At 30.5% G+C, this 43,040-nt stretch carries 36 protein-coding genes and 1 tRNA gene; 19 read left to right on the top strand and 18 right to left on the bottom strand.

The genetic code is table 11. The annotated features are described in order from the left end of the window. The first annotated feature begins 1,415 nt into the window (after nt 1–1,415). The 9 genes from thrS (at nt 1,416) to Q0762_RS13540 (ending at nt 12,795) form a co-directional block, all read left to right on the top strand. On the top strand, nt 1,416–3,359 hold the full coding sequence (gene thrS / locus Q0762_RS13580; protein WP_298767617.1) for a threonine--tRNA ligase: 1,944 nt from the start codon (nt 1,416–1,418) through the stop codon (nt 3,357–3,359). 114 nt (nt 3,360–3,473) lie between these two features. After that, nucleotides 3,474–3,992, top strand: coding sequence for a translation initiation factor IF-3 (gene infC, locus Q0762_RS13575; RefSeq protein ID WP_298767619.1), 519 nt, complete (start codon nt 3,474–3,476; stop codon nt 3,990–3,992). A gap of 75 nt (nt 3,993–4,067) precedes the next feature. Beyond that, complete coding sequence (gene rpmI / locus Q0762_RS13570) at nt 4,068–4,265, top strand: 50S ribosomal protein L35 (RefSeq protein ID WP_298767615.1); 198 nt, start codon at nt 4,068–4,070, stop codon at nt 4,263–4,265. Between the two features lie 105 nt (nt 4,266–4,370). Beyond that, entirely contained in the window at nt 4,371–4,715 is a 345-nt protein-coding gene (gene rplT, locus Q0762_RS13565) for a 50S ribosomal protein L20 (RefSeq protein ID WP_298767613.1), read from the top strand. A 115-nt stretch (nt 4,716–4,830) separates the two neighbouring features. Beyond that, complete coding sequence (locus Q0762_RS13560) at nt 4,831–5,418, top strand: hypothetical protein (protein WP_298767611.1); 588 nt, start codon at nt 4,831–4,833, stop codon at nt 5,416–5,418. Nucleotides 5,419–5,542: 124 nt separating this feature from the next. Then, nucleotides 5,543–6,949 (top strand): glycogen synthase, encoded by a 1,407-nt coding sequence (locus tag Q0762_RS13555; protein ID WP_298767609.1) that lies wholly within the window; start codon nt 5,543–5,545, stop codon nt 6,947–6,949. Nucleotides 6,950–6,953: 4 nt separating this feature from the next. Next, nucleotides 6,954–8,216 carry a glucose-1-phosphate adenylyltransferase gene (locus Q0762_RS13550; RefSeq protein WP_298767608.1) on the top strand — a complete coding sequence of 421 codons (1,263 nt, stop codon included), beginning with the start codon at nt 6,954–6,956 and terminating at the stop codon, nt 8,214–8,216. 28 nt (nt 8,217–8,244) lie between these two features. Then, nucleotides 8,245–10,152, top strand: a complete 1,908-nt coding sequence (gene glgB / locus Q0762_RS13545) for a 1,4-alpha-glucan branching protein GlgB (protein ID WP_298767606.1) — start codon at nt 8,245–8,247, stop codon at nt 10,150–10,152. Between the two features lie 240 nt (nt 10,153–10,392). Next, on the top strand, nt 10,393–12,795 hold the full coding sequence (locus tag Q0762_RS13540; protein WP_298767604.1) for a glycoside hydrolase family 31 protein: 2,403 nt from the start codon (nt 10,393–10,395) through the stop codon (nt 12,793–12,795). 124 nt (nt 12,796–12,919) lie between these two features. Here the strand turns inward: Q0762_RS13540 and prfA are convergent, their stop codons facing one another. Next, nucleotides 12,920–13,996, bottom strand: a complete 1,077-nt coding sequence (prfA, locus tag Q0762_RS13535; RefSeq protein WP_298767602.1) for a peptide chain release factor 1 — start codon at nt 13,994–13,996, stop codon at nt 12,920–12,922. A gap of 376 nt (nt 13,997–14,372) precedes the next feature. Between prfA and Q0762_RS13530 the strand changes: the two genes are divergently transcribed. Further along, nucleotides 14,373–15,029, top strand: a complete 657-nt coding sequence (locus tag Q0762_RS13530) for an ATP-binding cassette domain-containing protein (RefSeq protein ID WP_298767600.1) — start codon at nt 14,373–14,375, stop codon at nt 15,027–15,029. Nucleotides 15,030–15,125: 96 nt separating this feature from the next. On the opposite strand, the gene yiaK is transcribed toward Q0762_RS13530, so the two are convergent. Beyond that, nucleotides 15,126–16,127 carry a 3-dehydro-L-gulonate 2-dehydrogenase gene (gene yiaK / locus Q0762_RS13525; protein ID WP_298767598.1) on the bottom strand — a complete coding sequence of 334 codons (1,002 nt, stop codon included), beginning with the start codon at nt 16,125–16,127 and terminating at the stop codon, nt 15,126–15,128. Nucleotides 16,128–16,270: 143 nt separating this feature from the next. Next, on the bottom strand, nt 16,271–17,464 hold the full coding sequence (locus tag Q0762_RS13520; RefSeq protein ID WP_298767596.1) for an AIR synthase related protein: 1,194 nt from the start codon (nt 17,462–17,464) through the stop codon (nt 16,271–16,273). Nucleotides 17,465–17,588: 124 nt separating this feature from the next. Here Q0762_RS13520 and Q0762_RS13515 point away from each other — a divergent pair, with 124 nt between their 5' ends. Further along, complete coding sequence (locus tag Q0762_RS13515) at nt 17,589–18,347, top strand: hypothetical protein (protein ID WP_298767594.1); 759 nt, start codon at nt 17,589–17,591, stop codon at nt 18,345–18,347. Nucleotides 18,348–18,477: 130 nt separating this feature from the next. On the opposite strand, the gene Q0762_RS13510 is transcribed toward Q0762_RS13515, so the two are convergent. Beyond that, entirely contained in the window at nt 18,478–20,661 is a 2,184-nt protein-coding gene (locus Q0762_RS13510; protein ID WP_298767592.1) for a glutamine synthetase III, read from the bottom strand. Between the two features lie 167 nt (nt 20,662–20,828). Here Q0762_RS13510 and Q0762_RS13505 point away from each other — a divergent pair, with 167 nt between their 5' ends. Next, nucleotides 20,829–21,842: a glutamine synthetase beta-grasp domain-containing protein gene (locus Q0762_RS13505; RefSeq protein WP_298767590.1), complete on the top strand. Its 1,014-nt coding sequence runs from the start codon at nt 20,829–20,831 to the stop codon at nt 21,840–21,842. A gap of 56 nt (nt 21,843–21,898) precedes the next feature. On the opposite strand, the gene Q0762_RS13500 is transcribed toward Q0762_RS13505, so the two are convergent. Further along, nucleotides 21,899–22,849, bottom strand: coding sequence for a calcium/sodium antiporter (locus Q0762_RS13500; RefSeq protein ID WP_298767588.1), 951 nt, complete (start codon nt 22,847–22,849; stop codon nt 21,899–21,901). A gap of 487 nt (nt 22,850–23,336) precedes the next feature. Here Q0762_RS13500 and Q0762_RS13495 point away from each other — a divergent pair, with 487 nt between their 5' ends. The 4 genes from Q0762_RS13495 (at nt 23,337) to Q0762_RS13480 (ending at nt 27,753) form a co-directional block, all read left to right on the top strand. Next, entirely contained in the window at nt 23,337–23,489 is a 153-nt protein-coding gene (locus tag Q0762_RS13495) for an SsrA-binding protein (RefSeq protein WP_298767586.1), read from the top strand. A gap of 12 nt (nt 23,490–23,501) precedes the next feature. Beyond that, nucleotides 23,502–23,732, top strand: a complete 231-nt coding sequence (locus Q0762_RS13490) for a DUF2007 domain-containing protein (RefSeq protein ID WP_298767584.1) — start codon at nt 23,502–23,504, stop codon at nt 23,730–23,732. A 58-nt stretch (nt 23,733–23,790) separates the two neighbouring features. Beyond that, a tRNA-Arg gene (locus Q0762_RS13485) sits at nt 23,791–23,864 on the top strand. 331 nt (nt 23,865–24,195) lie between these two features. Further along, the gene (locus Q0762_RS13480) at nt 24,196–27,753 is read left to right on the top strand and encodes a TaqI-like C-terminal specificity domain-containing protein (RefSeq protein WP_298767582.1); all 3,558 of its coding nucleotides are present in this window, start codon (nt 24,196–24,198) and stop codon (nt 27,751–27,753) included. A 127-nt stretch (nt 27,754–27,880) separates the two neighbouring features. Here the strand turns inward: Q0762_RS13480 and Q0762_RS13475 are convergent, their stop codons facing one another. The 6 genes from Q0762_RS13475 to Q0762_RS13450 form a co-directional block, all read right to left on the bottom strand. Next, nucleotides 27,881–28,069, bottom strand: coding sequence for a hypothetical protein (locus tag Q0762_RS13475; protein ID WP_298767581.1), 189 nt, complete (start codon nt 28,067–28,069; stop codon nt 27,881–27,883). 89 nt (nt 28,070–28,158) lie between these two features. Next, a complete protein-coding gene (locus tag Q0762_RS13470; protein ID WP_298767579.1) occupies nt 28,159–28,431 on the bottom strand; it encodes a hypothetical protein in 273 nt (90 codons plus the stop codon). A 1-nt stretch (nt 28,432) separates the two neighbouring features. Then, nucleotides 28,433–28,708, bottom strand: coding sequence for an ATP-dependent Clp protease adaptor ClpS (locus tag Q0762_RS13465; RefSeq protein ID WP_298767577.1), 276 nt, complete (start codon nt 28,706–28,708; stop codon nt 28,433–28,435). Nucleotides 28,709–28,718: 10 nt separating this feature from the next. After that, on the bottom strand, nt 28,719–29,555 hold the full coding sequence (gene prmA / locus Q0762_RS13460) for a 50S ribosomal protein L11 methyltransferase (protein ID WP_298767574.1): 837 nt from the start codon (nt 29,553–29,555) through the stop codon (nt 28,719–28,721). A gap of 80 nt (nt 29,556–29,635) precedes the next feature. Continuing rightward, the gene (gene tpiA / locus Q0762_RS13455) at nt 29,636–30,394 is read right to left on the bottom strand and encodes a triose-phosphate isomerase (protein WP_298767572.1); all 759 of its coding nucleotides are present in this window, start codon (nt 30,392–30,394) and stop codon (nt 29,636–29,638) included. A 111-nt stretch (nt 30,395–30,505) separates the two neighbouring features. Continuing rightward, nucleotides 30,506–31,000: a TlpA disulfide reductase family protein gene (locus tag Q0762_RS13450; RefSeq protein ID WP_298767570.1), complete on the bottom strand. Its 495-nt coding sequence runs from the start codon at nt 30,998–31,000 to the stop codon at nt 30,506–30,508. Nucleotides 31,001–31,087: 87 nt separating this feature from the next. Between Q0762_RS13450 and pyrF the strand changes: the two genes are divergently transcribed. Continuing rightward, complete coding sequence (pyrF, locus tag Q0762_RS13445; protein ID WP_298767567.1) at nt 31,088–31,897, top strand: orotidine-5'-phosphate decarboxylase; 810 nt, start codon at nt 31,088–31,090, stop codon at nt 31,895–31,897. Between the two features lie 85 nt (nt 31,898–31,982). Here the strand turns inward: pyrF and Q0762_RS13440 are convergent, their stop codons facing one another. The 6 genes from Q0762_RS13440 to Q0762_RS13415 form a co-directional block, all read right to left on the bottom strand. Continuing rightward, nucleotides 31,983–33,470: a RagB/SusD family nutrient uptake outer membrane protein gene (locus Q0762_RS13440; protein WP_298767565.1), complete on the bottom strand. Its 1,488-nt coding sequence runs from the start codon at nt 33,468–33,470 to the stop codon at nt 31,983–31,985. Between the two features lie 10 nt (nt 33,471–33,480). Then, the gene (locus Q0762_RS13435; protein WP_298767563.1) at nt 33,481–36,660 is read right to left on the bottom strand and encodes a SusC/RagA family TonB-linked outer membrane protein; all 3,180 of its coding nucleotides are present in this window, start codon (nt 36,658–36,660) and stop codon (nt 33,481–33,483) included. A gap of 736 nt (nt 36,661–37,396) precedes the next feature. Next, a complete protein-coding gene (locus Q0762_RS13430; protein ID WP_298767561.1) occupies nt 37,397–38,110 on the bottom strand; it encodes a DUF4197 domain-containing protein in 714 nt (237 codons plus the stop codon). Nucleotides 38,111–38,165: 55 nt separating this feature from the next. Next, a complete protein-coding gene (locus tag Q0762_RS13425) occupies nt 38,166–38,330 on the bottom strand; it encodes a DUF5522 domain-containing protein (RefSeq protein WP_298767559.1) in 165 nt (54 codons plus the stop codon). A gap of 78 nt (nt 38,331–38,408) precedes the next feature. Next, complete coding sequence (locus Q0762_RS13420; RefSeq protein ID WP_298767557.1) at nt 38,409–38,969, bottom strand: DUF4136 domain-containing protein; 561 nt, start codon at nt 38,967–38,969, stop codon at nt 38,409–38,411. 130 nt (nt 38,970–39,099) lie between these two features. Then, the gene (locus Q0762_RS13415) at nt 39,100–39,471 is read right to left on the bottom strand and encodes a hypothetical protein (RefSeq protein WP_298767555.1); all 372 of its coding nucleotides are present in this window, start codon (nt 39,469–39,471) and stop codon (nt 39,100–39,102) included. A 316-nt stretch (nt 39,472–39,787) separates the two neighbouring features. On the opposite strand from Q0762_RS13415, the gene Q0762_RS13410 reads away from it, so the two are divergent. Both Q0762_RS13410 and Q0762_RS13405 read left to right on the top strand, forming a co-directional pair. Continuing rightward, nucleotides 39,788–40,225: an FKBP-type peptidyl-prolyl cis-trans isomerase gene (locus Q0762_RS13410; protein WP_298767553.1), complete on the top strand. Its 438-nt coding sequence runs from the start codon at nt 39,788–39,790 to the stop codon at nt 40,223–40,225. 11 nt (nt 40,226–40,236) lie between these two features. Next, on the top strand, nt 40,237–40,764 hold the full coding sequence (locus Q0762_RS13405) for a hypothetical protein (RefSeq protein ID WP_298767551.1): 528 nt from the start codon (nt 40,237–40,239) through the stop codon (nt 40,762–40,764). An 84-nt stretch (nt 40,765–40,848) separates the two neighbouring features. Here the strand turns inward: Q0762_RS13405 and Q0762_RS13400 are convergent, their stop codons facing one another. Continuing rightward, nucleotides 40,849–42,822 (bottom strand): YgiQ family radical SAM protein, encoded by a 1,974-nt coding sequence (locus Q0762_RS13400; protein WP_298767548.1) that lies wholly within the window; start codon nt 42,820–42,822, stop codon nt 40,849–40,851. Nucleotides 42,823–43,040 lie beyond the last annotated feature (218 nt).

Genomic DNA, 43,040 nt, shown 5'->3' with positions numbered 1-43,040 from the left:
TTGCTTTCCCGAAAAATTTCGGACTGCAAAGATAGTCGCTTTTATTTAACCTCCTAATCTTTTTTGATGTTTTAATTTTATCTTTTTAAAACTGAATAAAATCATAAAATTAACTTCTTGTAAGACCAAAAAACCCCTAAACAAACTCTCAATGAACTTAAACTAACTTACTCGTATTTCCGTTAGCGGGTGCAAATGTACAACCTCTTTTTACATACACAACACTTTTATGGAAAAACTTGTAAATTATTTTAAAATAAATCGCAAAACACTGTAAATAAATTGATTATAAAACATGGTTTTTTTACGCTAATTGCAACTTCTACTAAACAACAATAATTTAAACCCAATACAAACCATTTTTAAACCTTCTTATACATCTCTTCTTTTTATATTATAACACAAATTATAACCAATAATAACAATATTATATCTGAAAGTTTATAGGAAATAGAATTAGGAATTGGCTACATGTTGCTTTTTATTATCATTAAAACAGCAAAAAGCATCTTAAAATAATTTACAAATCGATTTTAGCTGCAGGTAATTTTAAAAATCATTACCCAAATTGTTCAAATAATAAACGAAAAATTGGCTGAAAAAATTTAAAATTGCAATAATGTGAGCAATAAACTCTCCTTAAAACGCAATATTATTTTCTGTTTGTTGCCTTCTTTATTAAAAAGCTACTCACTTTACTATAGATTTCTGCATAATGTTTCTGTTTTAATTTCTAAAAAAACGAAACTAACAGCATTATTTTACGAATTGATTAAACCTATTACTTGAATAAAAAACCACAATAACTTTAGGTTACCTTATTATGTAGTAAAAATATACCAGATTGTTATTAAACTAGACAAGTTATATTAACTTAAAGGAAGTTATTTTGCTTACAAGAAAAGATTTTGTTTTTAAGCTTACCTTATATACAAGTCTGTACAGTTTCTTTAGTTAATTTTTGCTCCTTAATATCTGCAACAATTATTTTACTTGTATTGTTACCAATCCGTTTTTCTAATTAATTTTAGTTTTGCTTTGTTTTATATGTATTTTTCCTTCTATACATATATGTATCCCTTATATTAGAGTTGGTTTTAAAATTGGTTTTAACCTATAGTTCTTCCAAGTTATAGAAAATACTGTTTATTATAACTAAGCCCGTGTTAAGGATTGCAGTGGAAATCCTTTTTATGACTATCTTAATATAAACGCATGTTGTATTTGTAAACTTAGCTTTTTAGAAATTGTTTGATTTTCTGTTATTCCTCATAAAAAGATTGTAGCGTAAAGCCTGACCACGCTTTTTTGCGTGGGAACACCCAAATAAGACATCCTTTTATATTACTGCATATATATATTGTATGGATTGTTGTTTTCTAATATCTTTGCGCCACTAAAATTGATTTAATTAAATGATTAAAGTTACTTTACCTGACGGAACTGTTAAAGAGTTTGAGCAAAATAGCACGCCAATGGACGTGGCTAAAAGCATTAGTGAAGGTTTTGCTAGAAACGTAATTTCTGCAAACTACAATGGTACAACTATTGAAACCACTACCCCGCTTACTACAGATGGAGATTTAGTTTTATATACTTTTAATGACGCTGGTGGTAAAAAAGCTTTTTGGCATTCTAGTGCTCACGTATTGGCAGAAGCTATTTTAAGTTTTCATCCAGAGGCAAAGTTAACTATTGGACCTGCTATTGATAATGGTTTTTACTATGATATAGATTTAGGTGATGCTGTTATTTCTGATAAGGATTTTGATGCTATTGAAAAGAAATTCTTAGAAATTGCGCGTGGTAAGCATGAGTTTTCTCTTCGTGCTGTTTCTAAAGCCGATGCTTTGTCTTTATATAAAAGTGAAAACAACCCATATAAAGTTGAATTGATTGAAAATTTAACTGATGGTGATATTACTTTTTGCGACCATAGTAATTTTACTGATTTATGTAGAGGAGGCCATGTACCTAATACAGGTATTATAAAAGCTGTAAAGATTATGAGCGTTGCTGGTGCTTATTGGCGTGGTGATGAAAAAAATAATCAGTTAACTAGGGTTTATGGAATTTCTTTTCCTAAGCAAAAAATGCTGAAAGAGTATTTAGAACTTTTAGAAGAAGCTAAAAAACGTGATCACAGAAAATTAGGAAAAGAGCTAGAGCTTTTTACTTTTTCTCAGCGAGTTGGTGCTGGTTTACCATTATGGTTGCCAAAAGGTGCTGCTTTAAGACAGCGTTTAGAAGATTTTTTAAAGAAAGCTTTAAAAATTGGTGGTTACGAAATGGTGGTAACACCACATATTGGACAAAAAGAATTGTATGAAACTTCTGGACATTATGAAAAATATGGTGAAGATAGTTTTCAGCCAATTAGAACGCCAAAAATGGATGAGGAGTTTTTGTTGAAACCGATGAACTGCCCTCACCATTGTGAAATTTATAAATTTAAACCTTTTTCTTACAAAGATTTACCAAAGCGTTATGCAGAATTTGGTACGGTTTATCGTTATGAACAATCTGGCGAATTGCACGGAATGACTCGTGTAAGGTCTTTTACACAAGATGATGCACATATTTTTTGTACACCAGATCAACTTAAAGATGAGTTTAAAGAAACTATAAACTTGGTTTTATATGTTTTTAAAACACTTGGTTTTGATGATTTTACGGCTCAAATATCATTGAGAGATCCAGAAAATCCTGATAAATACATTGGTAAAGATGAAAACTGGGTAAAAGCTGAAGCAGCCATTATAGAAGCCGCTGAAGAAAAAGGACTAGAAACTGTTGTAGAAACTGGTGAAGCTGCCTTTTATGGACCTAAACTAGACTTTATGGTTAAGGATGCATTAGGTAGAAGTTGGCAGTTGGGTACCATACAAGTTGATTATAATTTACCAGAACGTTTTGATTTAACTTACAAAGGTGCGGACAATAACTTGCACAGACCAGTAATGATTCATAGAGCTCCGTTTGGGTCTTTAGAACGTTTTATTGCTGTACTTTTAGAACATACAGGAGGAAATTTCCCACTTTGGCTAACTCCAGATCAGGTTATCTTGTTGCCTATCAGTGATAAATATCAAAAATATTCAGAAAAAGTTTTAGAATCGTTAGAAAATTCCGAAATTCGCGCCCTAGTAGATAACCGAAGTGAAAAAACGGGTCGTAAGATTCGTGATGCAGAATTTAGCAAAATACCATTTATGGTAATTATTGGTGAAAAGGAAGAACAAGACGGAACTGTGTCTGTAAGAAAACATGGTGAAGGAGATTTAGGTACATTTACTATTGAAGAATTTATTTCTTTAATTAAAACAGAAGAAAGTAAAACATTGGTAGATTTTAATTAATTTTGAAGTTTATTAGTACATAGAAAAATAAGGCTGACAAACAGCCAAATGTTAATTTTAAATTTATAAGTCATAGCAATTCGTAGAAGCAGGTCAAGAAGGCCATTAAGAGTAATCAAAGAAGATCAACATAGGATTAATGAGAAAATAAAATATGTTGACGAAGTTCGTCTTGTGGGCGATAATGTAGAAGTTGGTGTATATCCTTTAGCGAAAGCTAAAGATTTAGCCAAAGAACAGGAATTGGATTTGGTAGAAATTTCTCCCAAAGCAAAACCACCTGTTTGTAAAATTATTGATTACAAGAAATTCTTGTATGAGCAAAAGAAACGAGAGAAAGCTCTAAAATCTAAGGCAACTAAGGTTACTATAAAAGAAATTCGTTTTGGACCTCAAACAGATGAGCACGATTATGAGTTTAAGAAAAAGCACGCCATTAAGTTTTTACAAGATGGTGCTAAATTAAAAGCTTTTGTTTTCTTTAAAGGACGTTCTATCATCTTTAAAGAACAAGGACAAATTCTTTTATTAAAATTAGCTCAAGAATTAGAAGAGTATGGTAAAGTAGAACAATTGCCAAAATTAGAAGGTAAACGTATGATTATGTTTATTGCTCCTAAAAAAGTAAAATAAGATTCCATACAAACTTCCTTTTTAAAAGGAACAACTATAGACCAAAAATATTAAGCAAGTTAAAACGAAGGAGAGATGCCTAAAATGAAAACCAAATCTAGCGCCAAAAAACGATTTAAAGTTACTGGTACTGGAAAATTAAAAAGAAAGCACGCGTTTAAAAGTCACATTTTAACAAAGAAATCTAAAAAACGTAAGCTAGCCTTGACACATTCTACATTAGTACATAAGTCTGATGAAGCGAATATCAAGCAACAATTAAACTTAAAATAAGTTTAAAAAGGGAATTTTATTATTAACCATGTAATTTAGCAATTAAAGTCATTTTTAATTAGAAGTACGTTAGTAACGCCGCTTATTACAAAACACATTGAAATTATGCCAAGATCAGTAAATTCAGTAGCCTCAAGAAAAAGAAGAAAAAAAATCTTGAAGGCAGCAAAAGGTTACTTTGGACGTAGAAAAAACGTTTACACAGTAGCAAAAAATGCGGTTGAAAAAGGTATGCTTTATGCATATAGAGACCGTAAAAACAATAAGAGAAACTTCCGTTCTTTATGGATTGTTCGTATTAACGCGGCAGCTCGTTTAAATGGAATGTCTTACTCTCAGTTTATGGGGAAAGTAAAAGCGAATCAAATTGAATTAAACCGTAAGGTTTTAGCAGATTTAGCTGTAAACAACCCAGACGCTTTTAAGGCAGTTGTAGAGAAAATTAAATAAATATAAATTACTTGCTTATAATTAAAACCCAAACATTTTGTTTGGGTTTTTTTATTACATTTACTTCAGGTAAACGAACCACCTAAATTAACCCCTAAAATAATATTTTAAAATCATGAAATTTCGCTTTTTATTCTTTGCACTTTTTTGTGCATGCTTTAACTATTTTGGTCAAGACAACACGGTTATACAAGAAGACAATTCTTTAAACGGTCAGTTTGATAAGATCTATAGAACCTCTACCAATTATCAAGTTTATAAGGTAATTAGTAAAGAAAAGTACCTGCAATTAAAAAAGAATGTTTTAGACTCTGTTAGCAGTACAAAATCTTTGGTATCTAAAAAAGATAACCTTTTAAATAAAGAAATTGAAAACAACAAAGAAACAAAGGCGCTACTATCTAAAACTCAAATAGCACTTGAAGCCGCCAATAAAAAAGAAAACACTATTTCTCTTTTTGGTTTAGAGTTTAGTAAACTAAACTACAACCTAATTCTTTGGGGCTTAATTTTGGCACTATTATTCGCTTTATTTTATTTTATTTTTAAATTTTCTAGAAGTAACATTTTAACTAAAGAAGCTAAAGATAGCTTGTTATATGTTGAAAATGAATTTGAACAACACAGAAAAAAATCTTTAGAAAGAGAACAAAAACTAAGAAGGCAATTACAAGATGAAATTAATAAGCATAGAAACGCATAATACTAAAAAGTAATTATTTTAATAGACCAAAAAAATCTTAATATTTTAAGATTATTGTAATAATACGTTACTATTCTTTTTTAATTCATAATTTTTGTACTTTTACAATATAAATAATTGCCCCATGAATGTATTACATATTAGTGCAGAATGTTTCCCCATTGCAAAAGTTGGAGGTTTAGCAGATGTTGTAGGAGCATTACCTAAATACCAAAAAGAAATAGGTGTAAATAGTAATGTTGTAATGCCCTATTACAATAATAAATTTACTGCCAATAATTCTTTTGATTTAATTTATGAAAATGCAATAGCACTAGGACACGATTATTACAACTTTAAAATCTTAAAATTAAAAGATAGCACACTAGGTTTTGATTTGTTTTGCATTGATGTACCCAACCTAGTATACAAAGAATACGTTTATTCTAATGATGACACAAAACGTTTTTTAGCTTTTCAAATTGCAGCATTAGATTGGCTTTTAACACTAAATGAGCAACCAAACATAATTCATGTTCATGACCATCACACAGGTTTAATTCCTTTTATGGTTCAAGAATGTCATAAATATGCTGCACTTAAAAATATTCCTACGGTTTTAACCATACATAACGCACAATACCAAGGTTGGTTTTCGCATGACAGTGTAAACTTAATACCTCCTTTTGATTTTAGTAAAGTAGGATTATTAGATTGGAAAGGCATTATTAATCCGCTTGCTGCAGCTATAAAATGTGCTTGGAAAGTAACCACAGTTTCACCTTCTTACATGGAAGAATTAAAACAAGGCGCAAATGGTTTAGAAAGTTTGTTAAGTCACGAAAGTGCCAAATGTGTTGGTATTTTAAATGGTATTGATTGGAATGTTTGGAATCCTGAAACGGATAAAATGTTAAAACAAAACTTTAATCATACAAATGTTATTACTGGTAAAAAAGGAAACAAGAAATACTTATGTGAAAAGTTTAAGTTAGCTGAATCTAAACCTCTTTTTGCTTTTATAGGAAGGCTAGTTGGGGAGAAAGGAGCAGATTTATTTCCACAAATATTTGAAAAAGCTTTGGCTGAAAATGATATTTCTATTTTACTCTTAGGTTCTGGCCACAAAGAAACAGAAGCTCGTTTGGCAAACATCAACAATAAAAATTACAATTCTTTTATTGGTTATGATGAAAGTTTAGCACATGTAATATATGCAGGCGCAGACTTTTTACTAATGCCATCTCGCGTAGAACCTTGTGGATTAAACCAAATGTACTCCTTAAGATATGGTACAATACCAGTTGTAAACGCCATAGGTGGTTTAAAAGATACAATAATAGATATTAAAAATGATGGATTTGGAATTTGCCATAATACTGTAAATGTAGAAGAAGTAACGCATGCCATTTCTAGAGCAACTGAATATTATAAAAACAAAAAAGTATTCCAAAAGAATGTAACTAAAGTAATGAAAATCAATAACTCTTGGAGCAACTCTGCACAATTGTACGTAAATTTATATAAATCATTACAACAAACAAAAAAATAAAATTATGATTAACGACAATGTATTAGGAATTATTTTAGGCGGCGGACAAGGTTCTAGACTTTATCCATTAACCGCAGACAGATCTAAGCCAGCAGTGCCTATTGCTGGTAAATATAGGTTGGTAGATATTCCTATTTCTAACTGTATAAATGCAGACATTAAAAGAATGTATGTATTAACACAATTCAATTCGGCATCGTTAAATCAACATATAAAAAACACCTATCATTTTAGTTTTTTTAGTTCTGCTTTTGTAGATGTTTTAGCCGCAGAACAAACTATGAATAGTGATAAGTGGTTTCAAGGAACAGCAGATGCTGTAAGGCAAAGTATGCATCATTTTTTAGAAAACGATTTTAAATATGCATTAATTTTATCTGGAGATCAGTTGTATAATATGGATTTTCAAGACATGATAGACAAGCATGAACAAAGTGGTGCTAAAATATCTATTGCTACTTATCCTGTAGATGCAAAAGATGCCACTTCTTTTGGGATTTTAAAGACTGATGAAAACGATCAAATTACATCATTTATTGAAAAACCAGATGCACATTTATTACCAGATTGGACTTCTGAAGTAAGTGCAGAAATGAAAAAAGAAGATAGAAACTATTTGGCTTCTATGGGTATTTATATTTTTAATAGAGAGTTATTGGTAGAATTAATGGCCAATCCAGACACTATAGACTTTGGTAAAGAAATTATACCACAAGCCATTAATGAACACAAAACAATGAGTTATCCTTATGAAGGGTATTGGACAGATATTGGAACTATAGATTCATTTTTTGAAGCAAACATAGGACTTACAGAAGATATACCTAAGTTTAATCTATATGATGACAATCGTGTTTTTACAAGACCACGTATTTTACCTACATCTAAATTTAGTGGCACTATTTTAAATAAAACAGTTATTGCAGACGGTTGTATTATTAATGCAGAAAAAATAGAAAAATCTGTAATTGGCATTCGTTCTAAAATTGGCGAACAATCTGTTGTAACCAATACTTATATGATGGGTAATGACAATTATGAGTCTTTAGAACAAATTGAAAACAACAATATTGAAATACAAATTGGTATTGGAGATAGATGTGTTATCAACAAATGTATTATAGACAAAAATGTAAGAATTGGAGACGATTGTAAAATTTCTGGAGGATCACATTTAAAAGATATAGAAACAGATCTTTATCAAGTTAAAGACGGTATCGTCATCATAAAAAAAGGTGCAATACTTCCAAAAGGTACAATAATATAAATGTCTTATTCTAATTTAAAACTTTTACATGTCTAAAGTTATAGCGCATAGTTTATTTTCAGAATTTGATATAAACCTATTTAAAACTGGTAAACACTACAAATTATACGAAAAATTTGGTTCGCACATTACTACCATAGATGGTATAGAAGGTACCTATTTTGCAGTTTGGGCACCAAGCGCAAAGGAAGTTTCTGTTGTTGGAGATTTTAATTATTGGAACGACCAAGAACACCAACTTAATGTAAGATGGGATGCTAGCGGAATTTGGGAAGGCTTTATACCCTATGTTGGTAAAGGCAATTTATACAAATACAAAATTTTTAGCAACAATAATGGGGTTATAACAGAAAAAGCAGATCCTTATGCACGTAGAAACGAACATCCACCAAAAACAGCTTCTGTAGTCTGGGAAGATAATTATTCCTGGAAAGATAAAAAATGGATGAACGATCGTAAAAAGCACAACGCTTTAGATGCTCCTTATGCCGTTTATGAAGTGCATTTAGGCTCTTGGAAACAAAAAGTAGCAGAAAATAGATTTATGAGCTATACAGAATTAGCTGATGAATTGGTGAATTATGTAGCAGACATGAATTTTACACACGTAGAATTTATGCCAGTTATGGAGTTTCCTTATGACCCAAGTTGGGGTTATCAACTAACAGGCTACTTTGCTCCTACTTCTAGATTTGGTTATCCTGATGAATTTAAATTTTTAGTAGATAAATTTCACGAAAAAGGAATTGGCGTTTTATTAGATTGGGTGCCTTCACATTTCCCTTCAGATGCGCACGGTTTAGGTAATTTTGATGGAAGTTGTGTTTACGAACATCCAGACCCTAGAAAAGGGTATCACCAAGATTGGAAAAGTTTAATTTTTAATTACGGAAGAGCAGAAGTAAAATCTTTTTTAATTAGTAATGCTTTATTTTGGTTAGATCAATACCATGCAGATGGTTTGCGTGTAGACGCCGTGGCCTCTATGCTTTTCTTAGATTATTCTAGAGAAGATGGTGAATGGGAAGCAAATGAGTTTGGTGGACGAGAAAATTTAGAAGCTATCAGTTTTTTAAAAGAAATGAATGAAGCTGTTTATAAATTTTACCCAGATGTACAAACCATTGCAGAAGAATCTACTTCTTTTCCGCAAGTTTCTAGTCCTGTATTTTCTGGAGGATTAGGTTTTGGAATGAAATGGATGATGGGCTGGATGCACGATACTTTAGATTATTTTGCAAAAGAACCTATATATAGAAAACACCATCAAAACGATTTAACTTTTAGCTTAAATTATGCTTTTACAGAAAACTTTATGCTACCATTATCTCATGATGAAGTAGTATATGGCAAAAAATCTATCTTAGATAAAATGCCTGGAGATGAATGGCAACGTTTTGCTAATTTACGTTTATTATATAGCTTTATGTTTACACATCCAGGAACAAAACTTTTATTTCAGGGTAGTGAATTTGGCCAAATATCAGAATGGGATTTTCAGAAAAGTTTAGATTGGTTTGTTTTAGAATATGATGTGCACAAAGGCGCGCAAAACCTTGTAAGAGATTTAAATAAATTTTACACAACTGAAAAAGCACTGCATCAAAAGCAATTTTCTCCAGATGGTTTTGAATGGATAGATCATGGAGACCATGAAAACTCTGTAATGTCTTACATAAGAAAAGGAAAAAATAAAAAAGACGATGTAATTATTGTTTTAAATCTAACACCACAACCCAGAGAAAAATACAGAATAGGTTTACCCAAGAAAGGAAATTTAGAAGAAATTTTTAATTCTGACAACTCTAAATACAACGGAACAGCAAATTATAACAATAATACAATCACTTCAGAAAAAAAAGAATGGAATACTAGACCTAATTCTGTAGAATTACAACTACCACCATTAGGAATGGTAGCATTTAAATACAAATAAACTTCCAAATACAAGTTCCTTTCTTTTGTTTACCTAAGAAAACAACAAAAAAAAGGAACTTATTTTTACTATTTCACAAAAAATTAGCTTTTTTTTAATCGTTTCAGAATATTAAAAAAAGAAAATCTATTCACTTCATTATTAAATAAATAAACAATATTTTAGCTATATAATAACTGAATTTATCACTGCAAAAAATACTCAACTTTTGCATATTATTCGCAAATAAACAGCCAATATATGATTGTTAATACAGAACTAGAACAGAAAGGAAATTTATTTCCATCCAATATTGTAGATTATAAAAAAGACGTAGATACACTTTATTTTACAACAGCAAATAACGTAATTTTACAGCTTACAGTGGTTAGAGACAGTGTAATTCGTTTTAGATATGCCACCGCAGGTAAATTTGAAAACGATTTTTCTTATGGAATTACCATACACGCAAGTAGAGGCTACAGTTTTTTAGAAATTTCTGAAGATGATACACATTATAGTATTACCACTTCTAAATTAATTTGTAAAGTAGAAAAAACAAATTTACAAGTAAAAATTTACGATGCATTAGATCATAAATTAATAAATGAAGACGAGATTGGTTTTCATTGGGAAGAAAGTTATCAATATGGTGGAGACATTGTAAAAATGAGTAAAACTTGCCAAAAAGCAGAAAGTTTTTATGGCTTGGGAGATAAGCCTGTAGATGTAAATTTAAAAGGCAAACGTTTTGAAAATTGGGCAACAGACTCCTATGCTTTTGGTAAAAATACAGATCCAATCTATAAAGCAATACCGTTTTATACGGCTATTCAAGACAACAAATCTTATGGTATTTTCTTTGACAATACCTTTAAAACACATTTTGATTTTGCGCAAGAACGTAGAAATGTAACTAGTTTTTGGGCACACGGTGGTGAAATGAATTACTATTTTATTTACGGACCAAAAATGGAAGATGTTGTTGCCAATTATACAGATTTAACAGGTAAGCCACATGCTTTACCTCCACTTTGGGCATTAGGTTTTCACCAATGTAAATGGAGTTATTATCCAGAAGCTAACGTAAAAGAAGTCACTAAAACCTTTAGAGATTTACAAATACCATGTGATGCTATTTATTTAGATATCGATTATATGGATGGTTTTAGGTGTTTTACTTGGGATAAAAATTACTTTCCAGACCCTAAACGAATGGTTAAAGAGTTAGAAGATGACGGCTTTAAAACAGTTGTAATTATAGATCCAGGAATTAAAATAGATTTAGAATATGACGTTTTTAAAGAAGCTTTAGACAAAGACTATTTCTGTAAACGTGCAGACGGACCTTATATGAAAGGGAAAGTTTGGCCTGGAGAATGTTATTTCCCAGATTATACCAGACCAGAAGTTAGAGAATGGTGGTCTAGCCTATTTCAAGAGCTTATAGAAGATATTGGTGTAAAAGGAGTTTGGAATGATATGAACGAGCCAGCTGTAATGGATGTTCCTAACAAATCTTTTCCAGATGATGTAAGACATGATTATGATGGCAACCCATGCTCTCATAGAAAAGCCCATAATATTTACGGTACACAAATGGCGCGTGCCACTTACCATGGTTTAAAGAAATACGCATATCCAAAAAGACCTTTTGTAATTACAAGATCTGCCTATTCTGGTGCGCAAAGATATACCTCTACTTGGTTTGGAGACAATGTTGCTACTTGGGAACATTTGGCGGTTGCCAATAACCAAGCTCAAAGAATGGCAATGTCTGGCTTTTCTTTTGCTGGTTCTGATATTGGTGGATTTGCAGAACAACCTCAAGGAGAATTATTTGCAAGATGGATTCAATTGGGTATTTTTCATGTTTTTTGTAGAGTACATTCTTCTGGAGACCATGGAAACCAAGAACCTTGGGTTTTTGGTGATGAAATTACAAACATTGTAAGAAAATTTGTAGAATTAAGATACCAACTTCTACCTTATTTATACACTGCCTTTTGGGATCATATTAATGATGGTACACCAATTTTAAAATCATTAGTTTTATATGACCAAGAAGATACACAAACGCATTATAGAAGTGATGAATTTGTTTATGGTGATAAAATTTTAGTTTGTCCTATACAAGAGCCAAATGCAAAAGGGAGAAGAATGTACGTTCCTAGAGGTAATTGGTACAATTTCTGGACAAATGAAGTTGTAGAAGGAGGTAAAGAAATTTGGGTAGATGCAGATTTAGATAGCATGCCAATTTTTATAAAAGAAGGCGCTGTAATTCCTAAATATCCTGTACAACAATATGTTGGCGAAAAAGATTTTGATGAAATTACTTTAGATGTATATTACAAAAAAGGTATAGAAACTTCTAAATTATATGATGATGCTCATGACGGTTATGATTATAAAAAAGGAAGGTTTAGCTTAAGAAGTTTTAAAGTTACAGGTAAAAAGAAAGAACTTATTATACAACAACACAAACGTGGAGATTATGAAGCTCCTTATAGTAAATTTGAGATTGTTTTACATAATTTACCTTTTACAATAACCACTGTTGAAATAGATAATGAAGTAATTTCTTTAGATACCATTAATTTAGAGACGCAAACCATAACTATAAATAAAGAATTTACTGAATTACATTTGGCAGGAAAATAATTTTAAATTCTAAAATTGTAATACAAAACTTTTAATTTTAACTTGATTGAAAGTTTTTGATCAAAAAAAAACCTCAGAAAATTCTGAGGTTTTTTTGTGCTAATTACAATAAAGTGTGTAGCGCTTATATTCCATCTCCCAATTCTTTTAACTTTTCTGTGTTTTCTGCCAACATCAATTCGTCTATTATTTTTTGAATATCGCCATTCATAATATTAGGTAAATCATATAAAGACAAACCAATTCTATGATCTGTAACTCTTCCTTGTGCATAATTGTATGTTCTAATTTTTGCACTTCTATCTCCTGAAGAAACCATAGAACCACGTTTTAATGCATCTTCTGCCTGTTTTTTAGCCAATTCCATATCATATAAACGAGAACGCAATACTTTAAAAGCTTTCTCTTTATTTTTATGCTGACTTTTTTGATCTTGACATTGTGCAACCAAACCAGTTGGTATGTGTGTTAAACGCACAGCAGAATAGGTAGTATTTACAGATTGCCCACCAGGACCAGAAGAACAGAAAAAATCTATTCTTACATCTTTTGGGTTTATTTCTACATCAAACTCTTCTGCCTCAGGAAAAACCATACAAGTAGCTGCAGAAGTATGCACACGTCCTTGAGTTTCTGTTTGCGGAACACGCTGCACTCGATGCACACCAGCTTCAAACTTTAAAATACCATAAACATCTGCGCCGTTTACTTCAAACTGAATTTCTTTAAATCCACCATTTGTTCCTTCAGAATAATCTACTGTAGAAACCTTCCATCCTTTACTTTCGCAATATTTAGAATACATTCTAAATAAATCTCCTGCAAAAATACTTGCTTCATCACCACCAGTTCCTGCGCGCAATTCTACCACGGCATTCTTAAAATCTTCTGGATCTTTTGGTATTAATAAAAATTTAATTTCATCTTCTAACTGTGGAATTCTAGTATTGGCCTCATCTAACTGCATTTTTGCCATTTCTGTCATTTCTGCATCAGAACCATCTGCAATTATTTCTTTTGCCTCTTCTATATTTTCAGTTAATTGTTGGTATTCATCTCCTTTTTTAACAACATCACCTAAATCTTTATATTCCTTCATTAATTGCGCATAACGCTTCTGATCCATAATAATTTCTGGCTGAATAATTAAATCAGAAACCTCATCATAACGTTGCTTTACAATTCTTAACTTATCTATCATTTTACTTACTATTCTAGGATTGCGAATTTACAATTTTTATCGGAATTATATTTTAAATTCAATTAACTATATTTGATGGTATTCAATCAAAAAAAATGAGCAAATTAAAACTTTATTTTATTTTTCTTAAAACAAAGTTTTTATTCCCACTTGTTTCTTGCATTTTCGCTTTACACTTTACATCGATAACTGCAATAGCTATAATTACATTATTTGCAGCAACATGGTTACTTTGGGCTTATGAATATTACATAAACGACCCTAAGAAACAATCTTTATACTTTTACTATAATTTAGGAATTACTACACTAAAATTATATGGTTTTGTATTTTGTTTTAATTTACTGCTATTTACCCTTTACAAAAGCTGTTTTCTATGAAAAAAATAGAAATGGATAATGTTATTTTAAATTTTGGTAAGACCGAAATTTTAAAATCGGTTTATTTTAAGGCAGAAAAAAAGCAGATTACGGGCATTTTAGGAAGCAATGGTTCTGGAAAAACATCTTTATTACGAATTTTATTTGGTGAATTAAAACCACAAAGTAAACTGATTAGAATTGATGATAAGCCAATTTTAAAACCTTTATATACTCAAAACAACATACGCTTTTTACCTCAATTTCATATTATTCCAAGTACATTCTCATTACAAAAGGCTTTTAATTATTTTAATGTTGCTTTAGATTCTTTTTTAAACCACTTTCCTGAATTTAAAAAACAAAAGCACATTAAATTTAAAATATTATCTGGTGGAGAACGCAGATTAATAGAAACGTATATTCTTTTAAAAAGCAAGGTAGATCTTGTGATATTAGATGAACCTTTTTCGCACTTAGCACCACTTTATATACAAAAAATAAAAACTTTAATTATTGAAGAAAAAAAGAATAAAGCCATTATAATTACAGATCATTTGTTTAAAGATATTCTAGACATATCTGATAAAAATTATTTCTTAAAAGACGGTTGGTGTAAATTATTAAAAAACAAAGAAGATTTAATTTTCTACAAATACACCAATACTATGTAACAAGTTAGGCAACTCATTTACAACTGCTTCCCTATTTATCTTATCCTAAAACCAAAACAGCATCTAAAGCGCTAATTTTTTGGTTATTTATTAGTTTTAAAGCGCTTGTAATTGTTTCCAAATAGCATCTTCTATAAAAACTACACCTTCCTTTAGATTTTTTATTCTTGTATTTGCACTTTTTTCTCCTGGATAATACGTTTTATCTCCTGGAGTTATAGGCGCTACATTATGCGTAAAATCTACCACCTCATCAATAAGTTTTTGTTGCAAATCTGTATCATTAAAAACCTCTGGAGAAATGCATATATATACTTGAGAAATACCTGTTTCAATTTCTTTTGCACTTACTCTTGCTGTAGAATTTCCTGCAGATAATATAGTTGCCAACATGTCTAAAACCATAGAAAGTGCAGATCCTTTCCAATATCCTATAGGCAAACCTCTTTCTTTCAATAAAATTTTTTCAGGGTCTTTAGAAAGCTGGTTGTTTTGATCCCAACCACCATGATAGGGTAATTTTTCTCCTTTAAGTTTATAATCGTTTATTTTACCAAACGCAAACTGAGACATTGCCATATCCAGAACTATATTTCCTTTTTCTCTAGGAATAGAAACCACAAAAGGATTGTTACCAATTCTGCTATCTTTACCACCCCAAGGTGGCATATTGGCTTTTGTATTTGTAAATAATATGGAAATACATTTGTTATCTACAGCTTGTTTGCCATAAGTTCCTCCTCGCATCCAGTGGTTTGTGTTACGCAAAGCAACTAAACCCATACCATGTTCTTTTGCCAATTCTATAGCTCTGGTTGTGCATTTTTGCGCATTTAAAATACCTGGACCAAAATTTCCATCCCAACGTTCAATATTTCCAAAAGAAGCTATTTGTTCTGCTTCAGCATTTATCTTTATAATTCCTTTTTTAATATAATCTATAAAAAGAGGAACACGATTTATGCCATGAGAACTTACACCATCTAAAGTACTATCTGTAAATACTGCTGCAAGTGCATTTGCTTTTTGTTCTGTAAATTTATACTTTATAAAAAGTTGAGAAAGTGTTTCTTGTAATTTTTCTGGTGAAATTAGCATACGTATTTAGTTATCATGAATACTTAGATTCAACAAAATACCTTGTTTTAAGTAATCTACCAAAATTTAGATAGTTTTTATAATTTATGATATTTCAAAAATTATAAGAACAAACAAATTGCTAAAAGAAATAATTTTAACGGTTAATACTCAAAAGTACCAAACTCACTTTTTATGGTTAGTTTCTTGTTCTGTTTTACAGCAGAATCTAAAGCTTCAACCCTACCAACAATTTTGGCAGCTACATTAAAGGATTTAGAAATCTTAATAATATCTTCTGCAATTTCTGGAGAAACATATACTTCCATTCTATGCCCGCAGTTAAAAACTTGGTACATCTCTTTCCAATCCGTTTTAGATTGTTCTTGTATTAATTTAAATAATGGCGGAATTGGAAACATGTTGTCCTTTACAATATGTAAATTGTCTACAAAATGTAAAATTTTGGTTTGTGCGCCACCAGAACAATGTATCATTCCGTGCACTTCATTTGAAGTAAATTGAGATAAAATTGCTTTAATAATTGGTGCATAAGTTCTTGTTGGCGATAAAACTAATTTACCTGCATCAATCGGTGCATTTTCTACGTTGTCTGTTAATTTCATATTTCCAGAATACACCAATTCTTTTGGCACTGCAGCATCAAAGCTTTCTGGGTATTTATCTGCTAAATATTTGTGAAAAACATCATGTCTTGCAGATGTTAATCCGTTTGAGCCCATACCACCATTGTATTCCGTTTCATAAGTTGCTTGTCCAAAAGATTCTAAACCTACAATTACGTCTCCTGCTTTTATATTTGCATTGTCTATAACATCTGCACGTTTCATCCTTGCAGTAACTGTAGAATCTACAATAATGGTTCTTACCAAGTCTCCTACATCTGCAGTTTCTCCGCCTGTGGAATGTATGGCTACACCAAAGCCTTTTAAATCTGCTATAAGTTCTTCTGTTCCGTTAATGATTGCTGATAAAACTTCTCCAGGAATTTTACTTTTATTTCTACCAATTGTAGAAGATAACATAATATTATCTGTTGCTCCAACACATAAAAGATCATCAATATTCATAATTAATGCATCTTGTGCAATACCTTTCCAAACAGCAATATCTCCCGTTTCTTTCCAATACATATAAGCCAAAGAAGATTTTGTACCTGCGCCATCTGCATGCATTATCAAACAGTAATCATCATCATTTGTTAAATAATCTGGTACAATTTTACAGAATGCTTTTGGAAACAAACCTTTGTTTATATTCTTTATTGCATTATGTACATCTTCCTTTGATGCTGAAACACCTCTTTGCGCGTATCTTCTAGAAACTTCTTGGCTCATTTCTTATTTTTATTTCTACAAAGGTATTTATAATTAAAAAAGTAATAAAACTTTTTAAAGTAAATGTTTATTTATATTAAATATTTGCTATATTTGGACTTTAACCCCTAATTCCCTAAACCCCATGAAGAAAATATGTTTTCTTTCAGTTCTATGTACAGTATTTAGTTTAACAGCACAAATCTCTGCAGACAAATACATAGATTTTATTCCAATTTCACCTATTCAAGTGAAATCTTTAGTTTTAAGTACTTCCTCAGAAAACAAAATTATAAACTTATCTACTACAGAAATGTCTATAGATAAACAATCTGTTTTAAATTTTGTACCCAATGAATCTATGGAAACTACCATACAAAAGTTTACAGAATCTGGTGATTTAGAATATCATTATTCTGGAAGATCTGTTAAAAAAGGAACTTACAGATTAACTATTGATTACAACAAATACATTATTCAAAATATTAATAACACAGACGAAAACGATTGTTTTGGTTATGCTAAAATTGGTATTGGCTTGCGCATTGTTGCTAACATTAGTGCTTTAGAAAATAATATAGATATAAGTAGTTTGGTTGCTATTGGTAATGCTGCCCAAAAAGGAGATATTGCTGGTACAGTGGGTTACCAAGTTATAGGTATAGAATCTAAAGAAATTACGGCTATTCTTCCTATAAATTCAGAAATAACCTCATCTATTAATCAAGTTTTTCTGCAAGCAATTGGTGTTGTTAAAGGAAAAATTTATGATAAAGAAACGAGACTTCACCCGCAAATTATTGCGATTAAGCACACAGGTTGTGAAGTAAATACGGTTATTAAAAACCTTATGAAACAATATGCTACAGTAAAAGACAACCAAAGTTTTATTGTATTAAATTAAAAATAGAAATCATAAAAAACATCTTCTTTTGAAGATGTTTTTTTTTGCTTTAGAAATAAGGTTATTAGAAAACCAAATAGTAATATTTAATGCATTTTAAGGCACTATACGACTTTCAATAAAAATATAATTATTTGGTAAACAGTAATTCTCTATATTTGGTTATTGGCCACAAATTATCATCTACCATAGTTTCTAATTGATCGCAATGAAAACGAATTTGCTCAAAAAATGGTTTTAATTTATAGCAGTAATGTTCTGCTAATTTTAAACCAGAAAAATTATCTGCATTTTTACGTTCTTCAATCATTTTTATAGTAAGCGCATTAATTTCTGTAATATGCCTAGAAATTACCATAATTAATTCGATTTGCTCTTTTGCTATATTTTTGAAATCTGCACCAAATATTTCTTTTAAGTTTTTCGTATTTTCTAATAATGTATTCTGATAAATAATGGCAGTTGGCACCACATGATTTCTTGCAATATCTCCTAAAACTCTACTTTCTATTTGTAACTTTTTAGAATACTCTTGCAATTTAATTTCATAACGCGCTTCTACCTCAACTGGGCTCATAACATCCATTTCTTTGTAAAGTGCAATTACTTTTTTATCAATTTTAATCTTTAAAGCCGCTGGTGTTGTTTTATTATTACTTAAACCTCTTTTTTTCGCTTCTTTCTCCCATGTTTTTGAATAACCATCACCTTCAAAACGGATATTTTTACTAGCTTTAATATACTCTCTTAATACATTAAAAACAGCTTCGTCTTTCTTTAAGCGTTTGATTTCTATTAAAGTATCTACCTCTACTTTAAAATCTTTCAGTTGTTTGGCAACAATGGTATTTAAAACAGTCATTGGGCTAGCACAATTTTCTTGCGCACCAACTGCTCTAAACTCGAATTTATTACCCGTAAAGGCAAAAGGAGAAGTTCTGTTTCTGTCTGTATTATCTAGTAAAATTTCAGGAATTTTACCAATGATATTTAATTTTAAATCGGTTTTTTCTTGAGGAGACAACTTACCTTTTGTTACATTTTCTAACTCGTCTAAAACCGCAGAAAGCTGACTTCCTATAAACACAGATAAAATAGGTAAAGGAGCTTCATTAGAACCCAACCTACACTCGTTACCAGCAGAAGCCACAGAAGATCTTAGCAATTCTTCATGCTCGTAAACTGCTTTAATGGTATTTATAAAAAAAGTTAAAAATTGTAAATTTTTCATTGGTGTTTTACCGGGGCTTAACAAATTGGTTTTATTATCTAAAGACAAAGACCAGTTGTTGTGCTTACCAGAACCATTAATACCAAAAAAAGGTTTTTCGTGAAATAATACTTTAAATTGATGTCTTTTAGACACTTTGTGCATTACATCCATTAATAAAGAATTGTGATCTACCGCTAAATTAGCTTCTTCAAAAATTGGTGCAATTTCAAATTGATTTGGTGCCACCTCATTATGCCTAGTTTTTACAGGAATTCCTAAAACCATACACTCTTCTTCTAAATCTTGCATAAACGCCATTGCTCTTGCAGGAATGATACCAAAATAATGATCGTCTAATTGTTGTCCTTTTGCAGGAGAATGCCCTAAAAGCGTTCTACCTGTTAACTGTAAATCTGGTCTGGAATTGGCAAGTGCATCATCAATTAAAAAAAACTCTTGCTCCCAACCCAAGGTTGCAGATACTTTATTTGCATTTTTATCAAAATACTTACAAACAGCTGTTGCATGTGTATCTATGGCCTGTAAAGCTCTTAATAATGGTGTTTTATTATCTAAAGCTTCACCTGTATATGCTACAAAAATAGTAGGAATACATAATGTAGTTTCATACACAAAAGCGGGCGATGTTGGATCCCAAGCTGTATAACCTCTTGCCTCAAAAGTATTTCTTATACCTCCATTAGGAAAACTAGAAGCATCTGGCTCTTGTTGTACCAATTGCTCACCATCAAATTTTTCCATGGCCAAACTACCATTTATAGATTCAAAAAAGGCATCATGTTTTTCTGCAGTTGCACCTGTAAGTGGCTGAAACCAATGCGTATAATGTGTTGCACCTTTAGATATTGCCCAATCTTTCATGCTAACAGCCACTTGGTCTGCAATTTTACGATCTATTTTAGTACCATGGTCTATGGCATTCATAACACTTTCATACGCAGCTCTAGTAAGATACTGTTGCATAGCATACTTATTAAACACATTTTTACCAAAAAGCGTAGATCTTTTTTCTTGTTGATTTACTTTTAATGGACCTCTTTTTAAGGTTTCTTTTATGGCATTGAATCTAATAATTGACATATTATGAATTTATACGGTAATTTTTTTATTTTTAACCAAACTACCCCTACAAAAATTAGGGATAAAATTATTTTTAGGCAAAATTAAACATTTTACCCCTATTTTTTTTGATATGTAATCAAAAAAATCCATTTTTGTGATGTAAACATTACACACATTAAATTATTATGGCAAAAATTAAATTAGAATACATTTGGTTAGATGGTTACTTTCCAACTCAGAACATGAGAAGTAAAACCAAAGTTGAAGAACATGAAAACTTTCAAGGAACAGTAGAAGAATTAGGAAATTGGTCTTTTGATGGTTCATCTACAAAACAAGCTTCAGGAGGTTCTTCTGACTGTATTTTAAAGCCAGTTGCAATTTACCCAGATCCTGCAAGAATTAATGGATACTTGGTAATGACAGAAGTTTTAAATGCGGACGGAACTCCACACGAATCTAATGGTAGAGCTACAATAGAAGATGATGATAATGATTTCTGGTTCGGTTTTGAGCAAGAATACTTTATTATGGATTCTAAGACTCAGTTACCTTTAGGTTTCCCAGTTGGTGGTTACCCAGGTCCTCAAGGAATGTACTACTGTTCTGTTGGTGGAAAAAATACTTTTGGTAGAGATTTTGTAGAAGAACATGCTAATTTATGTATTGATGCTGGTTTAAACTTTGAAGGAATTAACCAAGAAGTTGCTTCTGGACAATGGGAATTCCAATTGTTTGCCAAAGGAGCTAAAAAAGCGGGCGATGAAATTTGGATTGCACGTTATTTATTAGACAGATTAACTGAAAAATATGGTTGGTATATTGAGTATCACCCAAAACCAATTAAAGGAGACTGGAACGGTTCTGGAATGCACGCAAACTTCTCTAACTCTATCTTAAGAACTTGTGGTTCTAAAGAAAAGTACGCAGAAATCTGTGAAGCTTTTAGACCTTACACAAAAGAGCATATTGCTGTTTATGGTGAGTTTAACGAGCAACGTTTAACTGGTTTACATGAAACTGCATCTATTAACGATTTCTCTTGGGGAGTTTCAGATAGAGGAGCTTCAATTCGTATTCCAATTATCGCTGTAGAAAAAGGATATAAAGGATGGTTAGAAGATAGAAGACCTTCTTCTAATGGAGATCCATATAAAATTGCTGCAAGAATTATTAAAACGGTTAAGCCAATTAAATAATTTTAGTAAAATAAATTTAAACAAAAAGCTCGCAAATTAAATTTGCGAGCTTTTTTTTATGCAGTAGTTTTAAAAACTAAATAAATAAACGCAATATAACCAACAAACAAAAAGAATCCTTTAAATCTGCTTAAAATAAATTTTTTGGGTATAAAAACTAAAGGCAATAAAACAGCAGCAAAACCTAACATCCAAAAGATATCTCTAGACAATATTTGTGGTTCTGTTATTGGTATTTGCTTTATTAAGGCAGTTAAACCCAAAACAGATGCAATATTAAAAATATTAGACCCAATTAAATTTCCTAAAGAAATTGCCTTTTCTCCTTTTGCAATTGCAATTAAAGAAGCTGCTAATTCTGGCACGCTTGTACCAATAGCAATCATGGTTATAGAAATTACACCTTCACTAACGCCCATATTTTTAGCAATATTTTTTGCGCCATCTACTAAAAATTCAGAACCAAAATACAAAGCAACACCACCAATAAATAACCAAATAAAAATTTTAGTATACCCAACTTTTTCTAGAGATTCATCTACTTCTTCAACTTCTAGCTCCTCTTCTCTTGCTTTTTTTATCAAAATGAATAAAAATACAGCCAAGGCAATTAAAAGGAATACGCCTTCCAGTAATGTGAGCACATTATCATTGTATAAAAAATAATACAATGCCCCAGAAAAAAGCATCATTGCAGGCCAATTAAGCTTATAAAAATCTTTATCTACAGCAATAGGACCAATTAACGCAGTAATACCTAAAACCAAACCAATATTTGCAATATTAGAACCAATTACGTTATTAATGGCTATTGCAGGAGAACCATCTAAAGCAGCTTGTAAACTAACTAATAATTCTGGTGCAGAAGTGGCAAAAGAAACCACAGTCATACCAATAACCATTTTAGACAAATTTAGTTTAAAAGATAAGCCTATAGAAGATCTCACTAAAAACTCGCCACCTAAAATTAGTAAAACAAAGCCAAGTATTACATAAAAAATATCCATAAAAAAACTTTTTGCGAAGATACATTTTTATCACTTTAAGAAGATCAAAAAAATAAAAACAGTGCATTTGGTAAGTTTTAACAAGCTATTTGCCTTTGGTTTATAAAAACAACACAAAAAATCACTTTATTTTATTACACTTTATAACACTTAAAGCTATTATTTATTCATAAAAACAACAACTATATAGGTTTATAACTTATATATTATAACTAAAATAATATTTTTAGTTACAAATGTAAAATCAAATTTATGAATATATCACAATCTGTTTGGTAGTAAGCTTTCTTTAGTTATATATTGAGAAAACAATTTCGAAATTACCCCATTTTACTAACTTAAAAACAACTACTATGACAACAATTATTATTACTACCGCTAAAGACCTTACAGATCTTATTTTTACGATACTATTCTAAAACTAAGTTTTAGCAACTCTTTTTTAAGAGTTGTTTATTTTCATTAAATTTGAGAAACATTTTTTTTAATGAAAACACAACTATTTAAAATTCTTGCAAGAATTAACAAGATTATTTTACCTTCTTTCACAAAAAAAAGATTGGATATTGCAAAAGCTAGCAAACTACAATTGGCCATAATTGGTTGGCGGGCTTTTGTTACTAAAAATTCATTAACATAAAAACATACTATTATGACAAAAGAACATGTTACCATTTTTTCAGGTTCATCTATTATTGTAAGAGGCTTACAAAACAGACTAGATGATTTAAAAATAAATTCTATAATAAAAGATCGTGTAGAGTCTGCAAGACTTGGCGGGTTTGGAGAAACAAGAAGTGCAGTAGAATTAATGATACTTAATGTTGATGTTGAAAAAGCACAACCAATTGTAGATGCTTACAAAGCGGAAATTAATTTATAAAAAAACGCAATAGATTTTCTATATTAAAAAAATGCGTTTATATTTGCACCCGCTTAAAGGCCATGTGGCGCAACTGAATAGCGCACTTGATTACGGCTCAAGAGGTTCTAGGTTTGAATCCTAGCATGGTCACAACAAAACCAGTACTTTACAACAACTTTGTAAAGACTGGTTTTTTTATTTGCATGAAATTTGCCCGAAAAATATATTTTATTTTACGCTACATCAACCTAAAAACTGAACTTGTAATAATTTTGTTCTTTATTTTTTAGTCTTAACAACAAACATTAAAATATCAAATAAGCGCAATGCTTTTTCTAAAATTAAGCTACAAAAAATGTTTTTAATAAAAACCAACATTAAAACATTTATAAGCGCAAGATTGTTGTATTTTTTTAATATTAATTTATGTATCTGCAATTAAAATTCTATTTTTAGAGTTCTAAAAAATTGCACGCTATACATGTCATTATTTCAAACTTCTGTTCTAAAGAATTACATAAACCTACAAGAAACGGCTTTAGTAGAAAAAGCCTATAAAAAGTATGCCAAGTATTTTTTAAATCCTACCATTCAAGAAAACATAAGAAGTTCTAAAGAAGAAGAATATCAAGGTATTTTTTTAACTGAGTTGTTTGTAAATATCTTAGATTATACCTTAAAACCAAAAGCTAATTTTAATTTAGTTGCAGAATATAAAAATCAGAATAATGCACGTAAAGCAGATGGCGCCATTTTACAAAATGATGTTGCCTTAGCTGTTATAGAATTAAAAGGAACCAATACCAAAGATTTAGAAAGCATACGCAAACAAGCGTTTGATTATAAAGCAAACCAAAAAGGTTGTGTTTATGTAATTACTTCTAATTTTGAGAAATTACGTTTTTATATTAATGATGCTACAGAGTTTTTAGAATTTAATTTATTTGAACTTACCAAAGAACGTTTTCAACTCTTTTACTTGTGCTTACATAAAGACAATATATTAACCAATGTTGCTTTAAAAATTAAAGAAGCATCTATTGTACAAGAAGAAAAAATTACCAAAGATTTTTACAAAGATTACTCTCTTTTTAAAAGAGAATTGTACAGAGATTTGGTAAAACAAAACATGACAAGGGGCTTAACAAGGGACTTAAGTCCCTTGCATAAAAATGAAAGTCTCTTGCATAACAGTGAAAGTCCTTTGTTACATCAAGAAAAAACAACAAAACTAGCGCTCTTTAAAAAATCTCAAAAACTAATAGACCGTTTCTTATTTATCTTTTTTGCAGAAGACAGAAGTTTATTACCAGCAAATAGTACAGAACTTATATTACAAAAATGGAAAGCAGATATAGATTTTGGTGATGACAGACCATTATACAATCTTTTTAAACAATATTTTCACTTTTTAGACCAAGGAAGAAAAGGTACAAAAAGCAGAGGAGAAATTTACGCCTATAATGGTGGTCTTTTTAAACCAGATGCTTTACTAGATAGCTTAACAATAAATAGCGATTTACTTTACAAACACACCCACAAATTAGCAGGTTACGATTTTGAAAGCCAAGTAGATGTAAATATTCTAGGTCATATTTTTGAAAACTCTTTAAATGAAATAGAAAGCGTAAATGCGGAAATTGAAGGTGCAGATTTTGACAAACAAAAAAGCAAACGTAAAAAAGATGGTGTTTTTTACACACCCAAATATATTACCAAATACATTGTAGAAAATACGGTTGGTAAATTGTGTGAAGAAAAAAAAGCAGAATTAGGCATTAAAGAAGAAGAATACTTTAAAGGACGTAAAAACAGAAAAAGCGAAACCATTAAAAATTTGGTTGCTCTTTTAGATGCATATAGAACTTGGTTGTTACAACTTACCATTTGCGACCCAGCTTGTGGCTCTGGTGCATTTTTAAACCAAGCCTTAAACTTTTTAATTGCAGAACATACGTATATAGACGAATTAAAAACCAAAGTTTTGGGTGGTGGTTTACAGTTTTCTGATATTGAAAACACCATTTTAGAAAACAACATTTTTGGAGTAGATTTAAACGAAGAGTCTGTAGAAATTGCCAAACTCTCTTTATGGTTACGTACAGCACAACCTCGTAGAAAACTAAACGATTTAAGCAGCAATATAAAATGTGGTAATTCTTTAATTGATAGTAAAACCGTTGCTGGCGATAAAGCTTTTCATTGGGAAACACAATTTCCTAACGTATTTAAAGAAAAAAACAAAAAACCTTATCATATAACAACAGCCATTCATGATAGTAGAACCTCTACAAGAATGGAAAAATATAAAGTTAGAGAACGCAGAGAAATGGGTACAAATCCTTACCCAAATGTAATTTATTTTACGCCAGAAGACGATGCCAACATTAGTAAAACCATTGCAGAAATTGTACAAGAAGACAATTTAAACCTATTGGCATACAACATTTGTGCAGATCATATTCATTTATTATTGGTTTGCGAATTGGAAGAAATACCTGCCATTATGCAAAAAATAAAAGGGCGTACTTCTTACAACAACAAGAGAGACAACAAGGGGAATAACAAGGGGCTTAAGCCCCTTGCAAAAAAGGAAAAAGAAAAAGAAAACAACAAACCTTTATGGCAACAAAAATACAGTGCACCAAAAGAAATAACTTCTGAAGAGCAACTTTACAACACTGTAAAATACATACAAACCAATAGAGCAAAACACGAATTACCAGCGCATAAAAAAGCAACGCAACAAATTATAGATGCGATGTGTTGTACAAAAGCGAAAGCTTTTAAAACGGAATATACAGGTGGTTTTGATGTGATTATTGGCAATCCGCCTTATGTACAAGTTAATAAAGATAAAGTATTCTATGATAAAAAATATCAGACCTCTAAATGTGGTGATTTATACGCGTTTTTTTATGAAAAAGGAATAGAAATACTAAAAGCTAAAGGTATCTTTTCTTATATAACTCCTTCTTTATTTATTAAAGGATTGAGGTACGAAAGCTTGAGAGAATTTTTACTTGAGAATACAAATATTATAGAAATATCAGATAAAGGTGATGGGGTTTTTCAGGATGTTCAGATGCCTACAGCAATATTAATAGCAGAAAAATCTATGAACAATAATCAAATTTGGGATAATTTTATTCCAAATGGAATTTTAATAAATAAAATTCAAAAAGATTCAATATACCTTTCAGATTTAACTAAAATAAAACGTGGGTTAGAAATAGGTAAAGATAAAGTTCTAGAATTTGACCTTTCAAATATTAAAATAATTACAGGTGAGGATGTAGCTAGGTATTTAATTAAAAACTATAAATCAATTTCAAAAGAAACTTATGGTAAATACAAAAAAGATAATAGTTTTTTTGACAATGAAAGAATAGTAATTCGAGAAACAGGAAATCGAATTACAAGCTTTTATGTTTCTGAAAAATTACAACAAAATAGAAGTTTATATTCTATTCTGTTGTGTAAAGATAATTTTGATTACAAATATTTACTAGGTCTTATTAATTCATCTTTAATGCAGTTTTATTATAAAAATAAATATGCTGCAAACACTAATGTATTTCCTAAAATAAGAATAGCCCAAGTGAAAAACCTACCAATAAAGAATATAATTCATACAAAACAAATACCTTTTATTGATAAAGTAGATATAATGCTATCTATAACCAAAAATTTTCAAAAGATAGTATTAAAACTCCAAACCTACCTCAAACAAAAATTCCAATTAGAAAAACTCTCCAAAAAACTACAAAACTGGCACGAGTTAGAATTTGGAGACTTTATAAAAGAACTCAATAAGGCCATAAAAGTCAGCAACAAGAATTGCAAGGGGCTTAAGCCCCTTGTTAAGCCACTTGCAAAAAAAGACGAGTTTGAGTGGTTAGAGCTTTTTGAAGAAAACAAGCAAAAAGCCCAAGCACTACAAATCCAAATAAACCAAACAGATGCAGCAATAGATAAAATGGTTTATGAATTGTATGGTTTAACTGAGGAAGAAATTGCAATTGTAGAAGCTAGTTAGTTTATTACAATGGGCTTAAGCCCCTTGTTAAGCTCATTGTTAATTGAAAAACACAAAACAATATCAATTTAAAAACCCCAAGCATAACACTTGGGGTTTTCGTCTAACCAAACTTAGTATAAAAATACTAACTACTACTATCTTTAAAAATCTTAAATACACCTAGAAAAACACCTAAAGCTATTAAAATTACCTCAAAACCATCTATTGGTAAACCAGGTGGCGGCGGTGGCGGAATTGGTGGTGGCACAACTTGTGCATATCCTATAAAAGGAACCAGCAAAACAACCAAAATAAGTAAGTATTTAATTTTCATTTTTTTTTATCTTCTATAGTTAAGACACTATATAATTTAAAAAGTCACAAAATTTAAAAGAAAAAGTAATATTTTTTTTATGAGTAGATTTACTCAATATATTTTCGAAGCGCAATTCTGTGCTCTGGTAGGCTTTTCTTGTAGTTTTTTACCACCAATTCTAAAATCTCAGGTTTATTTTTACCTACATCTTTTTTATGAACATAGCGAGAAACATACAAATTAAATTGTTCATTTTCTTTTTCGAAAATTAAAAAATGCGTTTCATTTAGCGCTCTTATAGCAATCTCATTTCCAGAAAAAGCTTCACTTTTATCTGTAAAGAAATCTGAAAACTCAAAATAATCTAGAATAGTATCCATATTAAATTAATTCTGCAGAAAGGCCTAATTGTAGTAATTTAGAACATCTTGGTTCTAAATCTTTAAACTCGCCAGATTTTACGGTACATTTTCCTTTATAATGTACCAAGGTTGCACATTGTTCTGCTTGCTCAAAACTATGATCGCAAACGGCCACTAAAGAATCTATTACATGATCAAAAGTATTTACATCATCGTTATGCAACACAATTTCATGCTGAAATACTTCTTGCTCTAATACGTCTACTTCTTCTTGTATTTTTTCTTTTGTACTCATACTTGCAAAATTAAGACTTATTATATTTTAATGCAACCCAATTGTTACGTTGTATATATGTTTCTAATTTTAAATTGTATTTAGAAACTTCTGCATCTATAACGGGTATGTCTTCTTCATAAAAACCGCTTAACAATAAAATTCCTTTTTCTTCTAAACAATTGGTGTAAATTTCCATATCCATCAATAAAATATTTCTGTTGATGTTTGCAATAATTACGTTGTACTTTTTATTGATTAATAAAGATGAATCGCCTTCGTAAACACTAATATGTTTGCAATTGTTGCGCGTAACATTTTCTAAAGAATTTTCATAACACCAATTATCAATATCTATAGCATCTAAAGGTTTTGCGCCTTTCATTTCTGCAAAAATTGCTAAAATTCCGGTGCCACAACCCATATCTAGCACTTTTTTATTTTCTAAATTTAAATTTAATAAATGTTGCACCATCATGTGTGTGGTTTCATGATGTCCTGTACCAAAACTCATTTTAGGTTCTATTACAATATCATATTTTAAATTAGGATTATTATGAAAAGGTGCTCTTATACTTACTAAACCATCTACTTGTATGGGTTCAAAATTCTTTTCCCATTCTGCATTCCAATTGGTTTGTGCTACTTCTTTTTGATTGTATTTAATAGAAAATTCTTTAGAATTTAATACAAAAACGGTTTCTAAAATACCTGCATTCCAATCGTTTTTCTGAATGTAAGCCGTTACACCATTTTCTGTTTCTACAAAACTTTCAAAACCTATATTACCTAATTCTGCTATTAAAATTTCTGTAGCTGGTTCTTTTGGTGCAACCGTAAAATTGTATTCTATATAAATATTATCCATAAAATTATTCTAAAAAAAATGCATCAAGATTTTAAAAATCTCAATGCAAATTTATTGGTTTTTGTTTAGAAAAACGCCTTTTATATTGCTTTAATAATAGCTGTAAAATCAGCTACTTTTAATGCAGCACCACCAATTAAACCACCATCTACATCTGGCTTAGAAAAAATTTCTTCTGCGTTTGCTGGTTTTACACTTCCACCGTATAAAATAGATACATTATCTGCTACTTCTTTAGTATATTTCTTTTCTATAATGCTTCTAATAAACGCATGCATTTCTTGTGCTTGTTCTGGACTTGCAGTTTCTCCTGTACCAATTGCCCAAACTGGTTCATAAGCTAAAATAATACTTTTAAAATCTGCGCCTTTTAAATGAAATAAAGCATTACTTAATTGACTTTCTACTACTTCAAAGTGCTTGTCTGCTTTTCTATCTTCTAACAATTCTCCAAAACAAAAAATAGTTTCCATTTTGTTTTCTAAGATTGTATTTACTTTTTCTGCCAAAGCGGCATCTGTTTCATTAAAATAGGTTCTTCTTTCTGAGTGTCCTAAAATTACAGTTTTTACACCAATAGCTTTTAACATTTCTGCAGAAACCTCGCCTGTATATGCACCATTTTTTGCTTGATGCATGTTCTGTGCAACTACTTCTATTTTAGATTTTTTTGCAGTTTTTACAGAGGAAGCTAAATTTACAAATGTTGGCGCTACAATAACACGCGTGTTTTTTAGTTTCTTATCTTCTATTGCTTTCTTTAAATCTTTAATTAACGTTTTACTCTCTTCTTTTGTATTGTTTAGTTTCCAATTTCCGGCAACAATCTTAGTTCTCATAATTAGTATTTTAATGTTTTAAAAACAGTTTTTTAACTTTTAAATTCTGATGTAAATTTAAGAAACCAAAACTAATTTTAATACGATTATATAAATAGTTACTAAAACGATTTATAAAACCGTATTCAAAGCTTTTTCAATATCAGAGTCTGAGGCGCTTGTGGCTTTAAAAAGTGCTATTTTGCCGGTTTCATCAATAACCATATATCTTGGTATCCATCCTAAATTAATAAAATCTACAAAATCGCCATCTTTCATTCCTTTTGGTAAATTATAATGTTCTCCTTGCAAATTAAATCTTCTTACACCGTTTTTCCATGCAGTTTTACTAGTATCTACAGATAAAAATAAAAAAACTACATTGGGATAACTCTTTTGCAAATTTCTTACCGCAGGCAAAGCTCTTATGCAATCTCCACACCAGGAAGCCCAAACATCTATTACTATTTTTTTGCCTTTATACTTCTCTAAAATTGCCTTTATTGTAAACGACTCTTTGTTTAATGCATATGCGCTATCCTTTAATGCCAATTCAGAAAATTGTGTAGGTTTTTCTAAATTACAACTCATTAAAAAGAGCATACAAATTAGGGTAATTTGATTCATTATATTTTAAATTATATTTAATTTTTTGTCTTGTTCTGGTTGAAAAGCTTACAAAATAAAGTATTTTTGTGCAACTTTATAAAAATTATGACCACACAAGAACTTGTTGCCCAAATTAGAAAGAAAAAATCGTTTTTATGTATTGGATTAGATGTTGATTTAAACAAAATTCCAAGTCATTTGTTAGCTGATGAAGATCCTATTTTTGCTTTTAACAAAACCATTATAGATGCTACTCACCACCTTTGTGTGGCTTACAAGCCTAACACAGCTTTTTATGAAGCTTATGGTTTAAAAGGATGGCAATCTTTAGAAAAAACTATTAATTATTTAAATACAAATTACCCAGAAATATATACCATTGCCGACGCAAAAAGAGGAGATATTGGAAATACGTCTACCATGTACGCAAAGGCATTTTTAGAAGATTTAGCGTTTGATTCTGTAACTGTTGCCCCTTATATGGGTAAAGATTCTATAGAACCTTTTTTAGCTTTTAAAAATAAACATACCATTATGCTAGCCTTAACTTCTAATAAGGGAGCTTTTGATTTTCAGACCAAAAAAATAGACGATATTGAGCTTTACAAACATGTTTTAGAAACTTCTAAATCTTGGCAAAATTCAGAAAACCTAATGTATGTTGTTGGTGCAACAAAGGCGGAATATTTTAAAGAAATTAGAAAAATTGTACCTAATTCTTTTCTATTAGTGCCAGGAGTTGGTGCACAAGGTGGCAGCTTGCAAGATGTTTGTAAATATGGTTTATCAGAAAATATTGGTCTTTTAATAAACTCTTCTCGAGGAATTATTTATGCTTCTAACAATACAGATTTTGCAGAAAAGGCTGCAGAAAAAGCAAAAGAACTGCAACTACAAATGACCATGTTTTTATAATAAAATCTTTAAGATTTTTTTTCTTATAATTAAAAAAGCCAGAGAAAAATTCTCTGGCTTTAAAATATTACTTAAATAGGTATTACTAATTAATATCTGGATTTCCGTCAATTTCTCTGATAGGAATTTCAAAAATCATTTTAGGATCTAATGCTGGTATTACAATATCTGCTCCTGGTTGTACTAAATTTTCTCTTCCATCTTGCCTATTTAAACCAACACCGTTTCTAGCCATATCAAAAGAAGCTAATCCTTCTCCCCACAATTCTATTCTACGATACATTAATATCTCGTCTATTAAGCTTTGACCAGTATTTGTAGATTTCACATAAGCATCATCACGAGTAGTATTAAGGTCAAACAAAACTTGTTGTGCTTCAGCAATTTTATTTTGTCTTGCTAATGCTTCTGCTTTTGTTAAATAAAATTCAGCATTTCTTAAATATATATAATCTCCAATAAACACTCCTGGTCCAGGTTGTGCTATAAATTTTAAACTTGTGTATTTAGGCGTAATATTATAATGACTCCAAGTTCCTGGAACAATTACCACACCAGAAGAATATTCTTGATCAGCAAACCATTGTTTTCTTCTATCAGTGTCTGGTATCATATTATACAAGTTAGAGTTTACGGTTTTAAAATGATTCCAACCACTATACCCATCATTTATCTGACTTATATGCGAAAAGAAAGATTGATATATTTCTGAGGTAGTTGCAGTAACTTCTGCACCCCATATTGTTTCTGATAAAGATAACTCATCAAAACCATGCATTACATCTGTACTCAAAGAACCTACCTTCATTGCAATATCTGCAAATTTCTCTGCCTCAGACCAATTTTCATAAGTTAAATGATATCTAGCTAAATAAGCGGCAACTACATTAGCATCTACCACTTGTACGCTTGGTCTATTGTAGTTTTTTAATCCGTTATAAGCTAATGTTAAATCACTAAGTATTTGCATTTTTACTTCACCAACAGGAACTTTTGGCGAACCAAGTTCTGCACCGTTGTTTAGAGGAATTGATAGTTCTGAATCAACTGCCTTTGTGTGTTGATATATACGTAATAAATAAAAATAAGCAATAGCTCTGTAAGCGTAAGCTTTGTGTTTAAAAGCAAGAACATTTTCGTCTGTTGCTGTATCAGGAATAAGATTGATTACTTCATTTGAATCTTTAATTATTCTGTAAAAAAATGTCCAAATAAAATCATTATCACCTGATGTTAAAATAGTATTGTCATATCTATTCCAAGCTCCAAACCAGGTGCTTCTGCTCATGTCGATATCATTACTTCTTAAATCCATTCCTAGATCAATTGCTTTCATTCCGAATTCAATTTCTCCATTTTCTCCATCTCTAAAATAAGATAGAATAGCACCATCTATAGCTTCTATACCAACAGTACCTCCAGATGCTGATATTTCATTAAAATGAGAAGTGGTTAAATATCTTTCATCTTCAAAATTTTGATCTAAATCTGCACATGATGTACCTAAAGCGGCAATAACAAACAGCGCTAAATACTTTATATTTTTTATTTTAAAAAATTTATATAGTTTCATAATATTTTATTTAATTAAGTTTAACATTTACTCCAAATGAAATTGTTCTATTGGCTCCAAATTCTGCAGATGATGTACCTGCTATACTAAGTCTTGGGTCATAACCTTGCCTTGCACTATATAACAAGAAACCATTATTTATTGTACCATAAAGCCTAATACTTTCTATATTATATTTTTTTGTAACTTCATTTTTTAATAGATATCCAAAATTAATATTATTAATACTTAAGTAACTTTGATCTATTAAACGCATGTCTGTAGTTCTGTATTGGTCTGTCTCTAAAGGATCTACCCTAGGCAAACTTGCAGTTGGGTTATCTACTGTCCAAGTTTGATCATAGCCTGCAAAGTTGGTAACATTGGTTGTTGCACCCAATAAACTAAAAAACTCGTTATCTATACCGTAACCTCCTAATTGGTATGCAAACTGAACTGCTAAAGAAAAGTTACCTAGTTGAATGTTTGTACCAAAACCACCTGTTATTGCTGGTATTGCTTTTTTATCTAAAAAATACCTGTCTGCTTCGGAAAAAACTTCTGTAATAACATCCTCTCCGGTTGCAGGGTCTACTTTAAACCATCTTGCATTTCCGTTTTCTGGGTTTACTGGTGCAGATTTTCGCATATAATAATCAAAAATACTTCTCCCAACAACTCTTCTAAAATTTCCACTTTGAATAGAATCTCTTCCTACTGGAAGTTTTGTAATTTCATTCTTTAAAGTAGAAAGGTTAGCGTTAATATTTACATTAAATTTTTCCTTTTTTACAGCATCTACAGCAACTTCAAATTCAAATCCGCTGTTTACCATAGAACCAACATTTTCTGGTATAGACGGGTTACCAGAAGAAACACGAAGTGGTGTATTAAATAAAAGATCGTTTGATGTTTTATTGTAGTAACCTAAAGAAAGATTTACCCTATCTAACAAACTCATCTCCAAAGCAACATCAAAACTAGCTGCTCTTTCCCATGTTAACTTATTGTTTCCTAAGAATAAAAGCTGCGCAGTTAATTCTTCGTTATTTTCATCAACTTCGTATTGATTTTCAAAAGCTACCAAATTTCTTCCGCCTCCAGGATATAATATTCTGTCATTACCTGTTGTACCATAGTTTGCTGCTAATTTAGCATAACCAATAGTATCAGAAAAATCTTTCATAAATTCTTCATTACTAATAACCCATGACGCACCAGCAGACCAAAAAGCTCCCCAACGCACACTAGGATCAAAAACAGATGAAGCATCATACCTTCCTGTTAAGTTAATATAATAACTATTATCTAATCCATAAATAAATCTAGAAAAATAACCCTCTGTAACATAACTTGTATTATAATTACTAGCACTAATATATTTAGAAGTGTTATCTAATATTGGACTAAAACCACCTACAATATTATACTTTGTAAGACCCAAAGTGGTAAAATTTTCCTCATAAGTTTCATGTCCTAAAAGAACATCATAACTGTTACGACCCTTAGAATTTTTCCAAGTTAATAATTGTTGATTGGTAAACGCAGAAAAATTATCTCTGTTATTAGTTAATAAACCATTTTGAGATGCTGCAAATGCACCAGCTCCTGGTCTTGTAAAATCTGTACCTTGATCTATTTCTGTTAAAAGGTTTGCTACATATTCAAATTTTATATCAAAAGGTAAATCAATTTTAGCTCTAAAACCGATATTAAAATTATCTCTTTCATTTGTCTCCGTAGTATTCTCTATTACTGCAAGCGGATGTTCTCCTGGAGCATAATTTCTAGGACCTCTTATATTGCCTCCTCCGAAATCTTGAGGAACACCAAAGTCATAAGCTCTACCCCCAGGGTTATTTGGATTTAATATTGGATTCCAATCAGCATCATATTGAAATACTGGAAAAACAGGCGCAATTCTTCTTGTCCAAAAGAAAGCGTTTGAAAAAGTATTACCACCATCTCCTGGCACTGATTGACTATAAGATTTAGCATAAGAAACATCTCCTGTTAAAGATAATACTCTAGCTATTTTTCTAGCATTAACTTTAAAACGAGCTGTGTGTCTTTTAAAGTTACTTCTTACTGTATAACCATTATTTTCTTCTGTACCTAAAGAAAAGTAATAGGTTGTGTTTTCTGAACCACCTGAAACATTTAAATTTGTTGAGCTAAAAGTAGCTTGATTTCTAAACAACTCATCTTCCCACCTATCATTAACTAACAAGTTTGCAGCACTATTTAATTTCCCTGTAAGAGGATCAACCAAGGTTTCGTCTGAAACATCGTATAAATTGTAACCTAAAGCCCCTATTAAATTATTAGATGCTGTTTGTCTTGCTTGAGCTATTGTTACAGGTGTGCCTGCTTGTCCTTGTGCATAAAACTCAGAATTTGCTAACACACTATGATACGATTCATAAAATTCTCCGGGAGTTTTAATTATATCATATTCTTTTGTACCTCTTTGCGTTATACCATATCTAGTATCAATATTTATTAAAGTTTTGTTTTTACTCCCTTTCTTGGTAGTAATTAATAAAACTCCATTAGAAGCTTTATTTCCATAAAGAGAAGTAGAAGAGGCATCTTTTAAAACACTTGTAGATTCAATGTCCTGAGGATTTATACTATTAAGACTTCCTGTATAAGGTACACCATCTAAAACAATAAGAGGAGCACTATCTGCATTAATAGATCCAAATCCTCGTATTCTAATTATAGGATCTGATCCAGGTTGCCCATCAGCTTGAATAATTCTTAATCCTGATACTAGTCCTTCTAAACTTTTTACTGGGTTTGAAAAGGTTGATGCTTCAATCTGCTTTGCATCAATAACACTTACAGAACCTGTAAGAGATGCTCTTGATTGGGTTCCGTAAGCTACAACTACTACTTCATTTAAAGAACTTGCATCCTCTACCAGAGTAATATTAAGCAAATTGCTATTTGAAATTGTTTTTTCTACCTTTTTGTAACCTAAATAACTAAAAACAAGAATATCTCCTTGACTAGCATTTATACTAAAGTTTCCATCAAAATCTGTTTCTGTACCTTTGGCTGTTCCTTTTATTAAAATAGAAACTCCGGGTAAAACACTGTTGTTATCCTTTACAGTTCCAGTTATAATTTTTTTTTGCGCATTTGTTATTAAAATTACACAAAAAAGCATAGCAAAAAATAAAGGTCTTTTTAAATTTTTTTTCATTTTCTATTTGTTTGAATTAGTTGCTGCAAATTTCTTAAATTTTTCCTAAAACAAAAAATATTGACGCAATAATTTTAAATATAATTTAACGAAATGCTAAAATCGTTAAATTATTTTTATCGAAAATCGTTTTTTGATAAATATAACGTAAAGAGGTCTAGTGTTTTAATATATAAAACTTCCCAAATAAAAGTGTATTTTTTTTTAACAAAAACCCCTAAAATATATTTAAGTCTTCTAATTAATATTTTCTTAAGGTATTACAATTTATAACCCTAATTTTTAAACGCTTAAAAATTATAATTATATGTGGTTTACTAAAAATAGCCTTTTCTATTTTTAGTAAATTAAACTTAAAAGTTAAAATAATTGCCGTTGTTTTTTTCTAACGAGCTTTTTCCATTGATGAAAAACATATTTTTCAACGAAAAATCAAAAAAACAACAGCAGAATATGAAGAATGTTTTTTTCAATAGTATGTATAAGGTTTTCTTTACCATTACCAAAAACATAGGAAATTAATTGCCTTTGATAAATTTTTATAAAAACAGCTTACTTAATAATTTTTATTAAAGTTTTAAAACTTAAAAAGGTTTAAAACTATACTTAGAAGCACCTTAATAGCAATACTTTTTGCAGTTCTAAAATAAAAACTTACCCTAAGTGCATGCTATCAATTTTTGATGCTAAACTCAGAATTTTGAATCGAAGTATGTTTTAAAACAAATACTATAAATTACTTGTTGTCTTGCAGAGCAAAAACTTGTTTTAGTAAAGCAGTATTTCTTAACCCTGCTTTTTCTCTAATTCCTTTCTCTTCCACCTCTATCATAGTAAAAACCCCTTTTAAAGCTTTTTCTGTAACGTAAGCCGTTAAATCTGGATTTACTTTTTTAGTAAATGGTATGGTATTGTATTTCGCAATTAAATTAGACCAAATTTTATCTGCACCAACTTTAGAAAAAGAGTTATTAATTACTGGTGAAAAGCTATTATACAAGTTTTCTTGAGTTTTAGATTGTAAATAAGTAGTAGCCGCAGTATTTTCTCCTAAAAGGATATTTTTAGCATCTGCAAAAGACATTTCTTTTACTGCACTTACAAATATTGGTGTCGCTGTTTTTACAGCGTCAGAAGCCGCTGTGTTTAATGCTGCAACTCCTTTATCTGCCAAACTACCTAAACCAATTTTACGTAAAGCTTTCTCTACAGATTGTAGTTCTTGTGGCATTGCTATTTTCACCAATTCATTAGTTAAAAAACCATCTTTTGTAGTTAACTTACTTACCTGATTTTTAATACCATTTTCTAACGCTTGCTTTAAACCATTGCCTATTTGTGCTTGAGATAAAGCACCTCCACCACTAGGTAAGTTACTCACTACATTTTGCAATTCTGCACAACTCACCAACTGAATTGCTACTACTAAAATTAAAATTCTTTTTATCATTATTACTTCTATTTATCTTAATATTAAGAAACCGTTTTCTATTAAAAGTCACTATTTATTGAAAGCTATCTGTTTTCTTGTCATACCCATAAGGGCAATGCTTACAACCACTTTTACAGCAATGACCTCTTTTTAAATGAAATTGTGCAGTAAAAACTTTATACCCTTGCTCATTTTCATAAAAATCTCCTTCTTCTAAAGGTACTCTTTTATTATACATGCATCTAACACTTTAGCATTTCATCACAAAAATAGAACTTTAAAACATAAAAAAAGCGTTCTTGAGAACGCTTTTTTTTTAGTTTTTATCTTCTCCTGGAGGAAACCTAGAAATAATCTCTTGCACGAACTCTTGAATTCGTTCTTCTTTTTTAGCCCTATTTTGTGTTCTTAGAGCCCCAGTGCCTACTCCTTGCCAAACCAATTCCTTTTTATTTTTGTCGATAAAATCTATAAACAAAGTTCCTTCTGTATATTGCGAAACATTTAAATTATTATTCGCTCCATTCCATAACCAAGGATTCCAACCCCAGCCCCAGCCAAAACCTGCGCCCCATGCAAAATTATTGTTTTGATTTAAATTTACTTTTTCTCTAGATTTTGTAAAAATACTTACCAAAATATCTGGGCTGGTAGATTTCACAAAACCTTGTAACTCTAGTTCTGTTTCTATTGCTCTTAAAATTCTTTTTTTATCTAAGTCAGAAATTTCTGCTTTATCAATTCCTGATTTATAAAATGCATAGGTTTTATATTTTTTAAAATCTATATCGTCATCAAAATCTGTAGTTACTTTAACAACACTGCAAGATGATAAAAATACAACCGCAAGTAATCCTATAATTTGAATATGTTTCATTGTATGTTTTTTTTCAATTAGCACCAAAAAACATGCCAATTTTAATTAAATTAGCAAAACTGATACGTTAAATTAAATGTAAAAACATTAACTTTAAACAAGCTTCTAAGAAGTATTCAAAATTTATTCTTTATTCATATTTTGAAGTTTCTAAAATAAAGGTCCAAAAAAGTGATAGCAACACTGGAATAAATTGCATACCATATTCTAAAACCACAAAGTAAAAAGACTTTAAATACACCAAATAAATAAATGTAAACAGCAAATAAGCAACAAAAACAACGCTGTAAATTAACACATACTTCCTAGCCATACTAGCTAATTTCTTGTAACGAATAATTGAAAATAAAAAAGAGAAAAGCTGAAAAACACCTAAAGGAAAAGCAATTAAAAAGGAATATACTAAATATTCCGAATCAAAAATTGCAAATAACAAAGAACCAATAAAAAGCGTTATTAAAATTCTATTTATCCAAATTGCGATTGAGCTATTCTTTTTCATTCATTTAATTTTACTACGTTTATCTCATATCTGTTTATTAAAAAAAGAAACAAATCATTACCAAAAGAATAGCCAATATAGGCAACAAAAATTATGAAACAGCAAAAACCCTTAGCTTTTTTTTTGGCTTTAATACTTAAAACACGCCATATATAACAGCAGTTAAATTGAGGCTTTAAATGCACAAGGATTCACAACTTTCCATTCCTTCATAAATAAATAAGTCGTAATAGTTTTGCAACTTTTAACACTAAAAATATCTTTTAAATTTCTACTTCTTTTTAGAAACAATTATATTTACAAAAATATTTATCAAATGAAAAAAATACTTTATATATTAATTGTAGCAATTAGTTTTTCTTGTTCTGAAGATGAGAATTTTGATGCAGAAAACATTGCAGACATTGAAGCTTATTTATTAGAAAATAATTTAAACGCTCAAAAAACAGGGTCTGACTTATATTATATTATAAGCAATTCTGGAAATGGAAACTCACCTACTTTTAACTCTACAGTTACAGTGGGATACAATGGTTACTTTTTAGACGGTACATCTTTTGACAGTTCTGAAAGTGCTACTTTTAATTTACAACAAGTAGTTCCTGGTTTTAGTGAAGGCATTAGACTTTTAAAACCCGGTGGTTCTGGTACTTTTATTTTACCCTCCAAAATAGCCTATGGCACAAGAGGTTCTGGAACAATACAACCTGGAGACATTATTGTTTTTGACATTACACTACAACGCATTAATTAAAATTATTTAAAATGAATTTATTAGGAATAGGCTCTAGAATTAAGCATTCAGAATTTGGTTTTGGAGTGGTAACCAACGTAGACCACAAACAATATTGGGTTACTTTTATAGAAAGCGGTCTAGAAACCATTGCTCTTAACGATACTTTTGAAACTATAGAAGCTGTAAATGATGAAGTTGACGCCGTTAGTTTTATGGATGTTGAAAGCAGCTTAAAAAAGATTTTAAGAAAATGGTCTGACGCTACAGAAATTACACCTATTGCAGACAAATGGAGAAATGGTACGTTAATATTACAACCACAAGACGCTAATTTATCTAACAAAGAAATTCCTATTGACACCTTTTTTCATAAAATAGTTATGGTTCGCGATCGCATTCGTGTAATGGAACAAAAAATTAATTCTAGTAAAACTTTAGAAGATCAAGACAAAATAGATTTACAACAATACATTACTAGAATATACGGTAGTTTAACCACTTTTAATGTACTTTTTAAAGCAAAATCAGACAATTTTGTAGGTGCAAAATCAAAGTAAACACACTAAAAACATTCCATAAAAAAAGAGTAGCAATTTTAAATTTGCTACTCTTTTTATTTTTATTGATAATTATTAAAAAAATTATCTTCTTGATTTATTTTTACTTTTAGGTGCTCTGCTTACTTTCTTTTTACGTCTGTTAAAAGGTATAGCATCATCAAAAGTATGTTGTGCCGTTGTATGTTTTGTTTTATTCTTTTTCCAAGAATTATTTTCTGGCAATAACTTCTTTAACAAATCTGGTCGTCCAACTTTATTCAACGTATTTCTAATCCAATCTTTGTTTTCTTTTTTGTACCAAAAGAAAAATTTATGTTGGTCTTCTTTCTCCTTTTTTGTTTTTGGCGTTTTAGTTGGTTTTAATGTGTAGGGATGATAACCTGAATAATAAATTACAGTAGCAACCGTCATTGGAGTTGGTGTAAAACCTTGTACTTGCTCTAACTGAAAGCCCATATCTTTGGTTTCTGCCGCTAAATTTGCCATATCTTCTACTTCAGAAGCTGGGTGACTAGAAATAAAATAAGGAATTAATTGTAAATTCAGTTTTTTCTTAATATTAATACGATCAAAACGCTCTTTAAACTTATGAAAATACGTAAAAGACGGTTTACGCATCAACTTTAAAACAGGATCTGAAGTATGTTCTGGCGCCACTTTTAAACGTCCAGAAACATGTTTTGTCATTACCTCTTCTGTATAAGCATCTAGCTCTTTTGGATCTGCATTTTTGTTAAATTCTGGCACCAACATATCATGTCGAATTCCACTTCCTATAAAAGATTTTTTAATTTTTGGGTGTTTATCAACAGCTTGGTACAAATCTGTTAAAGGCTTATGAGACGTATCTAAATTAGAACAAATCACTGGCGATATACAACTTGGCGCAACACATTTATCGCAAATTTCTTGCACCTTACCTTTCATTTGATACATATTAGCAGAAGGCCCACCAATATCAGACAAATATCCTTTAAAATCTGGCATATTTGCAACCTTATCAATCTCTTTTAAAACCGATTCCTGACTTCTACTCGCTATAAATTTTCCTTGATGCGCAGAAATTGTACAAAAACTACAACCACCAAAACATCCTCTGTGAATGTTAATTGAAAACTTTATCATTTCATAAGCAGGTATTGGTCCACGCTTATCATATTTTGGGTGTGGTAATCTTGTAAAAGGTAAATCAAAAGAACCATCAATTTCCTTTTCTGTCATTGTAGCAAAAGGCGGATTAATTACTAAAGTTTTATCTGCAACCTTCTGAAAAATTCGTCTTGCCTTCAATTTATTAGACTCCTGCTCTATTGTTTTAAAATTAGATGCAAATGTTTTTTTATCTTTTAAACAAGCCGCATGAGAATTAATAGTAACATCTTCCCAACCTTTAACCACTGGAATTTTTTCTTCCTTTTCATCAATTAAAACAGCCGTTTGTTTAATATTTTTTAAACTAGAAAAAGGCACACCTTTTTGTAATAATGTTACAATTTCACGTAAAGGTTGTTCGCCCATTCCATACACCAACATGTCTGCTTTAGAAGTCTCTAAAATAGTTGGCATTAATTTATCAGACCAATAATCGTAATGCGTTACACGTCTTAAAGAAGCCTCTATACCACCAATTAAAACAGGCACATCAGGAAACTTCTCTTTTAGTATTTTAGAATATACAGAAGTAGCATAATCTGGCCTAAACCCCTTATCACCATTTGGTGTATATGCATCTTTATCGCGTCTTTTTTTACTGGCTGTATAATTAGAAACCATAGGATCCATACAACCACCTGTACAACCAAAAAACAATCTTGGTTTCCCTAATTTTTCAAAATCCTGTAAATTATCATTCACACTTGGTTGTGGCACAATTGCCACGCGCAAACCATAACTTTCTAAAATTCTACCAATTACAGCAGGTCCAAAAGAAGGATGATCTACATAAGCATCTCCACTAAATAAAATTACATCTAAATAATCCCAACCACGTATTTTTACTTCACGATTTGTAGTTGGTAACCAGTCTGTTAATTGATGTTTTTTTGTGCCTTCCATATAGTGCAAAAATAAGGAGAAAAATTTTGAAGTACTCCTCTTTAAATTGTTTTTACCAATATATTCAATTAAATGTATAAGATATACTTATTATTAGAAGCTATTTCCAGCTTTCACTACTCGCTTTGCGCAAAAAAGCGCAAGAGCTCAAACAAGCCGTTCAATCTGGGCTCATATCTTTGAGATGTTCAAAGATATCTAAATTTTCTATCTTTAGA

Source organism: uncultured Polaribacter sp. (assembly GCF_947495205.1).
GTDB lineage: Bacteria > Bacteroidota > Bacteroidia > Flavobacteriales > Flavobacteriaceae > Polaribacter.
The sequence above is the reverse complement of the archived record's forward strand: the minus strand, read 5'-3'. Positions and strand labels throughout refer to the sequence as shown.

Bases quoted from the DNA above. Each gene is read 5' to 3' on its own strand.
- thrS (WP_298767617.1), top strand. From the start codon at position 1,416: ATGATTAAAGTTACTTTACCTGACGGAACTGTTAAAGAGTTTGAGCAA.
- rpmI (WP_298767615.1), top strand. From the start codon at position 4,068: ATGCCTAAAATGAAAACCAAATCTAGCGCCAAAAAACGATTTAAAGTT.
- rplT (WP_298767613.1), top strand. From the start codon at position 4,371: ATGCCAAGATCAGTAAATTCAGTAGCCTCAAGAAAAAGAAGAAAAAAA.
- Q0762_RS13560 (WP_298767611.1), top strand. From the start codon at position 4,831: ATGAAATTTCGCTTTTTATTCTTTGCACTTTTTTGTGCATGCTTTAAC.
- Q0762_RS13555 (WP_298767609.1), top strand. From the start codon at position 5,543: ATGAATGTATTACATATTAGTGCAGAATGTTTCCCCATTGCAAAAGTT.
- Q0762_RS13550 (WP_298767608.1), top strand. From the start codon at position 6,954: ATGATTAACGACAATGTATTAGGAATTATTTTAGGCGGCGGACAAGGT.
- glgB (WP_298767606.1), top strand. From the start codon at position 8,245: ATGTCTAAAGTTATAGCGCATAGTTTATTTTCAGAATTTGATATAAAC.
- Q0762_RS13540 (WP_298767604.1), top strand. From the start codon at position 10,393: ATGATTGTTAATACAGAACTAGAACAGAAAGGAAATTTATTTCCATCC.
- prfA (WP_298767602.1), bottom strand. From the start codon at position 13,996: ATGATAGATAAGTTAAGAATTGTAAAGCAACGTTATGATGAGGTTTCT.
- Q0762_RS13530 (WP_298767600.1), top strand. From the start codon at position 14,373: ATGAAAAAAATAGAAATGGATAATGTTATTTTAAATTTTGGTAAGACC.
- yiaK (WP_298767598.1), bottom strand. From the start codon at position 16,127: ATGCTAATTTCACCAGAAAAATTACAAGAAACACTTTCTCAACTTTTT.
- Q0762_RS13520 (WP_298767596.1), bottom strand. From the start codon at position 17,464: ATGAGCCAAGAAGTTTCTAGAAGATACGCGCAAAGAGGTGTTTCAGCA.
- Q0762_RS13515 (WP_298767594.1), top strand. From the start codon at position 17,589: ATGAAGAAAATATGTTTTCTTTCAGTTCTATGTACAGTATTTAGTTTA.
- Q0762_RS13510 (WP_298767592.1), bottom strand. From the start codon at position 20,661: ATGTCAATTATTAGATTCAATGCCATAAAAGAAACCTTAAAAAGAGGT.
- Q0762_RS13505 (WP_298767590.1), top strand. From the start codon at position 20,829: ATGGCAAAAATTAAATTAGAATACATTTGGTTAGATGGTTACTTTCCA.
- Q0762_RS13500 (WP_298767588.1), bottom strand. From the start codon at position 22,849: ATGGATATTTTTTATGTAATACTTGGCTTTGTTTTACTAATTTTAGGT.
- Q0762_RS13495 (WP_298767586.1), top strand. From the start codon at position 23,337: ATGAAAACACAACTATTTAAAATTCTTGCAAGAATTAACAAGATTATT.
- Q0762_RS13490 (WP_298767584.1), top strand. From the start codon at position 23,502: ATGACAAAAGAACATGTTACCATTTTTTCAGGTTCATCTATTATTGTA.
- Q0762_RS13480 (WP_298767582.1), top strand. From the start codon at position 24,196: ATGTCATTATTTCAAACTTCTGTTCTAAAGAATTACATAAACCTACAA.
- Q0762_RS13475 (WP_298767581.1), bottom strand. From the start codon at position 28,069: ATGAAAATTAAATACTTACTTATTTTGGTTGTTTTGCTGGTTCCTTTT.
- Q0762_RS13470 (WP_298767579.1), bottom strand. From the start codon at position 28,431: ATGGATACTATTCTAGATTATTTTGAGTTTTCAGATTTCTTTACAGAT.
- Q0762_RS13465 (WP_298767577.1), bottom strand. From the start codon at position 28,708: ATGAGTACAAAAGAAAAAATACAAGAAGAAGTAGACGTATTAGAGCAA.
- prmA (WP_298767574.1), bottom strand. From the start codon at position 29,555: ATGGATAATATTTATATAGAATACAATTTTACGGTTGCACCAAAAGAA.
- tpiA (WP_298767572.1), bottom strand. From the start codon at position 30,394: ATGAGAACTAAGATTGTTGCCGGAAATTGGAAACTAAACAATACAAAA.
- Q0762_RS13450 (WP_298767570.1), bottom strand. From the start codon at position 31,000: ATGAATCAAATTACCCTAATTTGTATGCTCTTTTTAATGAGTTGTAAT.
- pyrF (WP_298767567.1), top strand. From the start codon at position 31,088: ATGACCACACAAGAACTTGTTGCCCAAATTAGAAAGAAAAAATCGTTT.
- Q0762_RS13440 (WP_298767565.1), bottom strand. From the start codon at position 33,470: ATGAAACTATATAAATTTTTTAAAATAAAAAATATAAAGTATTTAGCG.
- Q0762_RS13435 (WP_298767563.1), bottom strand. From the start codon at position 36,660: ATGAAAAAAAATTTAAAAAGACCTTTATTTTTTGCTATGCTTTTTTGT.
- Q0762_RS13430 (WP_298767561.1), bottom strand. From the start codon at position 38,110: ATGATAAAAAGAATTTTAATTTTAGTAGTAGCAATTCAGTTGGTGAGT.
- Q0762_RS13425 (WP_298767559.1), bottom strand. From the start codon at position 38,330: ATGTATAATAAAAGAGTACCTTTAGAAGAAGGAGATTTTTATGAAAAT.
- Q0762_RS13420 (WP_298767557.1), bottom strand. From the start codon at position 38,969: ATGAAACATATTCAAATTATAGGATTACTTGCGGTTGTATTTTTATCA.
- Q0762_RS13415 (WP_298767555.1), bottom strand. From the start codon at position 39,471: ATGAAAAAGAATAGCTCAATCGCAATTTGGATAAATAGAATTTTAATA.
- Q0762_RS13410 (WP_298767553.1), top strand. From the start codon at position 39,788: ATGAAAAAAATACTTTATATATTAATTGTAGCAATTAGTTTTTCTTGT.
- Q0762_RS13405 (WP_298767551.1), top strand. From the start codon at position 40,237: ATGAATTTATTAGGAATAGGCTCTAGAATTAAGCATTCAGAATTTGGT.
- Q0762_RS13400 (WP_298767548.1), bottom strand. From the start codon at position 42,822: ATGGAAGGCACAAAAAAACATCAATTAACAGACTGGTTACCAACTACA.